Annotated in this window: 47 protein-coding genes and 1 pseudogene (2 of these 48 only partly in view); 26 read left to right on the forward strand and 22 right to left on the reverse strand. The window is 68.4% G+C overall.

The features are described 5' to 3' along the window. The 3 genes in view from ACGFIB_RS15865 to purE are tightly spaced (at most 36 nt apart) and all read left to right on the forward strand, a layout consistent with a single transcriptional unit that may run on beyond the window. Window positions 1-717: the 3' portion of a hypothetical protein gene (locus ACGFIB_RS15865; protein WP_393372214.1), read on the forward strand. The gene continues 270 nt to the left of window position 1, outside the view; the window shows 717 of its 987 coding nt (coding positions 271-987); its start codon lies beyond the left edge, outside the window; its stop codon occupies window positions 715-717. A 36-nt stretch (window positions 718-753) separates the two neighbouring features. Further along, window positions 754-1920: a 5-(carboxyamino)imidazole ribonucleotide synthase gene (locus ACGFIB_RS15870; RefSeq protein ID WP_393372217.1), complete on the forward strand. Its 1167-nt coding sequence runs from the start codon at window positions 754-756 to the stop codon at window positions 1918-1920. Continuing rightward, entirely contained in the window at window positions 1913-2428 is a 516-nt protein-coding gene (purE, locus tag ACGFIB_RS15875; protein ID WP_142569386.1) for a 5-(carboxyamino)imidazole ribonucleotide mutase, read from the forward strand. The genes ACGFIB_RS15870 and purE overlap by 8 nt, the downstream gene beginning before the upstream one ends. Window positions 2429-2513: 85 nt before the next feature. Here the strand turns inward: purE and ACGFIB_RS15880 are convergent, their stop codons facing one another. Next, a complete protein-coding gene (locus tag ACGFIB_RS15880; RefSeq protein WP_393372220.1) occupies window positions 2514-3827 on the reverse strand; it encodes a UDP-glucose dehydrogenase family protein in 1314 nt (437 codons plus the stop codon). Window positions 3828-4054: 227 nt separating this feature from the next. Here ACGFIB_RS15880 and ACGFIB_RS15885 point away from each other — a divergent pair, with 227 nt between their 5' ends. After that, window positions 4055-5218 (forward strand): acyl-CoA dehydrogenase family protein, encoded by a 1164-nt coding sequence (locus ACGFIB_RS15885; RefSeq protein WP_142569391.1) that lies wholly within the window; start codon window positions 4055-4057, stop codon window positions 5216-5218. 315 nt (window positions 5219-5533) lie between these two features. Here ACGFIB_RS15885 and ACGFIB_RS15890 read toward each other — a convergent pair whose 3' ends face one another. After that, complete coding sequence (locus ACGFIB_RS15890; protein WP_393372223.1) at window positions 5534-7684, reverse strand: hypothetical protein; 2151 nt, start codon at window positions 7682-7684, stop codon at window positions 5534-5536. 67 nt (window positions 7685-7751) lie between these two features. Then, window positions 7752-8183: pseudogene (locus tag ACGFIB_RS15895) on the reverse strand (transposase); the annotation flags it as partial. Between the two features lie 699 nt (window positions 8184-8882). Between ACGFIB_RS15895 and ACGFIB_RS15900 the strand changes: the two are divergent. Then, window positions 8883-11252: an AAA family ATPase gene (locus tag ACGFIB_RS15900; RefSeq protein WP_393372226.1), complete on the forward strand. Its 2370-nt coding sequence runs from the start codon at window positions 8883-8885 to the stop codon at window positions 11250-11252. Window positions 11253-11254: 2 nt separating this feature from the next. Beyond that, the gene (locus ACGFIB_RS15905) at window positions 11255-12268 is read left to right on the forward strand and encodes a hypothetical protein (protein WP_393372229.1); all 1014 of its coding nucleotides are present in this window, start codon (window positions 11255-11257) and stop codon (window positions 12266-12268) included. 46 nt (window positions 12269-12314) lie between these two features. Here ACGFIB_RS15905 and ACGFIB_RS15910 read toward each other — a convergent pair whose 3' ends face one another. The 4 genes from ACGFIB_RS15910 to ACGFIB_RS15925 form a co-directional block, all read right to left on the reverse strand. Then, window positions 12315-13688 carry a DNA methyltransferase gene (locus ACGFIB_RS15910; RefSeq protein WP_393372232.1) on the reverse strand — a complete coding sequence of 458 codons (1374 nt, stop codon included), beginning with the start codon at window positions 13686-13688 and terminating at the stop codon, window positions 12315-12317. 59 nt (window positions 13689-13747) lie between these two features. Further along, window positions 13748-15913: a caspase, EACC1-associated type gene (locus tag ACGFIB_RS15915; RefSeq protein ID WP_393372234.1), complete on the reverse strand. Its 2166-nt coding sequence runs from the start codon at window positions 15911-15913 to the stop codon at window positions 13748-13750. Then, window positions 15903-16298: an effector-associated constant component EACC1 gene (locus ACGFIB_RS15920; RefSeq protein WP_393372237.1), complete on the reverse strand. Its 396-nt coding sequence runs from the start codon at window positions 16296-16298 to the stop codon at window positions 15903-15905. The genes ACGFIB_RS15915 and ACGFIB_RS15920 overlap by 11 nt, the downstream gene beginning before the upstream one ends. A gap of 854 nt (window positions 16299-17152) precedes the next feature. Further along, window positions 17153-17899, reverse strand: a complete 747-nt coding sequence (locus tag ACGFIB_RS15925) for a hypothetical protein (protein WP_393372239.1) — start codon at window positions 17897-17899, stop codon at window positions 17153-17155. Between the two features lie 420 nt (window positions 17900-18319). On the opposite strand from ACGFIB_RS15925, the gene ACGFIB_RS15930 reads away from it, so the two are divergent. Further along, the gene (locus ACGFIB_RS15930; RefSeq protein ID WP_393372242.1) at window positions 18320-18448 is read left to right on the forward strand and encodes a hypothetical protein; all 129 of its coding nucleotides are present in this window, start codon (window positions 18320-18322) and stop codon (window positions 18446-18448) included. Window positions 18449-18510: 62 nt separating this feature from the next. Here ACGFIB_RS15930 and ACGFIB_RS15935 read toward each other — a convergent pair whose 3' ends face one another. After that, window positions 18511-19566 carry a methyltransferase gene (locus tag ACGFIB_RS15935; RefSeq protein ID WP_393372246.1) on the reverse strand — a complete coding sequence of 352 codons (1056 nt, stop codon included), beginning with the start codon at window positions 19564-19566 and terminating at the stop codon, window positions 18511-18513. A gap of 200 nt (window positions 19567-19766) precedes the next feature. Beyond that, on the reverse strand, window positions 19767-20405 hold the full coding sequence (locus tag ACGFIB_RS15940) for an HD domain-containing protein (RefSeq protein WP_357288107.1): 639 nt from the start codon (window positions 20403-20405) through the stop codon (window positions 19767-19769). A 255-nt stretch (window positions 20406-20660) separates the two neighbouring features. On the opposite strand from ACGFIB_RS15940, the gene ACGFIB_RS15945 reads away from it, so the two are divergent. Together ACGFIB_RS15945 and ACGFIB_RS15950 are read left to right on the forward strand one after the other, a co-directional pair. Continuing rightward, window positions 20661-21659, forward strand: coding sequence for a GlxA family transcriptional regulator (locus tag ACGFIB_RS15945; RefSeq protein WP_142569402.1), 999 nt, complete (start codon window positions 20661-20663; stop codon window positions 21657-21659). 224 nt (window positions 21660-21883) lie between these two features. Beyond that, a complete protein-coding gene (locus tag ACGFIB_RS15950; protein WP_393372251.1) occupies window positions 21884-22957 on the forward strand; it encodes an FUSC family protein in 1074 nt (357 codons plus the stop codon). Window positions 22958-23007: 50 nt separating this feature from the next. Here the strand turns inward: ACGFIB_RS15950 and ACGFIB_RS15955 are convergent, their stop codons facing one another. After that, the gene (locus ACGFIB_RS15955; RefSeq protein ID WP_393372254.1) at window positions 23008-24345 is read right to left on the reverse strand and encodes a penicillin-binding transpeptidase domain-containing protein; all 1338 of its coding nucleotides are present in this window, start codon (window positions 24343-24345) and stop codon (window positions 23008-23010) included. 413 nt (window positions 24346-24758) lie between these two features. Here ACGFIB_RS15955 and ACGFIB_RS15960 point away from each other — a divergent pair, with 413 nt between their 5' ends. From ACGFIB_RS15960 to ACGFIB_RS15980, 5 genes are all read left to right on the forward strand, one after another. Beyond that, window positions 24759-25280: a MauE/DoxX family redox-associated membrane protein gene (locus ACGFIB_RS15960; RefSeq protein WP_393372257.1), complete on the forward strand. Its 522-nt coding sequence runs from the start codon at window positions 24759-24761 to the stop codon at window positions 25278-25280. A gap of 15 nt (window positions 25281-25295) precedes the next feature. Then, on the forward strand, window positions 25296-25838 hold the full coding sequence (locus ACGFIB_RS15965) for a TlpA family protein disulfide reductase (protein WP_393372260.1): 543 nt from the start codon (window positions 25296-25298) through the stop codon (window positions 25836-25838). Next, window positions 25835-27796, forward strand: a complete 1962-nt coding sequence (locus ACGFIB_RS15970) for an ABC transporter ATP-binding protein (RefSeq protein ID WP_393372263.1) — start codon at window positions 25835-25837, stop codon at window positions 27794-27796. Before ACGFIB_RS15965 ends, ACGFIB_RS15970 begins: the two co-directional genes overlap by 4 nt. Then, window positions 27793-28251: a S26 family signal peptidase gene (locus ACGFIB_RS15975; RefSeq protein ID WP_393372266.1), complete on the forward strand. Its 459-nt coding sequence runs from the start codon at window positions 27793-27795 to the stop codon at window positions 28249-28251. Before ACGFIB_RS15970 ends, ACGFIB_RS15975 begins: the two co-directional genes overlap by 4 nt. Window positions 28252-28360: 109 nt before the next feature. Continuing rightward, window positions 28361-28537 (forward strand): hypothetical protein, encoded by a 177-nt coding sequence (locus tag ACGFIB_RS15980; protein WP_167748167.1) that lies wholly within the window; start codon window positions 28361-28363, stop codon window positions 28535-28537. A 71-nt stretch (window positions 28538-28608) separates the two neighbouring features. Here the strand turns inward: ACGFIB_RS15980 and ACGFIB_RS15985 are convergent, their stop codons facing one another. Beyond that, a complete protein-coding gene (locus ACGFIB_RS15985) occupies window positions 28609-30510 on the reverse strand; it encodes an AfsR/SARP family transcriptional regulator (RefSeq protein WP_393372270.1) in 1902 nt (633 codons plus the stop codon). 375 nt (window positions 30511-30885) lie between these two features. Here ACGFIB_RS15985 and ACGFIB_RS15990 point away from each other — a divergent pair, with 375 nt between their 5' ends. Then, window positions 30886-31095 (forward strand): serine hydrolase, encoded by a 210-nt coding sequence (locus ACGFIB_RS15990; protein ID WP_393372806.1) that lies wholly within the window; start codon window positions 30886-30888, stop codon window positions 31093-31095. Window positions 31096-31240: 145 nt separating this feature from the next. Here ACGFIB_RS15990 and ACGFIB_RS15995 read toward each other — a convergent pair whose 3' ends face one another. The 3 genes from ACGFIB_RS15995 to ACGFIB_RS16005 form a co-directional block, all read right to left on the reverse strand. Then, window positions 31241-31705, reverse strand: a complete 465-nt coding sequence (locus ACGFIB_RS15995; RefSeq protein WP_357239184.1) for a hypothetical protein — start codon at window positions 31703-31705, stop codon at window positions 31241-31243. A gap of 211 nt (window positions 31706-31916) precedes the next feature. Then, window positions 31917-32096 carry a hypothetical protein gene (locus tag ACGFIB_RS16000; RefSeq protein ID WP_357239187.1) on the reverse strand — a complete coding sequence of 60 codons (180 nt, stop codon included), beginning with the start codon at window positions 32094-32096 and terminating at the stop codon, window positions 31917-31919. A 319-nt stretch (window positions 32097-32415) separates the two neighbouring features. Continuing rightward, on the reverse strand, window positions 32416-33849 hold the full coding sequence (locus ACGFIB_RS16005; RefSeq protein ID WP_393372274.1) for an LCP family protein: 1434 nt from the start codon (window positions 33847-33849) through the stop codon (window positions 32416-32418). A 165-nt stretch (window positions 33850-34014) separates the two neighbouring features. Here ACGFIB_RS16005 and ACGFIB_RS16010 point away from each other — a divergent pair, with 165 nt between their 5' ends. Next, a complete protein-coding gene (locus tag ACGFIB_RS16010; protein WP_142569435.1) occupies window positions 34015-35073 on the forward strand; it encodes a glycosyltransferase family 2 protein in 1059 nt (352 codons plus the stop codon). Here the strand turns inward: ACGFIB_RS16010 and ACGFIB_RS16015 are convergent. Genes ACGFIB_RS16015 through ACGFIB_RS16025 form a run of 3 tightly spaced genes read right to left on the reverse strand, consistent with a single transcriptional unit; the run spans window position 35050 to window position 39011 of the window. Next, a complete protein-coding gene (locus ACGFIB_RS16015; RefSeq protein ID WP_393329138.1) occupies window positions 35050-35664 on the reverse strand; it encodes a Uma2 family endonuclease in 615 nt (204 codons plus the stop codon). The genes ACGFIB_RS16010 and ACGFIB_RS16015 overlap by 24 nt on opposite strands. A gap of 55 nt (window positions 35665-35719) precedes the next feature. After that, window positions 35720-37570, reverse strand: a complete 1851-nt coding sequence (locus ACGFIB_RS16020) for a CDP-glycerol glycerophosphotransferase family protein (protein ID WP_393372277.1) — start codon at window positions 37568-37570, stop codon at window positions 35720-35722. A 34-nt stretch (window positions 37571-37604) separates the two neighbouring features. Further along, the gene (locus ACGFIB_RS16025) at window positions 37605-39011 is read right to left on the reverse strand and encodes a bifunctional cytidylyltransferase/SDR family oxidoreductase (RefSeq protein WP_142569441.1); all 1407 of its coding nucleotides are present in this window, start codon (window positions 39009-39011) and stop codon (window positions 37605-37607) included. 169 nt (window positions 39012-39180) lie between these two features. On the opposite strand from ACGFIB_RS16025, the gene ACGFIB_RS16030 reads away from it, so the two are divergent. The 7 genes from ACGFIB_RS16030 to ACGFIB_RS16060 all read left to right on the forward strand — a co-directional run bounded on the left by ACGFIB_RS16030 (window position 39181) and on the right by ACGFIB_RS16060 (window position 46219). Continuing rightward, window positions 39181-40689 (forward strand): CDP-alcohol phosphatidyltransferase family protein, encoded by a 1509-nt coding sequence (locus ACGFIB_RS16030; RefSeq protein ID WP_393372282.1) that lies wholly within the window; start codon window positions 39181-39183, stop codon window positions 40687-40689. Then, window positions 40686-41360: a DUF5941 domain-containing protein gene (locus tag ACGFIB_RS16035; RefSeq protein WP_357259370.1), complete on the forward strand. Its 675-nt coding sequence runs from the start codon at window positions 40686-40688 to the stop codon at window positions 41358-41360. The genes ACGFIB_RS16030 and ACGFIB_RS16035 overlap by 4 nt, the downstream gene beginning before the upstream one ends. A gap of 222 nt (window positions 41361-41582) precedes the next feature. Continuing rightward, complete coding sequence (locus ACGFIB_RS16040; RefSeq protein ID WP_142569447.1) at window positions 41583-42314, forward strand: phosphocholine cytidylyltransferase family protein; 732 nt, start codon at window positions 41583-41585, stop codon at window positions 42312-42314. 44 nt (window positions 42315-42358) lie between these two features. After that, entirely contained in the window at window positions 42359-43399 is a 1041-nt protein-coding gene (locus tag ACGFIB_RS16045; RefSeq protein WP_167748188.1) for an iron-containing alcohol dehydrogenase family protein, read from the forward strand. After that, entirely contained in the window at window positions 43377-44135 is a 759-nt protein-coding gene (locus tag ACGFIB_RS16050) for a CDP-alcohol phosphatidyltransferase family protein (RefSeq protein ID WP_142569451.1), read from the forward strand. Before ACGFIB_RS16045 ends, ACGFIB_RS16050 begins: the two co-directional genes overlap by 23 nt. A 180-nt stretch (window positions 44136-44315) precedes the next feature. Then, a complete protein-coding gene (locus tag ACGFIB_RS16055) occupies window positions 44316-45197 on the forward strand; it encodes a glycosyltransferase family 2 protein (RefSeq protein WP_142569453.1) in 882 nt (293 codons plus the stop codon). Between the two features lie 140 nt (window positions 45198-45337). Continuing rightward, window positions 45338-46219 (forward strand): ion transporter, encoded by an 882-nt coding sequence (locus tag ACGFIB_RS16060; protein WP_357259373.1) that lies wholly within the window; start codon window positions 45338-45340, stop codon window positions 46217-46219. Window positions 46220-46264: 45 nt separating this feature from the next. Here ACGFIB_RS16060 and ACGFIB_RS16065 read toward each other — a convergent pair whose 3' ends face one another. Further along, window positions 46265-47014 carry an acetoacetate decarboxylase family protein gene (locus ACGFIB_RS16065; RefSeq protein ID WP_142569455.1) on the reverse strand — a complete coding sequence of 250 codons (750 nt, stop codon included), beginning with the start codon at window positions 47012-47014 and terminating at the stop codon, window positions 46265-46267. Between the two features lie 159 nt (window positions 47015-47173). Here ACGFIB_RS16065 and ACGFIB_RS16070 point away from each other — a divergent pair, with 159 nt between their 5' ends. Together ACGFIB_RS16070 and ACGFIB_RS16075 are read left to right on the forward strand one after the other, a co-directional pair. Beyond that, complete coding sequence (locus ACGFIB_RS16070; RefSeq protein WP_393372288.1) at window positions 47174-47542, forward strand: YciI family protein; 369 nt, start codon at window positions 47174-47176, stop codon at window positions 47540-47542. Further along, window positions 47526-48767 carry an RNA polymerase sigma factor gene (locus ACGFIB_RS16075; protein WP_393372291.1) on the forward strand — a complete coding sequence of 414 codons (1242 nt, stop codon included), beginning with the start codon at window positions 47526-47528 and terminating at the stop codon, window positions 48765-48767. The genes ACGFIB_RS16070 and ACGFIB_RS16075 overlap by 17 nt, the downstream gene beginning before the upstream one ends. A 41-nt stretch (window positions 48768-48808) precedes the next feature. On the opposite strand, the gene ACGFIB_RS16080 is transcribed toward ACGFIB_RS16075, so the two are convergent. From ACGFIB_RS16080 to ACGFIB_RS16095, 4 genes are all read right to left on the reverse strand, one after another. Continuing rightward, on the reverse strand, window positions 48809-49972 hold the full coding sequence (locus tag ACGFIB_RS16080; RefSeq protein WP_393372294.1) for a glycosyltransferase family 4 protein: 1164 nt from the start codon (window positions 49970-49972) through the stop codon (window positions 48809-48811). Between the two features lie 67 nt (window positions 49973-50039). Beyond that, the gene (locus tag ACGFIB_RS16085; protein ID WP_393372297.1) at window positions 50040-52514 is read right to left on the reverse strand and encodes an acyltransferase family protein; all 2475 of its coding nucleotides are present in this window, start codon (window positions 52512-52514) and stop codon (window positions 50040-50042) included. Between the two features lie 344 nt (window positions 52515-52858). Further along, window positions 52859-54778, reverse strand: a complete 1920-nt coding sequence (locus ACGFIB_RS16090; RefSeq protein ID WP_393372299.1) for an LCP family protein — start codon at window positions 54776-54778, stop codon at window positions 52859-52861. A gap of 313 nt (window positions 54779-55091) precedes the next feature. After that, window positions 55092-56807, reverse strand: coding sequence for a hypothetical protein (locus tag ACGFIB_RS16095; protein WP_393372302.1), 1716 nt, complete (start codon window positions 56805-56807; stop codon window positions 55092-55094). A 157-nt stretch (window positions 56808-56964) separates the two neighbouring features. Between ACGFIB_RS16095 and ACGFIB_RS16100 the strand changes: the two genes are divergently transcribed. Continuing rightward, a protein-coding gene (locus ACGFIB_RS16100) for a hypothetical protein (protein ID WP_393372305.1) crosses the window boundary here: on the forward strand, window positions 56965-57671 show its start. Its footprint extends 1411 nt past the window's final position; the window shows 707 of its 2118 coding nt (coding positions 1-707); it begins with the start codon at window positions 56965-56967; its stop codon lies off the right edge, out of view.

A 57671-nucleotide genomic window follows, 5' to 3' on the forward strand; every position in this document is an offset into this window, starting at 1 on the left:
TCGGCGCCCGCCCTCGGTGCCTATGGGGATCCGGAGTTCCTGCTGCCCGCCGGGGAGGACGGCGAGGACGGCGCCTGGTTCGCCGTGCTGGCCCGCAAGCCCAAGCCGGCCTACTTCGTCTTCGTACGGGCGGACGGCCGATGGCGGCTCGGCGCCGGGCCGATTCCGCTCGTCGGCAAGGCGCCCGAGGCGGAGGGCGGCGTGGACGGCACGGCGGTCGACGCCGTCTCCGACCCGCGCGCGGCCGTCGGGGCGCGGCTCGCGCCCACCCGGCACGTCGCGTTCCTGACCGATCCCACCGGAGTGAACGGGAACGGGGTCAGCGGGGTGCGCTTCGCCTCCGGCGATGCCATGCGCCGCCTTCTCGCGGAACTCGTCCGCGCCCCCGGCAGGGTCCGTCCCGATCACCTGTCCACCGACGTGCGCATCGAGGGACCGGCCCGCGCGCTCGCGCTGCCCGGCGGCGGTTCGCTGGTGTTCCACGCGCTGCGTGTCGTCTTCACGCAGAAACCGCGTTCGGGCCGTGCCTCCCTCGCTCATCCCCGCTACCGAGCCGCCGACGTACGCGCCTTCACCGGCGGCGCGGCCACGACCGTCACCGGCAGCGAGATCCTGGTGCTGGCCACCAGGGTGGCGAAGGACAACACGATGACGACGGTCGGCATGCGCCGGGTCCTCGCCGACATCGCCGAGGGCTCCGGCCAGGGGTCCGGCTGACGGGGGTTCGCCGCGCAATAGGTAGGCTGACGTGTCGTGAACAGCCCGAACGTTCCCCCTTCCGCACCCGTGACCGCGCCCGTGGTGGGCATGGTCGGCGCGGGCCAGCTGGCGAGGATGACACAGCAGGCCGCGATCGCGCTCGGCATCGACCTGCGCGTGCTCGCGAACACCCGTGACGAGAGCGCCGCCAAGGTGATCGTGGACACCCGGCTCGGCGACTACCGCGACCTCGCCGATCTGCGGGAGTTCGCGAAGGGGTGCGACGCCGTCACCTTCGACCACGAGCACGTGCCGACCGAGCACATCCAGGTCCTGGCCGCCGACGGCCACGCCGTACACCCCGGGGCGGACGCCCTGGTCCACGCGCAGGACAAGGGGGTCATGCGGGAGCGGCTCACCGCGATCGGCGCGCCCTGCCCGGCCTGGGCCCGCGTCGAGGACCTGGCGGGTGTGGAGACATTCGCCGAGGGGCACGGCTGGCCGGTCGTGCTGAAGGCCGTGCGCGGCGGCTACGACGGCCGGGGCGTGTGGGTGTGCGAAACCCCCGCCGAGGCGCGCGAGGTGCTCGCCACCGGTGTGGCCCTGCTGGCCGAGGCGTTCGTCCCGTTCGAGCGGGAGGTCGCCGTGCTGGTGGCCAGGTCCCCGCACGGCCAGGGCGTCAGCTATCCCGTCGTCGAGACCGTGCAGAAGGACGGCATCTGCGTCGAGGTCATCGCGCCCGCGCCCGGCCTGGGGGAGGAGGAGGCGGCGGTCGCCCAGCGTGTCGCGCTCACGATCGCCCGCGACCTCGGCGTGACCGGGCTCCTCGCGGTCGAGATGTTCGTCACGAAGTCCGGGTTCGTGGTCAACGAGCTGGCCATGCGCCCCCACAACAGCGGCCACTGGACGATCGAGGGCGCCCGCACCTCGCAGTTCGAGCAGCACCTGCGGGCCGTGCTCAACCTGCCTCTCGGGTCGCCGTCGATGACCGCGCCGGTCGTCGTCATGGCCAACCTGCTCGGCGGCCCCGACCCCGACGTGTACTCCCGGTATGAGCACGTGATGGCCAACGACCCGGGCATCAAGATCCACTTCTACGGCAAGGACGTCCGGCCCGGCCGCAAGATCGGGCACGTCACCGCCCTCGGGACCGACCTCGACGAGGTGCGGGCCCGCGCTCACCACGCCGTCACCTGCCTGAGAGGACCTGTGGATGCCTGACGTCGGGCCAGCTGTCGGAATCGTCATGGGGAGCGACTCGGACTGGCCGGTGATGCGGCAGGCCGCCGAGGCGGTCGCGGAGTTTGGCGTGTCGTTCGAGGCCGACGTGGTGTCGGCGCACCGCATGCCCGCGGAGATGATCGAGTACGGCTCCCGCGCCGCCGGGCGCGGACTGAAGGTGATCATCGCGGGCGCCGGCGGCGCGGCCCACCTGCCGGGCATGCTGGCCTCGGTCACCCCGCTGCCCGTGATCGGCGTCCCGGTGCCGCTGAAGTATCTGGACGGCATGGATTCACTGCTGTCGATCGTCCAGATGCCGGCCGGGGTGCCCGTGGCGACCGTCGCCGTCGGCGGGGCCCGCAACGCGGGACTGCTCGCCGTACGGATCCTGGCGGCCTCGGATGAGGGGCTGCGGCGGCGGATGGAGGAGTTCCAGGTCACCCTGCGGGACCAGGCGCACGCCAAGGGCGAGCGCCTGCGCGCCGAGGCGTCGCAACTGAGCCGGTAGTTCTCGTCCCCCCCGCGGCCGCCCGCGGCGGGGGTGGACAGCCGTCCCACCGATCCCGTGATCGGCGGGGCGGCCGGAGCCGGGGTCAGGGGCGGCCGAGGGCGCGATAGTCCCAGCCGGCTTCGCGCCAGGTGTCCGCGTCGAGCGCGTTGCGGCCGTCGACGATGGTGCGGGCCGTCACGACCGCGCCCAGCTCCTCGGGGTCGAGGGCGACGAACTCCTGCCACTCGGTGAGCAGCAGCACGACCTCGGCCCCCTGAGCGGCCTCCAGGGCCGACTCGGCGTACCCGAGGTGGGGATGGGCCGCCCGCGCGTTCGACAGGGCGGCCGGGTCGTAGACCGTGACCTGCCCGCCCTGCTCGGCGATCTGCACGGCCACGTCGAGCGCCGGCGAGTCGCGGATGTCGTCGGAGTTGGGTTTGAAAGCCGCTCCCAGCACCGCGACGCTGCGCCCGTCGAACGCGCCGCTCAGCAGTTCACGGGTGAGTTCGACCGTCCGGGACCGGCGGCGCAGGTTGATCTCGTCGACCTCGCGGAGGAAGGCGAGCGCCTGGTGGGCGCCGAGCTCGCCGGCCCTGGCCGTGAACGCCCTGATGTCCTTCGGCAGGCAGCCGCCGCCGAAGCCGAGGCCGGCGTTGAGGTATTTGCCGCCGATCCGCTCGTCGTACGACAGCGCCTGCGACAACTGGGTGACGTCGCCGCCGGCGGCCTCGCAGACCTCGGCCATGGCGTTGATGAACGAGATCTTCGTGGCCAGGAACGCGTTCGCGGCCGCCTTCACCAGCTCGGCCGTGGGGAAGTCGGTCACCACGATCGGGACCTCGCCCAGGGGCGCGTAGACGTCCCGCAGCACCTTCTCGGCGCGCTCGGAGGCGACCCCGAGCACGATCCGGTCGGGACGGAGCGTGTCCTGCACGGCGAAGCCCTCACGCAGGAACTCGGGGTTCCAGGCCAGCTCGGCCTGCATTCCGGCGGGCGAGAGCCGTACGAGCTTGTCCGCGAGGCGCTCGGCGGTGCCGACCGGCACCGTGGACTTGCCCACGACCAGGCACTCGCGGTCGAGGTGAGGGGCCAGCGACTCGACGACCGCGTCGAGGTAGGAGACGTCGGCGGCGTACCCGCCCTTCTTCTGGGGGGTGCCCACACAGATGAAGTGGACGTCGCCGAACTTCGCCGCCTCCTCGAAGGAGGTGGTGAAGCGCAGCCTGCCCGAGTCGAGGTTGCGGCGGAGGAGCTCCTGCAAACCGGGCTCGTGAATCGGCAGCTCCCCGCGCTGCAACCGTTCGATCTTGCTCTGGTCCACGTCCAGACCGAGCACTTCGAAGCCCAGTTCGGCCATGCACGCCGCGTGTGTAGCACCCAGGTATCCGGTCCCCAGAACAGTGAGGCGGTACGGCACGGCATGCTCCCCTCTTACCGACTCTTTGTGATCTGGCATGGTACCGGCCCGGTCAACTGCCCTGAGACCCACCTGGGCAAACCGGCACCTTGGCCCCCACGGTACGGCTCTGGACGTGCCCGGTCGACGCCACGCCATCACTTCCTCACCCCCTGTCAGGGGGATGTGTCAGGGAAAGCACCGTACTGACTGGTAACTTTCTAGTCGGACGTCCTAGTATCGGCGCTATGAGCTTCCCTCTCTACGCCCCCGCTGAGGAGCACGAGATGCTCCGCGAGACGGTCCGGGCCCTCGCCGACGAGAAGATCGCCCCGCGTGCCGCGGCGGCCGACGAGAACGAGGAGTTCCCCTGGGAGGTCTACAAGGACCTCGTCGCGGCCGACATGCACGCCGTCCACATCCCCGAGGCGTACGGCGGGGCGGGCGCCGACGCGCTCGCGACCGTGATCGTCATCGAGGAGGTCGCCCGCGCGTGCGCCTCGTCCTCGCTGATCCCGGCGGTCAACAAGCTGGGCACCGTGCCGCTGCTGCTGTCGGCGTCCGAGGAGCTCAAGCAGCGCTACCTGACGCCGGTGGCGCGCGGGGAGGCCATGTTCTCCTACGCCCTGTCGGAGCCGGAGGCGGGCTCGGACGCCGCTTCGATGAAGACCAGGGCCGAGCGCGACGGCGACCACTACGTGCTCAACGGCACCAAGATGTGGATCACCAACGCGGGCGTGTCGGAGTACTACACGGTCATGGCCGTGACCGACCCCTCGGCCGGCGCCCGCGGCATCTCGGCGTTCGTGGTGGAGAAGGACGACGAGGGCGTCTCGTTCGGTCCGAAGGAGAAGAAGCTCGGCATCAAGGGCTCGCCCACGCGTCAGGTCATCCTGGAGAACGTCCGGATCCCTGCCGCACGGATGATCGGCGAGCCGGGCACCGGGTTCAGGACCGCGCTGGCCACGCTCGACCACACCCGCGTCACGATCGCCGCGCAGGCGCTCGGCATCGCCCAGGGCGCGCTCGACTACGCCGTCGGCTATGTCAAGGAGCGCAAGCAGTTCGGCAAGCCGATCGCCGACTTCCAGGGCCTGCAGTTCATGCTCGCCGACATGGCGATGAAGCTGGAGGCCGCCCGCCAGCTCACCTACGCCGCCGCCGCCAAGTCGGAGCTGGCCATGCACGGCACCCCGGTCAAGGACCTCACGTTCTTCTCCAGCGCCGCCAAGTGCGCCGCCTCCGACGCCGCCATGGAGATCACCGTCGACGCCGTCCAGCTGCTCGGCGGGTACGGCTACACGCGGGAGTTCCCGGTCGAGCGCATGATGCGCGACGCGAAGATCACCCAGATCTACGAGGGCACCAACCAGATCCAGCGCGTCGTCATGGCCCGCCAGCTGTTGAAGTAGCCCCTGACGTGCAGAAACCCGCTCCCCGTGTCTGAGGAGCGGGGTTCGCCGTGTCCGGACGGAGCCTCTAAATGATCACTGTTCCGTCCCTGTTCCGTAAGAGCGCGTGCGGACGGAACGGACCCTTGCCGATGGCTCTGCAACGCGACCGCCAGCAGCCTGATGGCTGGAGTGCGATGATTGCGGCTGTGCCGCCTGGCCCATGAACTGCGAGTGCCGCACATCAGCGTAGAGACGACGACCGACCCATGGACACCCGCGAGATGCTTGCGGCCGCCGTTGATGCTACGGCGCTGATGATCACGCACATGTCGTCTACTTATCTATCGCCCACCCTGGCAGGTCGCTTTCCGTCATCTCACGCCATACTCGTGCAACGCCTTTCGGGTGGTGCTGATAGGCCTGACGGAGTAGGCCTGCAACAAGCGGAATCAGCTCCTCCATCTCTGCTTCAACGGCAACCTTCAAGCCTTCAAACAGGAAGGGAGTCGCTTCACCAGCGTTGCCGTTCTGAAGCAGGATCATGCCCTTTGTCGTCCGGTTCCTCGCCAGGTCCGGCAGGAAGGCGTCGGGGCGGGTCTTCGCCAGGGTGCGGTAGAGGTCGGTGGCTTCGTCGATCGCGGCCAGTGCCTTCTCCCGCTGCCCGAGGTCCGACAAGCAGGTGGCCTGGTTGTTCAGCGAGCCGGCGAGGTTGGGCAGGAAGGCGTCGGGGCGAGTCTCGGCCAGAGACCGATAAACGATGACTGCTTCGGCGACGGCTGCCAGCGCCTCTTCTCGCCGACCTAGCTGGGCCAGAACTTTGGCGAACTTGCTGCTCCATTCGGCTATCTGAGCCGGATCGGCATCGGCCGGTAGAAGGTCGCGGACCCGGCGGGTCACCACCTCATCGGGAGCGGCCAAGGCCACCGTCGGGTAAGGGATCATGACGACGATCTGCTGGAGATCAGCCACGGCGATCGGGGCGTTTTCTAGCACTTGAGCGAACAGATCACCTAAGCGGGGACCGGTCTGGACTGCGACCACGATCGCTGCGGCGGCCAGACCGGTAAGATCCTGCCGCAACGCCTGCTCGATCAGCCGGGGACCCTCGTCGTGATGGGCACAGGCACGGACCAGGACCGTCAACATCTGCACTGCTTGCCGCTCTGTCAAGTCGGTCGAACAAGCCCGGCGCAGCCGTGAACTGGCTGCCAGCTCATGAGCGGCGTGTCGCTCGGCCAGCAGGTCAGGCCGCAACGCATCCACTCGTTCCCCGCCGCCGGGATACACCTGCCGCAGCCACCGCACCACTGCCCCCACCCGCGCATCATCGGCTCGCGTAAGGTCGGGCACCCGCCGCACCACCGCCCGCACGGCGTCCTCATCATGGTCCTGGGCATTAAGCAGCAGCGTCACAGTGGCGATCACCTGTTGCAGCACCGGCAGAGCAACCCCCGCCCCAGCGCGCCGAGCAGTCTTGTCCCATAGCCGACGTTCGTGCCCCAATAGCCGGTCCAACACCCCTAAGTCTGCAGCCGCCCGGGCCCCGGCCGTCCCCTGCTCCTCATCCAGCACCGTCACCAGCGCCGCCGCATGCAACACCAGGACCGGCAACCGCTCGGCCGATGCGACGGTGAAGGACATTTGCGGTGCCGGGTGGCCCAGCGCCGCCGCGAAGAATGGCAGCGCCTCCTCGATCACCTGAAGATCGGTGCGATGGGCATCCAGCGCAGGCGCCAACTCCAGCATCGAGGTGCGCGCCACCAGGTCCCGGACCGCATCTGATTCGGTATCCAGCTCCGTCCACCAGTCGCCGGTTTGACGGGCCATCAGCAAAACTCGCAGCCTGCCTGCATCCCCAGTCGCTTCCAGGCGGGCCACCTCAGCCAGCATGGCGGGCAGTTCGGGGCGGGTCTCGGCATAATCGACGAGCAGCAACACCCGCTGATCCACCTGGCCAGCGGCCTGGACGGCCGCCACCTCCTGTCCCGGCCGGACTTGCCGGCACACCCACTCCATGAACGGCAGCGACTCGGCCAGATGCAAGGCCAGCCGGGTCTTGCCTACCCCGCCCTGACCGGTCAGCAACCGCGCCGGACACGCCGCCTCATCCTCGCACCAGCTGGTGAGAGCCTTCAGTTCCTCCACGCGTCCGGCGAACGTGACTACCCCGTGTTCGGGACGCAGCAATCCTGCCACGCTCTCACCTGATGCAGCCATCTCACCGGTGGCCGCCAACGTCGCCCGCCGCGCCTCCTCCTCGGCAACCGCGGCAGCTTCCGCCGCCTTGACCGCCCGGCGGGCAGTAAGCCATTCGCTGACGTACGACCCCGCAGCCCCGCCCGCGATCACTCCAAACACGGGCAGCACCAACCGCACCGCCAGCGGCCACGTCGCGGGCGTCAAGGGAACCGCCGCCGCCACCACACCTGCCGCTATCAGCAGCAGCAAAAACCCGAACGGCCGCCGACGGTGCCTGTCGCCCATGACACTAGGATCACGCCTATCGAGATGGGCCTGTCCAGTGAACGGTGTAACTCGGCTTCGGTTTGTTCTAGCGGCGGGTTGCTGACAGTCGGCCTTCGAAGGTGATCTCGAAGGCGTTCAGGGCGGCCTTCCATCGGTTCATCCAGCGTTTGCGGCCCTTGCCCGTCGGGTCCAGGCTCATGACGGCCATGTAGACGCACTTCAGCGCGGCCTGCTCGTTGGGGAAGTGGCCGCGGGCCTTGACCGCCCGGCGGATCCGGGCGTTGACCGACTCGATCGCGTTCGTCGAGCAAACGGCCCGGCGGATCTCCACATCGAAGGACAGGAACGGCACGAACTCCGCCCAGGCGTCCTCCCACAGCTTGACGATCGCCGGGTACTTACCGCCCCAGACCTCGGCGAACTCCATGAACCGCTCGAGTGCTGCGGCCTCGGCGCGGGCCTGGTCGACCAGCCTGGCCACCAGCTCGCGATCCGACGCCTCATGCTTTTTCCGCGCCACCGCGGCGTCCTCCAGGTCCATCGCCTCAGATGCCTGGATCACCGTACTCGTCACAGGTGTCTCCTTGATCAGGAGTTACACCGTTGTTTGTACAGTCCCTCAGCCCGAGGTAGGACAAGACCCGTCCGGCTGCCGGAAGAAACTTTTCTTCTCGCTATCAAGGGCAGCCCGCCTGCGGCGTTCTGCCAAGAGTCGGGCGGTCGATGGCCGCGCTGCGGCTCTTCGGCTGGTCGCGGCCATCGCCGCCCAGCGCTCGGTATCGTCGGATACGTGTACTCCAACGATGCATGATCTGGATCACAGCCACTGGGAGCCCAGAGGTGAAGATCGAGAGTATCGCTGAAAAGCGCCAGAGTGCACCACCAGCGGCGGCGCACCAGAGGCATGCTGCGTCAAAAGCGTTGCAGTCATGCCCCTTCCATCAAGCAGATAGGGAGATAGACTAAGCGCCTATCTAGAGCTCACACGGTTGACTGCTGAGGCTGGCTAACCAGCGGGAAGGGCTGTCTATGGACAGTGCGAACGAGTTCGGCGAGCAGATGCTGAGGATAGTCCTAGATGTTGAACGGGCTATCAGCACTGCAGGGCAAAAAGATAAATGGCCACCTCACCCGCTGTTTAGTATGGAACTCCTAGAGGCACTAGCTAACTGCGACGACTTCGACCCAATTAATATCACGGAGAGGCTGGTAGCCAATGCGCGTAGTGATTGAGGCCGAGTGTCGTCGGGGCTTAAAGATCATCAGTGAGATTCCGTCAACGTCGCTGTGCAAAATTGAAGGCTACAATGGCGTTGGAAAGACGAGTGCGATCAAGCTTCTTCAATTGTGCACAGGTAAACAGCCGTTCAACGATGTGACATGGCGCACGTTCTGCTCAGAACTGATTCGCGCTCGAGTTGTAGCCACCCAACTCAACGAGGTTCGCGAGATAGAATGGCTTCTGGAACCAAATCACTGGGAGGAAAATGCGCGCAGCCAAGCCAAGCCTCTGAAAGAGGACATGGTGCGTGTCGCTATCGACGGACGTAAGAAAAGTTTGAGGGATGCAGCATCGTTGCTGCAGGTACACCACCTCAATATCGCTGAGACCCCCGAAACCATTCTGGCTTCGCGTGCGCACATAGGCGGACACATCCTATCGGCATGGCATTCAGCAGATGAACGAGCGGACGCCGTCGATGCACCGTTGTTCGGCTTAGTCAAGTTGCTGGAATCATGCTCCACCGACCGCGTTCGACTTGCGCTCAAAGCGGCTGGTCGTGCTGAAACTATGGTGCGCGAAATATCCCAGCGTGCCAGAGAAGCGCGTAAACGGGTCGATCTGCTCACGACTGCTGTCGCAACGGCAGATCGCCTTGATGCTCTGCGAGGAGCCACGCCCCGACACCAAGAACGGTTGTCGAGGCTGGAAAGCGAACTTGCGACAGTGGACATGCGCAAGGAAGCCTTGGACGCGGAAATCGAGGCTGCATATGCGAGACAAGACAGTAATCAGCGAGCCGAGAAGGCATTCGTCCGAGCGCAGAAAGCATTGGAACGCTGTACTAGAAGTCAACACGCAGCTGCCAAGGAGCTAAGGGAAACTGCTGCCCGAGTAGGTGTTTCCCCAGCACACGGCAGTGTTGAAAGGGAGATCGCGCTCGTCGAACAACGACTAACGCAACTTCAGGATGCCCTACCGCATGTGAACGCCGGCCCAATGCTCGCCACACTGCTCGAGGACTTGGTGTCCCGTCTAGAGCTGGCTGTCGCCTCTGATCTCGGCGACAAGGTACTGCTCGACGTGGATCAGGAGACGCCAAAGTGGACCGTCCTCTCACTGCATAGTGCATGCAAGCATCAATTGGAAAAGCTCTCCGCAGCGCATCCAAATAGCGACGAGCAGCAGCTCAATGAAAATATCGATAAGGCCCGTCTACGGCTTCGTGACCTGAAAGAGGTCTTGCAAAAACTTGCGGCGTCTGAAGATGCTGAAAATAAACTGAGAGATGCTGAATCAAAGCTGGTCAAGGCGGCAGCAGGACTTCCCGGAAAGGGAGGGCGCAGCCTCGATGAAATGACCAAGGAACGCAATGAGTGCGACCAGCAAGGCCGCAGTCTCCAGTCTTCTATCGATCGGCTCCGCTCCGAGCTTGCCTTGATTGGTGGTGGTCAGACCGAGGAAGAGCTGCTGGAGGAACTTGACCGCCTCTGCAGGGAGGCCGAAGTAAGTCAGTCCTACCTGCGAAATGAACTGAAAAAGTCAGAAGACCATCTAGCACAACTTAGCAAGGAAGAAGTTCAGGCGTCGGTTGAGCTGGCTTCGGCCACCCGAGAGGCCAAGAAATACCTGAACGGGGTGCATCAAGTCGTAGCTGAGCTGGCCACCAACGACTCCTATGTTTGGTTGAACCGTGCTCTCCCGAGCTTGGCTAAGGTCCAAGAGCTTTCCACGGACGAGCAGATGAGGCTGCTGGATGAACTTCTTAATCGTGTAAAAAGCGCCCGAGGAGTGATCGATGACACAAAGCGAGCAATCGAAACCCTGAGCGCACAGCTGAAGGGATTGGCTGCAACGATCGAGCATCCCGAACATTCTCTGACGAATGGCGTCTACGATCCAAGCCTGGCGGCGGCGTGGCTTGCAGAAGAAGCTCGGGCGTGGCTTGATGACGAATCAATGAAGGAGGCATTGTTCGGCGGTGGTGATGATGTACGCTTCGATCCTCGCAATCTGACACTATCTTGGTCGCTTGACGGAGAACGTTTCACACGCCCGCTCGCAGGATTCTCGAGCGGAGAGCAGGCCTTTGCCTACACCCGCGCCCAATTGTTGCAGCTCGAACGCGATAGCGTATCAACGCCGAACCGCCTGATCGCCTTGGATGAGTTCGGGGCATACCTGGACGGGAGACGTATCGCTGACCTCGTTGAGGATTTGAGAAAGCGGAACAAGCGTGTTCCGGATGACCAAGTCGTTCTGATTCTACCGACAAGTCTCAACGCCCCGCCGTCCCCGAACGCTATTGGGACGGATCGAAGGGCGATGCTTGCCCGCCATGGCTACTATGCGGAATCCTTGTAAGTATGAACAGTGCTGACGCATCTACACGTTCCGTGTTTGGGGTTCCTGCTGTGCTCACCCAGACGGAGTGTTCGACGCTGCTCAACGACCTTATGTCGCTTTGGAGCGCCTGTTATGACTCCGAAATATCGGATCTACAGTCAGATCTCGACCGATGCCGCCATTTCTTCGATCCAGTTGCAAGAGGGCAGTCACTCAGAACACGGTTGGCGGCCGTAGAACCTGCATCTCCTCATATGCGGGAGAGGATCGCTAAATTTGGCAAGCCTCTAGTGGTCGAAGCAGGGGAAGACGTACTACTCGTCGGAGTGGAGGCCAGGCTCATGATAGAGCTTCTTTCCACGAGCCGAAATGAGGGTAACTACATTGCGCTATCGGATTCCGCAATAGGCAATATAGAGCGCGAGGCATTGAGTACTTATCGCCAATGGGCGATGCATCGTTTGAATCAAGTCATTGATCTACGCAGCGGCAACGGCAAAGAGCCGTTGCAACTCGTCTCAGTTGGTTTGGTACTTGCCCTGCTAGTCAACCGATCTACCACGGTGAGGCGTGCTGTGATTCAGAGGGACCATAACACGCAAGATGGGAAAGATGTAGATTCGGCGATCCATGCCGGTGCTGAGGCCTTCGCTAGCACGATTCACGTAAGTAGGCGGGGAAGGTCGTCGGGTGAGCAGAGGCTTAAAGGCGGATGGCCTTTGACGGAAGCACGACGAAGGTTGGCGCATCGCCTATTGGTAGAGCCCGGTGACAAGCCTGGGGAAAAGCTAATCTTTGTTCCCGAGAAGGCCGTCGATGATGTCATCGCATTTCTTGGCGTAGACCTCGCTCGTCGCCCTATCAGTGCAAACACGCTAGAGCAAGCATACGATGATCTCGTTGCCGCGTTTAAGGCTAGTACGCATGCGCTTGCGTATCGATCCATGGTGTTCGATCGGAAGGCGGAAACTAGCGATCTCAAACAACGCTTGGTTGAAAGCTTCTCTAAGGCCAGATCGATGGCTGGCCAATAGGGCCGGCGGTCATGCATGCTGGACGTATGCCAGCAATGATGCGCATTCACTGCCGACGCAAGAGTACGAGACGCTCAGACAGTTGTACGTCGTGACGTTGACTGTTGGAAGCCCATCGAAGCCCCCGTCGCCGTAGCACGATATCCTTTTCGCGATCAAGTCCACACTGCTGAGCAAGCTCGGCAATCAATGTAGGAGTGTCTATATAAACCCCATAGGGAGCGCTGTCGCCGATCAGTAGTACGGCTGGGGCCCTTGAGGAAAGGGCATTGGCTAGATTGCGGAGCACTTGGGCGATCGCGGCGAAATATGCAGGAACGACGCGGTCATATTCTTTGCCCCGGGTACGGGCTAGACGCTCCTCGCGCAGTTGGCCGGTAAGTATTTCTATCTTTTCTGCGGTAGACCCAAAAGCTCGTAATTGTTGTGTAGCGGCAGCAGCTGCTCCCACGCTACTTTGTTGGGTCGTGGCCGTAATCATCCCTGAGCGCACATGGCCACACATCTCAGACCAATTGGTCGCGTCTCCCCAAAAGTACAATTCGAGGCGCGTTGCATCAGCGTAGTCAAAGTTGTTGAGATACGGAGGGGATGACACACAGCCATGTGCACCAGTAGTGGGAAGTTTGGCCCATGACTCGGAAATCCGGGCATCCCCGCACACTAGCTGGCTTGTATAGCGATTATCAGTTCGTGATGGTGCTTGATATTCATAGAAGCGATCTAGGTCCTCAGCCATCATTTGGGCCCTCTGCCGCAAACGATTGACAACATCTTTGTACTGTGGCTGTCGCTGGTTGGCTGGACGTTGATAGGGCCAACCAACGCGAGCTGATGCGACATCACGCAGCGTCGCTAGCAGTGCCCATTTTAGGTAAGAAGTCCAAACGCCGGCTTCGCCTGCACGAATCAAATCACGCAATGTGACAAGTTGTATTAATGTGTCCTTAGCGAAGCACTGCTGAACGAGGCTGGTCTCACGGTCGAGGTCTGGCGTGTCTTTTGTGCTGAGGATTTTGTTTCCTGCTTCGATCAGCCTTTCGCATGCAATTGTAAGACTGGCTCCCGCCGCAGGAGGCTCCTGAAGTTTCAGTTGCCCCAGTTCGGCAATGAGTGGGTGGGTCTCGATGCCGTAGAACGACAGCCCCAAACGCTGTGCAGCTGTACCGGTTACCGCAGATCCAGCGAAGGGGTCCACTACGATCCCTCGGTGGCTCAGGCTGAGGTGTTCCAAGAGCGTTGCAGCGTAATCCGACGCGAAACCCGCCGGATATCGGAACCATCGATCGAAGGGTTCAGTGCTACTGGTACCATGGCGGCGCCCTCGCCCACTTGATGGCTCGGTAGGGAGCACCCTAGGAGTTTTGTCCATATTTGATGGCGTTTCTTCCCGTCTGGGGTTAGTTGCAGGCGTCGGCATCTGCCTATTGCACCACGGTGATGGGGCGGAACACCACGGTGGCAACGGTGTGAGCTGGGTCACATCTTAAAGATCGCTTTTAGAGTCGGGCTCCGCGGCGTCATCCCTGGTCGATAGTAGTCGACTAGGTCGAGTTGGCTCGTGAGAGCCCGTGCTATGACAGCGTCGGCAGGCGCGTTGAGATCCGATAGCCATTGCACAGTCCGGTCACGTTGCCGATCGCACGCCCACGATGCCTCTGCTGCGAAGTAACATGTCGCCACATCCATGGCTTGAGCGAATTGATGCGCTTCGGTAAGGGATTGGAGAATCGTAAAAATAAACGTCAATGGGAATACAATGTGCTCGCGATCTCGATCTCCCCAGTGACTGGTTCGTACATGCTGAGCCATGTGGACTGCAATTTGAGAGGCGAGGGAGGGATGGTCAACGGCCCATGCCTGAAGTTTCCCCGTTGGAACCCATGCCACATGGTCGATATAGAGCCCCGCATCGGAAGAATAGGCTTGCGCATACTCCATAAGAGCTTTTAGATCGGTGTGGTCTTTAGTCGTATTTTCGAGTAGGCGTCGTATCCGTTGTGCCGGCGGATCTTCCTGTAGCAGGAATACGTTGGTGAGCGCTTCTCGCATCTCGGGCATGCTCGTGACTCGATCGCTCAGGTCATTTTCCGTGCACGCCTTTACGAACATTCTCCAGTGCAACGCAGGGCCCTCGGGGAGTAGCGGATGCCCCGAGGACGGCATTTTTTTGGTTAGGAACCAGGCGGCAACACGGCCGAGGGAATATATGTCGGCAGCGGCCGAGGCATTCTGAGCGTCGTTCGCGAGTTCGGGCGCGTCAAACCCAGGAGTTCCAGCGCTAGCGCCGGTGCGGGTCAGTCGTGCTGAGTTACTACCATAGGCACGCCGTACCATACCCCAGTCCGCGAGCACCCATTGATGTTGATGAGTGACTTCGTTCGCTAATGCAAGAATGTTCATAGGCGAGATGTCGCGATGTACAAGGTCTTGCTCATGTGCGGCCTCGAGAGCCCAGGAAAGGTCGTTGATGATAGATGCTAGGTCGTCTTCATTCAAACCGTCTCGGAGGTCTCTCAATGTGCCTTTGGCGACCGGCATGGTGTACCAGCGAAGTCCGGGATCAAAATCGATAATTGACATAATGTGTGGATGTGGCGAGAGTAGGAGTTGGACTTCGATCTCGCGCTGAATCCGAGCTCGAGCGTTCTTGTTCGGTCTGGCTCTCTTAAGTGCCACTTGATCGCCAGTTATGCGATGTTCTGCAAGAAATACCTGCGAGAACGTTCCTTCCCCTAAAGGGATTCGGTTAAGCTTGTACAGTTCATTCGGCTTAACGGGAGACTTACCTGGTATGCGGCCAACGCGAGTCTCGGTGCCTAGTCCTGGCTGTAGATGTTGGTGCGCAAGCGCTGCTGAGGGAACAACGTCTTTGAGGGCGGTTATACCGTGTTGCGATGTAGCGGCGTTCCGAGTGAAGGCGAAGCTGTGAGCCGTGTCGGTGCCTCGCTGATTCGGGTCTGGTAGGCCGCGAGCGCGAAGTCGACGACGCAGCTCTATATACAGAGTGCCCAAGGTAAGCGGGTCGTCTTTGTCTGGAATGCCAGTTCGGATTAAATCCACTAGCTCGGACGTAAAGGAGGTGCATGCGTCGGTCTGCTTTTCCGGGGGTGGAACATGCGCGGCGAGGTCACTCGCTGTTAGAGTATATGTGCCAGCGATTTCGGTGGCATCGGCTACTACAGTAGCCTGATTGGCGAGTGTTCTAATTGCGCGGCCGGAGTAGCAGCAGTCCAGGATGACCATTTTGACGCGTGCTGGGCTATCTATGAGTGCCGAGCGAATGCGACTATACTCCACCCCGGTCAGGTCGGGATCGTCGGCATCGGTGTCTGTAACTGATAGGCATAGTTCGCTGTAAGGGGTTAGGGTTCCGTGGCCGACGTAATATAGCAGCAGGACGTCTCGAGTTTCTTGTGTCAATTGCCGTATCTGCTTCGCGACGGTTCGACTGTCGGACGGATCAGATAGAATAGTAACCCGATCTGCTGGCCATCCGCATAGATGCGGAGAAGTGACCACACCTCTTAGTTGTTGGAGACTGTTAGCTGCAGCGACTATCTTGGGTAGTCGTTCGTCCCGATAGGTGGATACTCCGATCAGGATTGCTCTTGAGTCCTGCCATGCCACCGGATCAGGTCTCATCTTTTTTGGTGTTTTCCTGTTTTAGGACTTCCTGTAGCAGTGGTAGCGCATTATCTACCCGTTTGGCCTCAAGTGTCACCGTGCCAGCTTCGGTAGTAACGGTCAGGTTCACATCGGCTTTCCGGTTCGTCAGCCATACAGTGAGCGCCCGGGTCAGCACGACGCCCATGCCACCCGAACCGAGCGCAACGGTGAGCAGTTCAACAGCCCCACCAAGCTCGTCCGGCGAGGGGGGACGGCTAACCGCCCGCACCAATCCCTGCAGTTCGCGTTGGCTTTGCAGCCATGCGAGCAGTGAAGACAGGTCGCTGACCGCGTCGTCACTGGTGATCCGTAGTACTGCTTGCACATCTAGCTCCGTCACTCGGGCGTACTCCAGCAGCACGCGAAGTCGAAGGTCTACGCCACGCCCTGGCGAGTCCTTCTAGGAGGGCTATCCTCCCTCAAATTTATCGGTGGCGAGAGCCTCTGTATCAGTAAAGGTGTGCGAAGGGCCATGAATGACGAGCGCGCCAGCCACATCGTCCTTGCTCTTCTATTGCGGGCATCGGTTGCACAGGCCGGAAGTAGCTGAGGCCGTAAGGGTCGCCGGCTTCGTCGCCCGAGGTACAGGCTGGGGCGATCGCTAGGGCAGCCCTCCTCCGTCGCGCCTTGTAACTAGATGCTGAGGCTGAGCGAGGCTGCGACGATCGCTCGCTTCGCCCATCGCCGCGATCGGGGCGATCGACTCCGAGACCCTTCGGTCGGGCCTCGCCGCCGGATGACTAGGGTTTAGGCGACACAGCGCTGACGGCAGCGACCCACACGCCTATGCATCCGGCCTACGATCACACACATGCTGCCGCGCGGCTTCCGTTCCTCGGGCCTGGCGGCCCTGCGGTACGGGTCCACTTGCCATCGAAGCACGAGGGCTGAGCACCGATCTTGCTAACGGGAATGCTAACGATGGCTGCGGATGACTTTGGACGGCGGTGGACTGGCTGCCCCTATACCTCCTTTCCTAACAGGCAATCTCGAGCAGGATGGACGGCTGTGGACGATCAGGTTCTCGCTCGTAATGAAGGGGTCTCCAGCGATCCCCGGTCTACCTCTACAGCGGGTGAGGCTCTTCAGGCTCAGTCGCTGGGAGTCGATCCCAGAAAGTGGTCACGATGACGAGCGCCGCTGCGGCCAGGAGGTGCCATCGGATCATCTTGGTCGCGTACGCGAGGTATTCGGCGCCCGCGACGATGAGAACCGTCACGAACCCCTCGACGGCGGCGAGGAGGAGGAGCGCACCGATCCCCCACGCGACCCGGTGTCGCGTTGGCCTGCCATGACGCCGCCGGCCAGCGCGGCCAAGGCGATGAGCACGATAAGCACACCGTCCACGTCGGCCTTGCAGGCCCACGCCCCGGGGCGCTTCCACAGCAGTTCCACCGACGGTGCGTAGGCGAACCAGCCGAAGGAGGTGGACTCACCGATCGGCAGAAAGAGCCGGCCGACCGTCCACGCAGCCGCCACGATGGCCGCCGCCCAGAGCACGATTCCCTTCCGCGCCGGAGGCAGGGGCGAACGTGCCGCCACAAGCAGCGCGACGATGGCCACGGCGTAGCAGACGATCGACGGCCAAGGCTCATCGACGGGAAGGGGCCGGTCGGTGAGGGGGTGGGTACCGGACGGGAGGGAGATCGCGAGCAGCCTGAACGCGAGGACGGCACAGACCGCCGCGCTTCCGAGGAGCGTGGTCCGGCGCGGGGCGCACACCAGGAGACCGGCCAGGACCACCGGCAGCAGGAGTTCGCCCCACGACAGCAGCTGCCACCACGGGCTCGTCGTCATGACGAAGGGAGCGACGGAGTCGGCTCCCCAGCAGATCCCGACGTTCAGCGCTGCCGCGCTGATCCTGGAGGTCTTCAGGATGACCGACCCGGAGGCGGCCAGGACCGCCCCGAAGCGGAGTGCCTCTACAGAGAGGCGCGTCTCCGCATGAGATGCCTGCGTCACGACGGCCTCTCCGTTCCCCCGCTTCCTGGTAGATCGACTCGGGCGACAGTAGCGGACGAAGGTCGTGATCCCGCAAGGGCGATGACAGCAGCGCTGACAGCAACGTCCCCGCACACGGGCTCACTTCGGCTACCGCCCACCACCTTCTGACCAGGGTCTCCGCTACCTGAGCAGGGTGATTGGTCCGCCTGAAAAGCGGAAGGTCACCTTCCTTGCTGCTTCTTGTGTTTGAACCTGGCGGCCCTGCGGTCTGGGGCTGTGGCACCGGACAGCGAAAGCGACTCGTTGCAACGGCTGCCAAGCCATCCTTAGCCCCAGGGACCAGGATCGGCTGGAGCGCCAAGAACTGTGATCTTGTTCCGTGAGTGTTCCGCGAGAGCACGTAAGACAGTGATAAACCGCCGCAGGTACGAGAAGCGTATGCCCTGGTCAAAGGCCCGTTCGGGTAGTCGGCCCAGGTGGGCCAAGAGCACCCCGCAGAACACCCAGATCTACGAGGGCACCAACCAGATCCAGCGCGTCGTCATGGTCCGCCAGCTCCTCAAGTAGCCCCTGAGCAGCGAGAACCCCGCCTGCCGTACTGGTGGAGGGACAGGCGGGGTTCGCCGGCGTCAGGCGGCCTCGAGTTCCATGATCCAGAGTGGCGAACGAGTGGGTCGAGCGAAGACCCGGCGCCATCCTCCGGCCGTGAACAGGGCGTCGTACTCGTGCAGGTGTCGTTCCCGGCCCCCGTCGGTGACGGACAGCATGTTCATGTCCGCCACAGCGCCGAAGTCCGGCGTGCCGACCTCGCCGAGCACGAGTTCGAAGACGAGGGCACGCGCTCCGGGCCGGGCGGCGGCACGGCAGTTGCGAAGAAGGCGAACGCATGCTTCGTCGTCCCAGTCATGCAGGATCCACTTCAGCAGGTACAGGTCCGCTGCGGGGACCTCTTCGAAGAAGTCGCCCTGCACCGCACTGAAGCGGTCGGAAAGGCCGAGTTCCTCGGCGGCACGGGCAGCCGCGACGGTCACCTCCGGCCTGTCCAGGACGATGCCGTGCAGAGCGGGGCTGGCCTGCATCAGCCCGAGCACGAGCCGGCCGTTGGCGCCGCCCACGTCGACGGCCGACGAGACACCCGAGAGGTCGAGCATGCTCGCCGCCTCGGCGGCCACGATCTCCGACATGCTCGACCCGCTGGAGGCGAAGGCGTCGCCCTCCTCGGGATGCTGGGCGAAGTAGGTGAACTGGTCCATGCCCAGCGCCTTGTATACCTGAGTTCTGCCCTCGCGCACGGCTTCGGGAAGGTGCGCCCAGCTCACCCAGGTCGAGTAACCCGCGAGGTGGAGGGTGGTGTCGCGCAGTGAACCGGGGACCCCCTCGCGCAGCAGTTCTCCCATCGGGGTGGGGGCGAACCTGCCGTCGCCTTCGTAGGCGAGCAGCCCGATGGAGGCGCACGCCCGCATCAGGCGGTAGGTCGTGGCCGGATGGGTGGATGCCCGTTCGGCGACTTCATCGGCTGTACGTGCCCCGGCGGCGATATGGTCCATGATCGACAGAGTTGCCGCCGTCCGGACGATCTGCGCCACCCCGTGGCCGGTGATCATTTGGAGCAGCCTGCCGAAGTCGCGCTCCCGCTCAAGGGCCGCGTCCTCGTGTCCTGGCGCTGTCTCTGGTGTTTCCCTCATGGTGCTCCGTACGTCATCTCGTTGGTGCCGGGACAGGCATCCGCTTCCGTCGCGACCTGAATGACCGTCTTTCCTGGCGTGCGGCGGTGGCGGGCGAACGCGGAGGCCGTTTCGGAATGCGGGTGGATCGGGGACGGCGCGCTCTGCTCGTCGTCGGAGCGCCTCACACCGTTCGCCGCGTGGCCTCGGGTGATGTCCGGTCAGCTCGGCCAGGGCGAGCCGAGGATGCGCTCGACGGTCGTCGTGCGCTGGAAGCCGGGGATGAAGTGCTCGAGCACGTCGGAGTTCACGGTGCCGTTCGTGGTTTCCGGACGGTCCTTGAGCCCGTCGACGTAGGCTCGCAGAAACTCGTTCTTGAAGTCCCCCCGTGGGTGGGCTGCGAGGATTTCGCCCAGCCGATCGTGTTCCAGTCCGTCCAGGCCGAAGCCGATCACGTCGGTCAGGACGCCGAGGTACGTGGTCGCGATTTCGGGGGCCATCCGGTCGGGGATCCCCGGCGTGGTGTGCAGCGCGACCGCCGTCCAGACGGTGTCGGCGGCGGTCGTCGAGAAACCCCGCTCCAGGAGGAACCTGCGCGCGTGATCGGCACTGTCCACTTCGAAGCGCTGCTCGACGTCGGAGAAGGGAGTCAGGAGGCCGGTGTCGTGGAACATGGCCGCCAAATAGAGCAGTTCCCGATCCGGCTCCACACCGAGCGTGTGTGCGTGAATCAGGCCGAAGAAGAAGACCCGCCGGGAGTGATGGTAGATGAGGGGGCTGGTCGTCTCCTGGATGAGCCTGGTCGCTTCGGCGACCGCCGCTGTCTCAGGAATCTCCAACCCCGCGATGACCTCTGGCATGACCCTGACCTTCCAGGATTTATGTCGGACTATGGACCGTATGTCCGACTTCCATGCTCCCCGCCGGTCGGCGTGCGGTGCCGCCTTCGTCTGGCCAGGAATCCCCTATATCCGGACAGGGCGCGCCCGTGATCTGCGATAACGATGTGCTACCAATGAACGGTGTCAATGCCTTCCGCATCGCCGATCCGACAGCGGTCAGTGCCGGCGGCACCGGGCCCGTCACCGCACGGCTCCGGCTCCGGAGGGGCCGGAGTGGCGGACGCTACCCCTCATGGCGTCGCGATCCTCGTCTACGACGGAGTGACGTTGCTGGACGTCGCAGGTCCCGCGGAGGTGTTCAAGGAGGCGAACCGCTTCGGCGCCGACTACCGGATCGTGTTGCTGTCGCCGACCGGTGCCGACGTCACGTCGAACCTCGGGGTCCGGATCGCGGTGGACGGCGCGGTCTCCTCGGAGCCGGCTTTCGGCACGTTGGTGGTGGCCGGGTCCGATCTCTATCCGCGCACCCGTGTCCCCGCCGACCTGGCGGACGCCGCGCGGACACCGGCGGCAATGGCCGGCCGGGTCGCGTCGATCTGCACCGGGGCGTTCGTCCTCGCCGCCGCCGGCCTCCTTGACGGCAAGCGCGCGACCACGCACTGGAAGGTCGCGCACGAGCTCGCCGCCCGGTGTCCGACGTGCCGTGTCGAGCCCGACGCGATCTACGTTCGTGACGGCGCCATGTACACGTCGGCAGGGGTGACGGCCGGCATCGACCTGGCGCTCGCCCTCGTCGAGGAGGACCACGGGCCCGGCCTCGCGCGCGACGTCGCCCGCGCCTTGGTGGTGTACATGCAGCGTGCGGGCGGCCAGTCCCAGTTCTCGGCGCCGCTGCAAGGACCGCCGCCCCGCTCGTCGGCTCTGCGTAAGATCACCGACTTGGTGACGGCGGACCCCTGCGGGAACCACTCTCTCGGTGAACTCGCGAAACATCTCAACGTGAGCACCCGGCATCTCACCCGGCTTTTCCGCGACGAGCTGTCCACGACACCGGCCCGCTACGTGGAGAACATCCGATTCGACATGGCCAGGGCGCTGCTCGACCAAGGACACACCGCGACGCAGGCCGCGGCCCTCGCCGGGTTCCCCAGTTACGAAAGCATGCGACGGGTTTTCGCCAGGAAGCTGTCGATCAGCCCCGCCGCCTACCAACGCCGGTTCGGCACGACCCGCCGCGCCGAGGCGGGTCAGGTCGTGTCCGGCAGAGCCTAGACGCTGGCCGGGTAGCGCCGCCGTATCGCTCGGTGACGACGGCCCCGGGCTGGTGGCCCATCCCTCTGGACAGCCGTGCGAGGTGACGGTGACAGGGCGATCGCCCCGCCCGTAAGCCCGGCCTTCACCGAATGGTTCGAAGCAGAAGGATTCGGGGCAAATGTGATCCCAATGTCATAAAGATCCGCGATCGTGGAGGGGTGCGAACGTGGCTCGGTGATCAGATGAGGAAACGGCTGGGCACGTTGAATCTGATCGGGCCCTCCATCGCGCAGTGCACCCTGGGCGCCGCGCTGGCCTGGATCGTCGCCGTTCACCTGCTCGGCCACGCTCACCCCCTCTTCGCGCCCATCTCCGTGACGATCTGTGTCGGCATAGGGTTCGGCCGGCGGCTGCGCAGGCTGGCCGAGCTGGTGATCGGCGTCAGCGTGGGCGTGGGCGTCGGCGACCTGCTGGTGTCCTGGATCGGCTCGGGCGCCTGGCAGCTCGCGCTCGTGATCGCGCTGGCGATGACCGTCGCGTGGCTGTTGAACAGCAGCGAGCTGTTCGTGTCGCAGGCCGGGTCGTCCGCGGTGCTGGTCGCCATGCTGGTGCCGGGCGAGGACGGCGGTGGGCTGGACCGGATGGCCGACGCGCTCACCGGCGGCATCGTCGGCATCCTCGCGGTCGCCCTGCTGCCTGCCAGCCCGCTCACCATCGCGGGAAAACACCTGTCCGGCGTGCTGGACGCCTTCTCCACCGTGCTGGAACAGGCGGCGGAGGCGATCGAAAAGGGCGATGCGGACCTGGCCGCCGAGGCACTGGAGTGCGGTCGCAGGACTCAGACGGCGGTCGAGGAGTTCGCGGCGGCGCTGGAGAACAGCAAGGAGATCATCAGGATCTCGCCGCTGCGCTGGCATCACCGGGCCAGACTGGCCAGGTACACGACCGCGGCCCTACCGGTGGATCTGGCGCTGCGCAACGCACGCGTTCTGGTCCGCCGCACGCTCGCGGCGATGGGGGAGTCCAGCCCGCCGCCGGTCGCCCTGGCCGAGTTGCTGCGCGAAGTCTCGGAGGCGGCGCTGCTGCTCCAGCTCGAACTGGGGGCCGGACGGGAACCGATGCTGGCCCGGCAGGCGTTGCTCGCCGTTGCCGCGCGTGAGCGGCCCAAGAACCTGGGCTTCTCGGCGAACGTCATCATCGCGCAGCTGCGCTCCATCGCCGTCGACCTGCTCGAGGCGACCGGCATGGATCACGACGTGGCATCGGCCGCGCTGACCCCGCTGGACGAGCTGAGCGACGAGAGCATGCACGGCTGAGGTCGAACGCCCCGGGTGTTGCCCCCTGTCGGGTCGGACGACCGCGGTGGTCAGGGCGGGCAGGCGTCGCGGCAGCCGCCGAAGCGCTCGGCGTCCGGCCGGACGAAGCGGGTTTCCTGTGTGCCGCGCAGCGCTTCGGTCATCGCCTTCTTCCAGATCAGGCCGGGCACCGACGTGCCGTCCACCCGCGAATAGCGGCGGCCGCCGATGGTGACGTCCACCAGTGGGTGCCGCAGCGGATCACGGGAGTCGCCGAGGCTGACGGCCGAGGCCAGGCCGGGGGTGTAACCGGCGAACCAGGCGGTGCGGAAGGCGTCGCCCTCGCCGGGCATGCCGGCCGCCTCGCGGCCGACGCCCTTGAGCGAACTCTTCGCCAGCACGTCCGCCAGCACTCCGGTGGCCGCGTCGGCGACTGTCGGGTCCACGGCCTGCTCGCAGTGCTCTGGGAAGGGGCGCCCGGCGCCCGAGCCGTCGCGGATCTCCGTGATCACTCGCGGCTCGCAGAAGCGGCCGCGGGCGGCGAGGGTCGCGTAAGAATTGGCCACCGAGACGGGTTCGGCCTTGTTGGGCCCCAGTGTGAACGTCTCTATCTCCTGGAGCGGCTTCCCGTCGGCGCTCCTGAGCCCGAGCCGCTGGGCCATCTGGACGGTCTCGCACAGGCCCACCTTCTCCTGCAGTTGCATGAAGAAGGTGTTCACCGCGTCCCGGGTGCCCGACCGCAGGGTGACGAACCGGGCTCCGACCTTCTTCCGGTTGTGCAGGGTGGCATGCATATCGCCGACGGCCCGGCCCGCGCAGTCTCTGAACGCGGTGAAGCGCTGGGCGCGGTACTCGTCCGAGACGACGAAGCCGTCGTCGTACCGGAGACCGGCGGCGAGCGCGGCGGCCAGAGCGTAGGGCATCGCCGTCGTGCCCTGCTGGAGACCTGGCCCATCGGCAGGATCACGGCTGGTGACCATGGCCTTGACGGCCCCTTCGCCTGGAACGATCACGACCTGCGTGGCGATCTGCGGGTCGTCGCGGTGGACGTAGGCGTCGACGGCCTGTTGCGCCGTGCGCTGGAGCCGCTGGTCGATCGTCGTCTGGATCGTCAGGCCGTCACGGGTGAGCAGTTGCGGGTCCTCGGCGACAAGCTGCTTGCTGACGTACCGGCAGAGGTAGGGGTATCCGCTGTGCGTGCAGTCGCCGGAAAACTCCTCGATGACGGCGCCCTCGGCATCCAGCAGCACGCTTTTCCGGGCCGCTGGGGAAGCGGAGGCGGCGGCGACGGAAACCGAGGCCACAGGCTCCTTGTCGCCATTGCCGCCCGCCGGGCTTCGTAATAACACGAAAACCGCGACCACCGCACCCAGCGTGGCGACGCCCAGGAAACCCAGAAATGCCTTCATCGTCGCCCTTCGGTCGCATTAGGCCGCGTTTCCGCCATGCTCCGATTGCCTCACCGGCCCGAAACGTTCACCCCATGATGCAGTCCCGGAATCACACCGGCAAATTCCGCACCCATTTCTCGACGGAGTGATTTCGCTGATGACGGCCACAGGCCGCGCTGTCATCCCCGAGGGACATGCCGTTAATACGTTTTCCGCCCCGCCGATGAACGAACCGATGGACGTCGGAAGCGTTCGCCCCCCGGCGGACACCGGCCTGTCGCACACCGGGTCGTCGGTCGGGCGAGTCGGGCGGGGCGTCGGGGCGTTCGTCCCCGATACATCGCCGCGTGTAGCCGTCGTGTACCCGGCGTTCCACGGCGGTTCCTAGCGTGGTGGGCGACCCGCCTGCCCGACCGGGGATGAGGACGTCCGTGGCCTATCTCTTCGCCTTCTGCCGGCTGCTCACGGGCATCGTCTTCCTCATGTCCGCGGTGAGCAAGCTGCGCGGGCGGGCGGCGTACGAGGAGTTCACGGTGGCCACTCGCGCCCTCACGCGGCTGCCGGCCCGGCCCGTCGCGGCGCTCGTCGTCGCCGCCGAGGTCGCCGTCGCGCCGCTGCTGGCCTGGCCGCCCACCACGCTCGCCGGCTTCTGCGTCGCGCTCGGGCTGCTGGCGGCGTTCAGCGTGGCCGTCGTCGTCACGCTGCGGCGAGGCAGGCGGGTCCCCTGCCGCTGCTTCGGCGCCTCCACCGTTCCGGTGGGCCCGGGCCATCTCGCGCGCAACGCCGTGCTCATCGTGGCAGCGGCGGCCGGAGCGGTGCACGCCGGGACCGGAGCCGTCCCCGCGGACCTTGGGGCCGCCGGGCTTGCCGGGGCCGCCCTGGCGGCCGGAGCCGCGGCGGTCCTGCTGTCCGCGATCGGCGAGATCGCCGGTCTGTTCACCAGTTCACCCTGACGGAGGTAGTCCTTCATGCCGTTCCTGACAGCGCTCGTCCTGGGCGTCGGCGTCCTGTGCCTGATCGACCTGGTGCTGACGGTCGGCGTGATCCGGCGGTTGCGGGCGCATGAGGAGATGCTGTCGGCGAGGCCGGCGGTGTCCCCGTCGATCGTGCTCCCCGCGGGGGCGAAGATCGGCGGCTTCTCCGCGGTGAGCACCGACGGCGTCCACGTCTCCGGCGAGACGCTGACCGAACCGGTCCTCGTCGGCGTCTTCTCGCCCGACTGCCCGGCCTGCCACGACCGCCTGCCGCAGTTCGCCGAGCGCGCGCGATCCTTCCCCGGAGGACGCGGCAACGTGCTCGCCGTGCTCGTCGGCGCGGAGGAGGAGGTGGCGGACGAGCGGCGGATGCTGGAGCCGGTCGCCCTGGTGCTGATCGAGGAGTACGGCACCGGCCTGACGAAGGCGTTGCAGGTGAAAGGCTTCCCGTCCCTGGCGCTGGTCGACGAGCACGGGAAGGTCGTCGCCAGCGGGAGCACGATCGAGGACCTCGACAAGATTCCCGCACACGCGTGAAGGCGCGGGTGCGCGGCATCGCCGGAGCGCGGGCAGTGGTCGTCGCTCTCGGCATGGCCTGGCGGGCGAGCAGGAGGCTCACCATCGCCTTCGCCGTCCTCAGCATGCTCATGGCCGTCCTGCCGGTGACGATCGCCTGGTGCACCAAGCTGGTCCTCGATGAGATCGCCGGAGGCCGGCCCGGCGCCGGTGTGACGGCGGTGCTGGGCGGCGTGCTCGCCGGGTGCGGGGTCCTGACGGCGCTCGGGCCGCAGATCGTCCAGTACGTCAAAGACGAGAGCGGGCGCAGGATCGGGCTCGTCGCGCAGGACGGCCTCTTCAGGGCCACCGAGCGGTTCGTCGGCCTCGCCAGATTCGAGGACCCCGCGTTCCTCGACCGGATCCGCATGGCTCAGCAGTACGGCGGAGCGACCCCGGGCATGGTGGTCTCCGCCGCCCTGGGCGCGGCCAGGACGGCGATGACCGGTGCCGGGTTCCTCGTCTCCCTCGCGACGATAAGCCCGTGGATGGCCGCCCTCGTGGTCGGCGCCGCGGTGCCGTCTCTGGCCGCGGAGCTCTGGCTGTCGCGGCGGCGTGCCGCGATGCTGTGGGGCATCGGCCCGGTCGAGCGCCGCGAGTTCTTCTTCGGTGAGCTTCTCGTCAACGTCCAGGCGGCCAAGGAGCTGCGCCTGTTCGGCATCGGAGCGCATCTGCGCGGGCTCATGAACGCCCAGCGGCGCGCCGCGAACGCCCAGCGGAGCCGCACCGACCGGCGCGAGCTGGGGGTGCAGGCCGTGACCGCGACGACGGCCGCGCTGGCGGCCGGGGCCGGCCTGCTGTGGGTTCTCGTGTCCGCGGCCAACGGCATGGGCGCGATCGGCGACGTGGCGCTGTTCGTGGCCGCCGTCGCCGGAGTCCAGGCCGCGGCGAGCGGTCTCGTGGTCGAACTCGTCACCGCGCACCAGCAGGTGCTGCTGTTCGGCCACTACCTCGCCGTCCTGGACGCCGAGCCGGACCTGCCGGTCGCGGCCCGGCCACGGCGGGCCGGTCCGCTGCGCCGGGGGATCGAGCTGAAGGACGTGTGGTTCCGCTACTCGCCGGGACATCCCTGGGCCCTGCGCGGCGTCAGCCTGACCATTCCGTACGGCAGCGCGGTGGCGCTCGCCGGGAGGAACGGCGCGGGCAAGAGTACGGTGGTCAAGCTCCTGTGCCGGATGTACGACCCGGAACGCGGCTCGGTCCTCTGGGACGGGATCGATCTCAAAGAGCTGGACCCGGCGGAGCTTCGCGCCCGGATCGGGGCGGTGTTCCAGGACTACATGGAGTACGACATGACCGCGGCCGAGAACATCGGCCTGGGCGACCTCGCCGCCATGGACGACCGGGGGAGGATCGAGGCGGCGGCGCGGCGGGCGGGCGTGCACGGCGTCGTGAGCGGTCTGCCCCGGGGGTACGACACCATGCTGTCGCGTATCTTCGCCGGTCTCGGGGAGCCGGGTCTTGGGGAGCCGGGTCTTGGGGAGTCCGGTGCCGGGGAGGCCGCTGACACGGAGGCCGGTCTCGCGGGGGCCGGTCTCGAAGAGGACGGCGGCGGCGTGGGCGTACACCTGTCGGGCGGGCAGTGGCAGCGGCTCGCCCTCGCCCGCGCCTACCTGCGGGGCGAGCGGGACCTGCTGATCCTGGACGAGCCCAGCTCGGGCCTGGACGCCGAGGCGGAGCACGAGATCCACCAGGGCCTGCGGGCGCACCGCCACGGTCGCACGAGCCTGCTGATCAGCCATCGGCTCGGCGCCGTACGCGACGCGGACCACATCGTGGTCCTCGACGGCGGGCAGGTCGCCGAGCAGGGCACGCACACCGGGCTGCTCGCGCACGACGGGATCTACGCGCACCTGTTCGCCCTGCAGGCGGAGGGATACCGGCAGCGGGGGGACCGGAACGCCGACACCCCGCGCGACCGGTTCTCGGAGGCACGATGACAGCCGTCCTGCTCGTCCTGCTCGCGTCGGCGCTCGGGGCCGGGGGCGGCGTCGTGGCGGCCGGCCGGACGTTGCGCGTCGTCGAGGTGCACGGGGAGAGCATGGAGCCCGGCCTGTGGTCCGGTGACCGGGTTCTCGTGCGCAGAGTGCGGCCCCGCAGGCCTGGCTTGTTCGTCCGGCGGGTCCGGCGCGGGGACATCGTGGTGATCTCCCGCGTGGGCCCGGGGGAGGGCGTCGCGCTCGACGGCGGCACGAACCTGGTGATCAAGCGGGCCGCGGCCGTCGCCGGGGACCCGATCCCTCCGGGATTCGAGGCGTTGGGGGAGACCCGCGTGCCGCCGGGGCGGCTGCTCGTCCTCGGGGACAACCCGTCGCGCAGCACCGACTCGCGGCAGTGGGGGCTCCTTCCGGAAAGCAGGATCACGGGTGTCGTGCTCCGGCGGTTGAACGCGTGAACCAGGCCGAGCCGATACAGGAAGTCGTGTATCGGAGCGGTACGTCCGTGATCGACGCCGCTCCTAATGTCGGTCATCGAAAAGGAGCATTTTCAGAAGGAGGAGCCGAATGACACGGACGATGCAGCGACTGGCGGACCGGATGGTCGCCCGGCTGGTCCCGGCCACCCGCGCGGAGGCGGTCAACTGCTGGTATGAGTACTCGGGCACCTGCGTTCGCCGCTACTGCTGCACCGGCTCGGGCGTCCCCAGTGGCTACTGCACTCCATGGCAGTACACCTGCTGAACGGGTACGGCGGAGCGTCCTTTGCGCGAATTTCCCTCGCGCAAAGGGCGCTCCGCTCTCGCTTCGCCGGCCTACGCGAATTCCGCCGAATTCCCGCTCTCGTTCTTTCCGGCGGTTCTTGCGATCTCCATGGCGTACAGGCGGGTGAGGTCGTTCATCCGATAGTGGTCCGGGGCCATCGACTTCATCAGGCGGAGATCGGCAAGCCTGCCGAGCGCCGCCCACGCCGTGCGCCGGTCGCATCCGAGGAGCCCCGCCGCGGTCGCCGACCCGCAGTCGGCCGTTCCCCGCTCGCCGAGGCGGTGGAACAGGGCCAGTGCGCTGCCGTCCGCCGTTCCCCCGCACTGCCGCAGGGCCTGGTAGTCGAGGTCGAGGGCGCTCCGCACGGAAAGGTCGCCGCAGGTCAGGAGGTCGAGCCGGTGCTCCTCGCCGGCCAGCATGTCGGCGAAGGCCGCCAGCGTCCACTCCCGTCTGACCGCCAGTCGCTTGCCCGCGATCCGCAACGCGAGCGGCAGGTTGTCGCAGAGCCGGGCCACTCTTCTCACCTGCTCGGGGTCGACCCGGTCCCGGCCGCAGACCCGGACCAGTAGTTCGTACGCTGTGTCGTCCGTCAGGGGAGCGAGCGACAGATGGTCGACGTCGTCGAGCGCCGCGAGCACCCGCCGGCTGGTGATGACGAACCGGCAGTCCGGGCAGGCGCAGAGCAGAGAACGCAGTTGCCCCTCGTCGGTCACGTTGTCGAGGAGGACGAGCACGCGCCTGCCGGTCGTCGCGGCCCTGAACTGGAGCACCGCGTCGTCGAGGTCCGGAGCGATCCGGTCACCCGCCGGCCCCAGCAGGCTCAGCAGCCGCGCCAGCGTCTCGTACGCGCCGGGCCGGGGAAGGGACCGCAGATCGACGTGGAGCACGCCGCCGGGGAAGTCCGGCGCCGCCATCCGGATGGCATGCAGGGCCAGGGCCGACTTGCCCGCCCCCGCCGGACCGTGGACGGCGACGGGCCGCGGGGGAGAGGCGGCGATCGCGGCCATGATCTGATTCAGCTCCAGATCCCGGCCCAGGAGACATCCGGAACCCGCGACCAATGGCGGCTCCGCTCTCGCCACAGGCACCGGCACCGGCACCGGCACCGGATCAGACACCGGGTGGGGCGGGCCCGGGGCGGGGAGCCGGGGAACGGCGCAGAGCGCCGGGTCCCGATTGAGGATGCTCCGGTGCAGCTCGGCCAGCTCCGGCCCGGGCTCGACGCCCAGCTCCTCCGCCAGGAACGTGCGCGCCTGCCCGTAGGCGGACAGCGCGGCCGCGGAGTCGCCGGTGCGATACAGCGCGACCATGAGGCTGCTCCACAGCCGCTCCCTGGTGGGATGGGCGGCCACCGTCTCACGGAGCTCCGGCACCGCGTCGGCGTGCTCGCCCAGCATGAGGCGGGCCTCGGCCTGCACTTCCAGGGCCAGGCAGCGCTGCTCGGCGAGCGCGTCCAGGCGCGGGCCGAGCGCCGCCGACCTGGGCACGTCCTCGGCTGGTGCGCCTCGCCACCGGGCGAGGGCCGCCGACAGATGCCGCAGCGCCGCCTCCGGCCGTCCGGCGGCCAGCGCCTTCCTGCCCTGCCGCAGGGCGTCGGCGAACTCGGTCACGTCAAGCTCGCCGGAGTGCGCGGTGAGGACGTAGCCGGGCGGCCGGGCCGCCAGCCGGTCGCCTTCGCCGAGCGTGCCCCGCAGCCGGTTGACGTAGGTGCGGATGTTGGCGACGGCGGAGTGGGGCGGCTCCTCGTCCCACACGGCCATGACCAGCCGGTCGATCGACACGACCCGGTTGGGTTCGAGCAGCAGCGCGGTCAGCAGGGCGCGCTGCTTGGGCGAGCCGAGCGGGACCGGCCTGCCGTTCTTCCTGACTTCGATCGGGCCCAGCAACCCGAACCGGAGGCTCAATCCATCCTCCGGAAGCCCGAGGGTGCTGACGTACGCGTCCAACCGCATGATCGGTACACGAAGGATCTCCATAAGTGTCGGAATCCCACGAAGATCCCTGTCCGCCATGAAGCATCACAAGGTCGGCGGGCGTCCGGAACAGTTCCGGACCGCGCCTACCGGAGCGAGTGCGTGATTAGGGGCAGACCAGGCGGGAACCGGCTACCCATGACAGGTATCGGCTGGCGGAGATCATCGAGTGGCGCAACGGCCTGCCGAGCCGTGGTGCTGGCGGTGGACGTCCTACCGCCGCACGACAGGAATATCTGAAAGAAGCGGCGGCGCGGCGATCGCCTGGGACCCGATGGTGACCGCGCCGGCCACCCAGCGGCCGTTCTGGGAGCCGGCACCGATCACGGCTACCACGCCCACACGTACGGCTGGCTGGTCGGCGAAGTCGTCCGCCGGGTGACCGGCCGAAGTATCAGCAGGTTCCTCGCCGAGGAGATCGCGGCGCCGCTCGGCCTGGACCTGTGGATCGGACTGCCGCAATCCGAGCGGCGCCGGGTCAGCCGGATCGTCTCCGCCCCGATCGACCTCGGCGCGTTGGCCGGATCGACCTGGACGCCCTGCCCGAGCCCGCGCGCGAGGTGATGCGGGCCTACGCCGATCCCATGTCGCTGACGACGCGGACGATGACCGCCGTCACGCCGATGCCGAACCACGACGACCCCGCCGAGCAGCTCGCCACCGAGGAAGATCAGTAGATCCTACGGGCGGGCGAACCAGCCATGGCCCGTCATCCCCGTCCCGGCCCGCCCGAAGGCGCGTTGCCGCGGTTGCGGATGCGCGTGGCCGCGGCCTCCGGATCGCGCACCTGGACGACGACGTACGACAGAGGCCCCTCACGCAAGGTGATCTCCAATGCGGGCAGACGCTGGCCGGTCAGCCAGTACGACATACCGTCGGGAGCCATGTAGGTGCCTGCCGTCAGCCCCGGAAAGAAGACGGCGCCGTATCGTAGGCCAGGCGCTTGGACCCCTCCCGGCAGGACGACGGACACACTTGTGATGGCCTCCGAGGGAAGGCGAATGTTCCAGCGCAGCGAGAGGATTTTGAATACGCTGCGCGGGCTTATCAGAATCTCTCGTTCCGAGACGGAGATCTCCGCCAGGTCGCCCGTCTTCGCGAGAGTCACTCCGTGAAGGACCACTCCCAGAATCACCGCAAGCGGCAACATGACCTGCAGGAGATCCGAAAACATTCAGCCCCCTCGCTTTCCCGGACAAGTTTTCCGCCGGTGCCGCCGGAAACAATCATGCTAGACGATTCTGGTTTCGGCGGCTCTGCGGACTCCGCGGTGGCGGGCTGACCGGGCCCGGCCTGACCGGTTCCGCTTCCGCCAGAGCCTGGTCGCATTCTTCACCCCGCGAGGTTGGCGCCGATGGGGGACAGGTAGAGGACCAGTGCGGCCGTCATCGCCGCGTCGAAGCTCCACAGGCCCATGAGCGCGAAATCGCGTCATGCAACAGCAGTCCGGAAAACAGCGGCACGACCTGTGCCCGCCTCGGCAGGAAGAGCGCCACGCCGATGAGGACCTCCAGGACGATCGAGCCCCACGTGATGAGAGCGACCAGCAGAGAAACGTCGGTCATTACGTCGATTACGGGTCGCAGCAGTTCCGGTGCGCCGAAAGCGACGTTTCGGAACCAGTAGAAGATGGCGGTTCGTCCACCAATTCCCGCACCCCGAGCTTGGCGATTCCCGCGTGCAGATAGATCACCATCACTTGCACCCTGATGAGGAAGAACGCTGTGACCGCGACGAGTCGCCGGGTCTCGGAGTCGAGGATTTTCGAGAGGGCCGTGAATGTGTACCCACCGGTCGATGGACCTGTTGTCCATCGACCGGGTTACCGCTTCGGTCTCGGACTGTCGTGACCTCGGGTGCCGCGGCTCGTCTCCGGCCGGGAGGTCACTTCTTGCAGATGTTCTGCGTGGCGGTGCGGGCGGAGGGGGTCGCCTGCGGCGTGGGCGTGGCCGGCGTGGCGGAGCCTTCCGGCGCGGCCACCGTCACCTTCTTCACGTCGTGGTTCTTCTGGCCCACGACGACCTCAATGCCGGTCACGTCCGGTTGCTCGCGCAACTCCGCCCCCGGGATGGCGGCAGCCACCGTACGCGCCGAGTCCTCGCGGCCGGGCGGGTAGCGGACGACCGTGGTGGTGAAGTCGCGGCGGGCCGTGTCGCCCGGGGGCGACGGCACCATGAACCCGGCCTCGACGAGGCGGGCCTTCGTGGTCGCGCCTAGGCCGGTGATGAGCGTGCCGTTGAGCACCTTGACCGAGATGCGGGCCGGGGGGATCGTGAGCGCGGTCGGAGAGGCCGTCGTGGAAGGCGCCGTGCTCGCCGACACCGTGCTCGCCGAGGCCGTGCTCGCCGACGCCGTGGGACTGCCCGTGGGAGACGCGGAGGCCTTCGCCGACGGCTTGACGAGGGGCTGGTCGGCGTCGATCCGCTTGAACAGGTCGCGCGCGGCGTCCTTGTCCCACAGCACCGCCGACTCGCCCGTGGGCGCGTGGTAGTTCACGTCGGCCAGCGGCACGGTCGCGAACGAGACGTCGTCGGTCGAGACGTCCTTGAACTGGTTCACCATGCCGAGCAGGTTCTTCTGCAGGGCGGCGTCCACGGTGAGCGTCTTGAAGGTGGAGTCGAGGAACCCCTTCAGCCTGACCGGGTTGGCCAGCGTGCCGCCGCTGAGCGCCTTGCCCAGCAGCGCGGAGATGACCTGCTGCTGCCGGTCGATGCGGTCGAGGTCGGAGCGCGCCGTGGCCCTCGTACGGGCGTACGCGAGCGCGTTGACACCGTCCAGCGTGTACGTCCCCGGCTGGAGGTCCAGCTTGGTCTTCGGGTCGTCGATGGGCACCGGGGTGCAGACGGTGACACCGCCCAGCGACTCCACCACGTCGATGAATCCGAGCACGTTGACCTCGACGTAGTGGTTGATGCTCAGGCCCGTCACCTGCTCCACCGTCTTCACGGCCAACTTCGCGCCGCCGAACTGGTAGGCAGAGTTGATCTTGTGCTCGCCCTTGCCGGGGATCGTCGTCCAGGTGTCCCTGGGCAGGCTGACCACGGTCACCCTGCGGTGGTCCTCCGACAGGTGCATCACCATCATCGTGTCCGTGCGCTGCCCGACGTCACGACCGAGGTGGAGCTGGTTCTGCTGGCGCCTGGTCAGGTTGTCGCGCTTGTCTACGCCCACGAGCAGGATGTTCATCGCGCCCGTGGATTCGGCCTCACTCGTGCCCGCGTCCACCGCCTGGATCTGCCCCGCCGCGTAGTTCGACGTCACCCACGCGACGCCCGAGCCGATCAGCACGACTCCGGACAGCGAGCCCGAAATAACCAAGGAACGGAGGTTCGTCCTCCGCCGGCGGGCGCGTTGCGCCGTCAGCCTCACCCCGCCGTACCCGTCGCCCCCTACACGGACGCCGGAGTCCTCCCCATCGTCGCCGGGCATTCCCGTCCTCCGGTTGCCTTCTCCACCCCTCCGTACAGTAGCGTGAGCGCCGCCATGAAGCCCTTTCCCGACTCGCGACAGGCGAGCCAGAATCCCGCGCGGAACTGGCCGCCGATCTCGGTGATCATGCCGGTGCTCAACGAGGAACGGCACCTGCGCGACGCTGTGCGGCAGGTTCTCGAACAGGACTACGAGGGCCCGCTCGAGGTCGTCATCAGCGTGGGCCCCTCTCACGACCGCACGCAGGAGGTGGCCGACGCGATCGCGGCCGCGGACCGCCGTGTCGTCGTCGTGCCGAACCCCACGGGCCGCACCCCCAACGCGTTGAACGCCGCCATCGCGGCGTCCCGCAACCCCATCATCGCGCGGGTCGACGGGCACGCGATCCTGCCCCGCGACTACCTCCGTACGGCCGTGGAGACGCTGGAGCAGACCGGCGCAGACAACGTCGGCGGCATCATGGCCGCCGAGGGCATCACGCCGTTCGAGCAGGCGGTGGCCTGTGCCATGACCTCGAAGATCGGCGTGGGCAACGCGCGTTTCCACACAGGTGGGGAGGCGGGCCCGGCCGACACCGTCTACCTGGGCGTCTTCCGCCGCAGCGCCCTCGACCGGGTGGGCGGCTACGACGAGCACTTCCTGCGCGCGCAGGACTGGGAGATGAACCACCGCATCCGGGAGACCGGCGGGCTGGTGTGGTTCCAGCCGAGGATGCGTGTCACCTACCGCCCCCGGCCCAACGTGCGCGCCCTGGCCAAGCAGTACTTCCACTACGGCCGCTGGCGGCGGGTCGTCTCCCGCACCCACCAGGGCACGATCAACCTGCGCTACCTCGCACCGCCCGCCGCCGTGGCGGCGATGGCGCTGGGCCTGGTGGTCTCGCCGTTCTTCTGGCCCGGCCTGATCATCCCCGGGGGCTACCTCGCCGCGATCCTCGCGGGCTCGGTCCTCACCGGTCGCGGGCTGTCCGGTGCCGCGCTCGTACGCCTGCCGGTGGTGTACGCCGCCATGCACATCTCGTGGGGGACGGGCTTCCTGACCAGCCCCCCGAAGCTCAGCAAGCCCCGTCCCAAGCCCGAACGCGCGCGGCTAGAGGACCTCTTCGAAGACTGAGGTGTCGAGCGTGAAGCCGATCGGGTGGGGGACGTGGATCTCCCGCCCGAACGGCACCGTCGAGGTCACCTGGTACTGACCCTCTTTCGGGTCGCTGTAGACCGTGACCGACGCCGGCCTCGTCAGCGAGTCCACCAGGAGCATCACCGGCACGCCGCCACCGGCGTAGATCGCCGGCTTCTTGAGGCGGTCGTCCTCCGCGCTCCCCTTCGAGACCACCTCGGCGACCAGCATCAGCCCCGAGGACAGCAGTTCGCGCTCCCCCCAGCGTGGGCAGTCCTTGGGGGCGAGGACGAAGTCCGGCTCGACCGGCTCCCGGCTGCCGTCGATGCACACATCGACGTTGCCTGCCCAGGCCCGCCAACCGCGCTCGTCCAGGAGAGGGATGAACGCGCGGAACAGGTGCATGGCGGCTTGGCCGTGTTCGGGGGTGCCCACGGGGCTCACTATCAGTCTCCCGTCGATGATCTCGGTCCGCAGACCCGGAAGTGGGGGCAGCGAATCGAACAGCTCACGAGGAGTGCCGGGCAGCGGCCGCTCGGGCACCGGGGCCAGAGCGGGACCGTGGGGTTTGCGCGAGGTCGCGACCATGGGCATATGTCCCTTCGTGTCCGCGTCGATACGCTGAGTTGACGCGGACAGTATCTCACTCGTGAACGACAGGATCGAGGGCGTTCAGGCCGAGGGAGCGGGCGCGCGCCTCGGCCCGTGCGGCGGCACGCCGTACGGCCTCCTCGAAGCGGGCCAGCGGGTCCGGATGGTCGGCGCCGAGCAGGTAGGCGCGCAGCGCCCGCCGGGCGGCGGCCATGTCGTCCTCCCCGGGCCCGCCGATACGGCGCAGGATGTCGGGAAGCTCCGCCAGGTCGGGCCCGAGCAGATATGCCGCCCCGGCGGCCGGGTAGCGCTCGCGGAACCGGTCCGCGGGAAGGCCCGCCACGTTGGCCACGACGTACGGCTTGCCGCTCGCCACGAAGTCCGACACCACGCTGGAGATGTCGGAGACCAGTGCGTCGGCCTCGTTGAAGCACTCGTACAGCGACGGCTTCCGCCCGGTCACGGCGACGTGGGGCATCTCCGTGCTCTCGCACAGCAGGGCCAGGATCTTCCGGTGCGCCGCCCTGGCCGCGGCCGAGCGGTGACCGGTGAGCGGGTGGGGCTTGTAGATCACCCGTACCTGCCGGGCGAGCAGGGCGCGCACGATCGCGGGTCCCATGGCGACGAGCGAGCTGTGGAACAGGTCGTCGCTCCACCCCTCCCACGTGGGCGCGTACAGGACGGTCCGGTGCGGCGCCGTCCCCTCGGCGTACGGACTGGTGCGCAGCACCCCGGCGAGCTGGGGGCGGCCGACCTCCTCGACGGCCTCGTCCCGCACGCCCACCTGGGCGCGCAGGTAGCGGTCCCGCCCGGCAGGACCGGCCACCCAGACCTCGTCGTACACCTTGGTGTACGGGTTGAAGGACGCCTCCTTGTCGCTGTCGCCGTGGCCGATGAACACGCTCCGCACGCCCGGCACCCGGAGCATGTGGATGTTGTTGCCGACGTTGGCGGGGAACAGCGCGACCCGCACGCCGTCGAACGCGCGGAAGTTCATGAGGTCGACCGACGAGGGGATGCACACGACCGGCAGCGTCGTCGCGCCGAGGGCCGCGGCCAGCGGCCGGTCACGCAGCACCACCAGCGTCCTCGGCGTGATCCGCTCCAGCGTGCCGAGCCACATGGTGGCCTGGTAGACCGCGGTGACCGGCCCCGAGAAGTACATGACGACCTCGGGCCGGTAGGCCGCGACCCAGTCGTCCACGGCGGCGAGGACCCGCCGCCGGTCGCCCAGGTGCCTGGCCCGCCTCGCGTGGGCCAGCAGCGCGACCACGGCGGCGATCTCCAGCATCAGGGCCGCGGCGGCGCCCGCCACGCCCGTCCAGCCCAGCCCCATGGGCGCCGTCGCCGCCGCGGGCACGACCGCGAGCACGTCGAGGTAGAGCAGCCGGGCGCCCCGCCAGTTGAGCAGCGCGCGGCGCGGCGCGGGCGGGATCCGCAGCGCGGACAGGCCGATGTTGCGGGTCACCACCGGCATCTGGTTGTGCCGGCGGTCGACGTGCTCGGCGAGCCACGTCTGCACGGCGCGCAGGCCGTGGAACAGGAACAGCCCGGCCGCGAGCGCCGCGAACCACAGCGGCCGGCCCGGCGTCAGCCGGGCCAGCAGCACGACCGCGGCCGTCTCACGCGACAGGAAGCGGACCGTGGCCCCGAGGTGGGCCCGGCTCAGCGCCCGCGCCGCCCGGCCGGGCAGCATGGCCTCCGCGGCGTACGACAGCGGCACGAGCACCGCGAAGGTCGCCGGCAGCGGCCACACGGCGGCCGCGAGCAGGGCAGGGTACGACGCGAGCGTGAGCGCGGTGAACGGGCTCCTGCGTCCACCGGCCAGGCTTCTCAGAGCCGGTCGCCGGACTATCGCGACAAGTGCCTTCGGGGCCGTGCGCCCCTTGTTGTTTCCCCCCATGGGCGAGCGCCCGTCCCTCCGTACATGGTTGCGGTCATCGGATGAGCCGTACGTCCACGACCTGTCCCGTGAGGCGGGACAGCAGCACGTCGATGCTGGTGCGGGCGACGGCGGTGGGGGAGAGAAGCGTTCCGGCGGGTTCGTCGCCGAACGCGCGCAGCCGCATGGGGGTGGCGGTGCGCTCGGGGTTGACGCAGTTGACTCGGACACCCTGGCAGGACCACTCGTCCGCGAGTGCCTGGGTGAGGTTGACGACGGCGGCCTTCGTGGAGGAGTAGAGGCTGTAGTCGGCCCGGCCGCGGGTGTAGGACGAGGAGGTGTAGAGGAGCAGGTGGCCGTGGGTCTCCATCAGGTACTTCACGGACGCGCGGGCGATGTTGACCGGTCCGAGGTAGTTGACCCCGATGGTCTCCTCGATCGTGTGCTGCCCGGCCTCGCCGAGTTTGCCCATGTGCAGCACGCCCGCCGTGTTGACGACGTAGTCGATCCGGCCGGTCTCGGCGTAGACCCGGGCGAGCGCGTCCTCCACGGCGGCGACGTCCTCGACGCGCACGCCGTTCTGGCTGCGGGAGAACGAGTGGACGCTCGCGCCGTATCTCCCGGCCAGCGCGACGATGTCCGCGCCGATGCCGTAGCTGCCGCCGAAGACCACGAGCGTGCGGCCCTCGAGCCCGGCCCGGTAGGCCTCCTCGTCCAGCGCGGGCGCCGCGTTCTCGGCGAGCTGGAAGAGCTTGTCGGCGATGAAGACGTCGACCGGATGGGTGACCTTCATGTTGTGCTCACTGCCGGGCACGATGTAGATCGGCACGTCGGGCAGGTAGCGCAGCACGACGCCGCAGTCGTCCGTGGTGGGCAGCGAGGGGAACTCGGGGTCGGCCAGGGCCCGCTCGTACGCCGCCCGGATCACCGACAGCCGGAAGCACTGCGGGGTCTGCCCCCGGCGCAGCCGGGAGCGGTCGGGGATGTCGCGGATGATGTCGCCGCGCGGGCCGGGAGCGGCCACCACGATCGTGTCGGAGGAGGGGATCGCCACCTCGACCGCCTCGTAGCGTTCGAGCGCGGCCACACACTCGCTGATGATGCGCGGCTCGATCAGCGGCCGCACGGCGTCGTGCAGCAGCACGTCGCACTCCTGCTCGCCCAGCGCGCTCAGCGCCCGCCAGGTCGTCTCGGTACGGCTCGCGCCTCCTTCGAGCACCCGACCGACCTTGGTGTAGCCGTTCCTCCTGACGAGCTCCTCGGCCTCGGCGACGAAGCCGGGGGCCATCAGCACGACGACCTCGTCGATCTCCGGGTGGCCGTCGAACACGTCGAGGGTGTGCTCCAGGATCGTCTTCCCGGCGATCTTCAGAAGCTGTTTCGGGGTGTTGAGGCCCACGCGCTGGCCGACACCGCCGGCCAGCACCACCCCCACCCTGCGCAGACGCGATTCGGCGATCATGATGTCCTCCCCGGAGGAGACCCTACCCGTGCCGGAAGCCGGAGAAGGTGATTGCCACCTAGTGATCACTCGGTTACTTTGCGAGGTGAGCACGTGCGGTCAACGTGAAGCGGGTTTCCATATGGGGGCGGATCCGAGTAAGCCCGGTACGTCACGGGACACAGAGACGGTGGCGGTCGTCCTCGCGACCTCGCCGGCCGCAGGGCTGCCCTGGTCCGACGGCGCCCGATCGGAGGGCAGCATCCTGGAGCGGCTCACCGCCCAGCTCCTCACGCTGCCGGTCCGCGAGGTGCTGGTCGTGGTGCGGAGCCAGGACGCCCAGGCGGGAGGGTGGGAGAAGGGCGCGCAGGGCGGCTCGCGGCACCAGATCTGCGTCAGCGACGGGCTGGCCGAGGACCTGCGGATCGTGGCCAAGACGGCCCGCGCCTCGACCTCGCCGGTCACGGTGCTGGCGGCGGACGTGGTCGCGCACACCGAGGCGCTGTCGCTGCTGCTCGAACATCCCGCGCGCCCGACCGGCGCGATCGTCGCCAGCGGCGACCCGGCCCCGCTGCGGCCGCCGGTGCGGACCGAGTGGGGCCGCGTCGTGTCGGCGGGCACGTCCTTCCACGAGGTCGAGTGGGCCAACGGCACGTTCCGCGGCGTCCTCCAGGTCGGGGAGGCCCACCTGGCCGGGCTCGCCGACATCGCCGAGGAGCTGGCCGACCTGGCCCAGCGCCGGCATCTCGGGCGCGTCGGCGACGGCGAGGTTCCCGAGCTGCTGCTCACGGGCCTGGTGCGGGCCGGCGTCCAGGTGCACGCCGTCGCGCTGAACACCCTGCACTGCGGGCGGACCGGCACGCGCCCGGCCGCCGAGCGCGCGGTGCGCGAGCTGGCCGACGTCGACGAGGCGCAGGCCAGGCTCGACGCCGCGGTCAAGAGCGGCGACGGCTTCTTCACCACCTACTGCGTCAGCTCGTGGTCGCGTCACCTCATCCGTCCGGCCGCCCGTCTCGGCCTGACCCCGAACACCGTCACCGGAATCTCGGTCGGATTCGCCGCCATCGCCGCGATCTGGTTCTCCGACGGCCGCCGGGCGGGGCTCGTGGTCGGCGCCGTCGCGCTTTACCTGTCGTTCGTGCTCGACTGCCTGGACGGGCAGCTCGCCCGATACACGCGCCGGTTCTCCCCGCTCGGGAGCTGGCTCGACGCGATCTGCGACCGGCTCAAGGAATACCTGGTGTACGTGGGGCTGGCGGCCGGATACCTGGCCGGCTCCCGGGAGCCGTGGGAGATCTGGGCCCTGGCGGTGGGCGCGATGATCCTCCAGACGATCCGCCACATGGTCGACTTCGCCTACGCGGGAGCGACGGCCGACCGGGTCAGGGTGGCCGGCTCGCGCGCGTCGGCCCCGCGTCCGATGGCCGTGCCCTGGGACGAGGCGCCCGCGGCGGCCGCCGCGAAGGGCACGGGATCGGTGCTGGCGCTGTCGCGACGGCTCGACGCGCTGAGCGGCGCGAGGGGCGTGGCCTACTGGGCGAAGAAGATGATCGTGCTGCCGATCGGGGAGCGAATGGCGCTGATCTCGGTGACGGCCGCGCTGTTCGACGCGCGGGTGACGTTCCTCGCGCTGCTGGTCTGGGGCGCGGTGGCCCTGGCCTACACGGCCGCCGGGCGGATGGCGAGGTCCTTCGCATGAGCGAGCGTAGCCGCCGCCCGCGCGAGGCCGGCGGGAAGGCCCGGAGCGCGATCTCCGTGCACATGACCCCGGTGCCGCGCGGCGCCGTGGTGGCCTACCGCGACGACGGCCCGCTGTCGAAGGCGATGGGGCTGCTCGTGGCGGGGCAGCTTCCGCCGCTGCCGCCCGCGCTCGCGGGCGCCTTCGTGACCGGGGTGCTGCTGGTGCTCGGCATCGCCGGGGCCGACGACTTCGCGGTCTTCGCCCCGGCGGTGGCCCTGCTGCTGGCCGGGGCGGGCAGCGCGCACCGGCACGACGGCCGGCTCGACTGGCTGGCGCCCCCGATCCTGCGGCTGACCGAGTATGGCTTCATCGCCTCGGCCGGGTTCGCCCGCTCCGTCCCGCCGGCGCTCATCGTCGCGCTGCTCGGCGCGATGGCCTTCCACCACTACGACACGGTCTACCGGCTGCGCCAGCACGTGTACGCGCCGCCGTGGCTGGCGACCGCCGGGCTGGGCTGGGACGGCCGGATGCTCATCGTCGCCCTGGGCGGCCTGCTCGACGTGATGACCGCCGTGTTCGTGCTGCTCGCGGTCTACCTGTGGGCCCTGTTCGGCTGGGAGAGCCTGACCTGCTGGCTCGCCGCTCCCCGCACGCCCGACGAGGCCGTGGACCCGGCACCCCAGGATTAGTCGTGCCCGGCAGAACGTGCCCTGCTGTACGTGGCCCAGACGGCGCCCGGCCGCGTTCTCGTCGGCCTTGCGACGCGTCAACGCTGGATCCACGCTCGCGACGGGCGGCCTTTATCAAGCACTCCCTAACGTCAGACCAACGGTGAATTACCCAACAGGGGCGCTGAGCCAACTAACCTTTGGGGTTACTGTCTGATGCTCGACCTCAAGGAGTGCGGGAAATTGCTCGGAATGGTGCTGGCCGCCGGAGCCGGACGTCGCCTGCGGCCGTACACCGACACGCTGCCGAAGGCGCTGGTGCCGGTCGACGGTGAGACCACGATCCTCGACATCGCCCTGCGTAACCTGGCAGCCGTGGACCTCCGCGAGGTCGTGGTGATCGTCGGCTACCAGGCCCAGGCCGTACGGGAACGGCAGGCCGACCTGGAGCGGCGCCACGGGGTGAAGCTCACGCTTGTCCACAACGACAAGGCCGAGGAGTGGAACAACGCCTACTCGCTGTGGTGTGCCCGCGACTACTTCTCCCAGGGCGCGCTGCTGGTCAACGGCGACACCGTCCACCCCGTGTCGGTGGAGCGGACTCTGCTGGCCGCCGAGGACACCTCCGACATCCTGCTCGCCGTCGACGACGTGAAGTCGCTGGCGGACGAGGAGATGAAGGTCACACTGGAGGACGGACGGCTGAAGCGGATCACCAAGCTGATGGACCCGTCCGAGGCGTACGGCGAGTACATCGGCGCCACGCTGATCCGGCCGGGCGCGGCGGAGCGGCTCGCCGACGCGCTGAAGGCCACCTTCGAGCGCGACCCGCAGCTCTACTACGAGGACGGCTACCAGGAGATGGTCGAGCGCGGCGAGAAGATCGCCGTGGCGCCGATCGGCAAGGTCGAGTGGGTCGAAGTGGACAACCACGACGACCTCGCGAAGGCACGTGAGATCGCATGCCGTTACTGATTTCCGCGGCCTTCTGAGGAGTTCGCATGCCGATTCTGGCAAGGATGCTCCCCGCGCCTCTCACGATGGAGGTGCGGCGGGGCGCGATCGCGCAGCTCGGCACCCTGCTCGCCGACAGCAGGGTGGCCACCTCCGGCAGAGTCGCGGTCGCGGTCGGCGTCGGGCAGGGCGACCGCATCGCGGAGGTCATCGCGCCGTCGCTGGGTGAGGCCGAGGTGCTCCGGGTGGCGGACGGCACCGTGGACGCGGCCGTGTCGCTCGGCGCCGACCTGCGCAAGGGCAACTACGAGGCGGTGGTCGGCGTCGGCGGCGGCAGGACGATCGACGCCACCAAGTACGCCGCGTCGCTCGCCGGCATCCCCATGGTCGCCGTCGCCACCAACCTCTCGCACGACGGCATCTGCTCGCCGGTGGCCTCGCTGATGCACGAGGGCGGCAAGGGCTCGTTCGGCGTTCCCATGCCGCTGGCGATCATGGTGGATCTCGATTTCGTCCACGACGCGCCGCCCTCACTCGTCCGGTCCGGGATCGGCGACGTGCTCAGCAACCTGTCGGCCATCGAGGACTGGCAGCTCGGCAACACCGAGCGGGGCGAGCCCATCGACGGGCTGGCGATCTCCATGTCGCGCACCGCGGCCGAGGCCGTGCTCGGCCGGCCGGACTCGATCGAGTCGGACGCGTTCCTGACCGTGCTCGCCGAGGCGCTGATCCTGTCGGGGATGTCGATGGTCATCGCCGGGTCCAGCCGTCCGGCGAGTGGCGGCGATCATGAGATCCTTCATGCTGTGGACCAGCTTTTCCCCGGCACCTCCAATCACGGTGAGCTGGCCGGCATCGGCGCCGCGTTCTGCTACTTCCTCCGGGAGGACGCGCACCGGCTCGGCCAGGTGACCGCCTGCCTCGAACGGCACGGCCTGCCCGTCGCGCCCGGCGACGTCGGCCTCACGACCGAACAATTCACGGCCGCGGTGATGCTGGCACCCAGCACGCGGCCCGGCCGCTACACCATCCTTGAGCACCTCCGGCTGTCGGAGCACGAGGTCCGGGAAAGAGTTGAGGACTATGTCCGCGCCGTCGGTCGCTGAGCTTCGCGCGGTCGCCCAGCCGCAGACCACCATGGACCGCCGCAGCGGCGAGCACTGGGCCGGCCTGCTGTACATGCGGCGCCTGTCCATCTACGCCACCTGGTTGCTGGCCAAGACCCCGATCTCGCCGAACCAGGTCACCGGTCTGATGATCGTGTGCGGGGTGGGGGCGGGCGCCGTGCTCGCCCTCCCCGGCTTCTGGGCGGCGCTGGGCGCGGCCCTGCTCATCCAGATCTACCTGCTGCTCGACTGCTCCGACGGGGAGCTGGCCCGGTGGACCGGCCGCACCTCGATCACCGGGGTCTACCTCGACCGGGTCGGGCACTACTTCGCCGAGGCGGCGCTGCTGATCGGGCTGGGCTTCCGGGCCTCGGAGACCCTGCCCGACTGGTACACCGTGATAGGCGTGGCGGCGGCGCTCGGCGCGATTCTGATCAAGTCGGAGACCGACCTGGTCGACGTCGCCCGCGCCCGGTCGGGCCTGCTGGCGACGACCGAGGCGGCCGCGCAGCAGTTCACCTCGCCGCGGCTCGCGCTGGCCCGCAGGGCCGCGGCGGTGCTGCGGTTCCACCGGGTGATCCAGGCCGTCGAGCTGTCGCTGATCGTCGTGGTCGCGGCGCTGCTCGACAACTGGTTCTCCGCCACCCGCATCCTCATGGTCGCCTGCGTCGTCATCGCGGGAGTCCAGCTCCTGCTGCACCTGGTGAGCATCCTCGCCTCCCGGCGGCTGTCATGAGCGCGTCGTCTCCAGCGCGGCATGCCGATCGGCCGTACATTCGCGGTTGGGTAGGGGTTTGGTGGCAGTTCCGATACCCTTGTCCCACGGTGAACCAGGCAGATTCCGGATTGCCCGGCCATACAGACTCGGTGATCATGAAGTCGTGTGTAGCGCGCCCCACGTCGAGGCGATGACGCGGTGAAAATCTCCTGTGTCATCCTCACCATGGGCAACAGGATGGCCGAGCTCGACCGGGCGGTGGAATCCGCGCTCACCCAGACCGACGGCGACATCGAGGTCGTCATCGTCGGCAACGGCGCGGACGTGCCGGATCTGACCGCGCGGCCGTTCCCCGGCTCCGCCGCGACGATCAAGACCGTACGGCTGGAACACAACGCGGGCATCCCCGAGGGGCGCAACCGCGGCGTGCAGGAGTGCTCGGGTGACATCGTCCTGTTCCTGGACGACGACGGCTGGTATGCCAACTCCAAGGTCGCCGCGCACGTCCGCGAGCGGTTCACGCACGAACCCGACCTCGCCGTGGTCAGCTTCCGGGTGATGGACCCCGAGGGCGGCTCGGTGCAGCGGCGGCACGTGCCCCGCCTGCGGGCCGGCGATCCCGAGCGCTCCTCCCCGGTGACGACCTTCCTCGGCGGCGCCTGCGCGATCCGGAAGTCGGCGTTCCTGCAGGTCGGTGGGTTGCCGGAGAAGTTCTTCTACGCCCACGAGGAGACCGACCTCGCCTGGCGCCTGCTCGGCGAGGGCTATCGCATCGAGTACGACGCCGAGACGGTCATGTATCACCCGCTGGTGCTGCCGTCCCGGCACACGGACTTCTTCCGGCTGAACGCCCGCAACCGCGTCTGGCTGGCCCGGCGCAACCTGCCGTGGCCGCTCGCGATGTTCTACCTGCTCAACTGGGTCGTGCTCACGCTCGTACGCGAGCGCTCGATGCCCGCGATCAAGTCGTGGTTCCGCGGCTTCTTCGAAGGGCTGCGCGAGCCCGCGGGCGAGCGCCGTCCGATGGCCTGGCGCACCGCCTGGCGCATGCTCCGCCTCGGCCGCCCGCCCATCGTCTAGCGGTTCGTCGTCCCGCCCGGCGGCGTGCGCCGGGTGACCGGGGCACGCCGCCGGAGCGCGGGGCTGCCGACACGTTCGGAAACCGGAGTCAACTTCGCATGTAGGATTTCGGGCGTTTGTTTGGCCTGATCTTCTGAGGTGTGGGTTTGCCCCCTTTCCATCGCGAACGGTTCCGCGTCGTCGTCGACTCTCCGGTCTTCCAGCGCGCGGTCATCGCCGTCATCGCGTTGAACGGGATCGCCCTCGGGCTGGAGACGTCGCCCGAACTGGCCGACCGCCACGCCACGGCCTTCCTCGTGATCGACCGGGTCATCCTCGCCGTTTTCGTCGTGGAGATCCTCCTGCGGATCGTCGCGTACGGTAAGGCGTTCTTCCGCGACCCCTGGAACTGGTTCGATCTGATCATCGTCGGGGCGGCTCTCGTGCCGGCCTCGGAGTCGCTGTCGATCCTGCGGCTCTTCCGGTTCCTGCGCGTCCTGCGGTTGATCTCCGTGGTGCCGGGCATGCGACGGGTGGTCTCGGCGCTGTTCACCGCGATTCCGGGACTGGCCTCGGCCGTGGTCCTCCTGCTGCTGTCGCTCTACACGGCGTCCGTGATCGGCGAACAGCTCTTCCGCGAAGCGGCCCCGCAGTATTTCGGAGATCTCGGGCGGTCGCTGTTCACCATGTTCACGGTGCTCACGGTCGAGAACTGGCCGCAGGTGGCCGAGGACGTGATGGCCAGGGAGCCGCTGGCGTGGATCTTCTTCGCCACGTTCATCGTCATCACGGCGTTCTTCGTCCTCAACCTGCTCATCGGTGTGATCGTCTCCGCGATGGAGGCGGAGGTCAACGCCCAGCGGTGGAAGGAGGACCAGGAGCTGGAACTGCAGCAGCACACCGCGGTCATGGACGAGATCAGGGCGCTGAGCGAAAGGGTCGACCGCCTGGCGGCCGTCCTGCCGATGCCCGTGGGCGCCCCTCCCGCGGAGGCTGACGCCCCCTCAGGAGGGGATCGCTGCTCCTGCGGCCAAGATCAGTGACGCACCCACAGGCGGATGTGCGAGAGCCGCGGCGCCCTCGGACGGTCACGCCGGTCCAGGCTCCTCGAACGCCATCGACACGTGCTCGGCCGCGGCCGTCATCAGAGCCCGCCGGGGCAGGCCGAGCTCGCTCAGCTCCTTGGCGATCGGGTGGTTGCCGAGGCGGATGAGCGCGCCGCCCGGCCGCCAGCGGATGCCCCGGGCCCGGACCGTCCAGGGGATGCGGCGGGTGACCCCGTCCAGGTGGGCGTAGGCGTCCGGCAGGGGCAGCACCCCGCCGAGCAGCGGCGCGGGCGTCGCCGCGATGCCCGGCCTGACCAGCAGGTCGACGACCATCCGGCCGTCCCTGCGCAGTAGGCACCGCTTGTACGGCGAGCCGAGCCGCAGATCCACGTCGGCCAGCTCCTTGGGGAAGCCCCAGATGCTCCGCCCGGCCTCCAGCGTGAACGCCTGGTCGACCGGCAGCCAGTGGACGAAGGCGCCCGACCCCGCTCCACGCAGGTCCTTCAGCCCGGCCAGCGGCCCGCGCCTCGGCGGGGGGCCCGCATCGGCCGGCCGTACGAGGAAGGTGACGCCGAACTCGTTGTAGGAGCCCAGATCGGAATCGCGATAACGGACGAACACCAGCGAGCACAGTGCCTTGCCCGGCAGGACCTCGGTGACGTCCATCCTGGAGTACGCGAGGACCGCACGGGCGGCGTCGGCCCGCACCAGGTAGGCGGCGAGGCAGACCGATGCGTCGCGAACCTCCACCGGCGTCTCGACCCTGCGCCCCTGGACGACGTGGCTTGCCATGCTTCCAGTACAGCAAAGCCCGGCGGCCGGGCGACAGCCGTACGGCGGGCAAGGTTGTCCCACACCTGTTTTCCGGCGGATGTCGACATCTGGGGCGGCCGTTCGTGTAGAGGGTGGACGGGCCCGCGCCGCGGGCCTCCCGAGGAGGTGGAGGAGACCATGAGGCATTATCTGCTCAGCATCCAGCAGCCCGACGGCGGGACGCCCCCGGCGGAGGTCCTGGAGCCGATCATGCGAGACCTGGCGGTCCTCAACGAGGAACTGCGCGCCGCGGGGGCGTGGGTCTTCTCCGGCGGGCTGCACGATCCGGGCACGGCGACCGTGGTGCGGGTGCGCGACGGGGAGGAGCTCATCACCGACGGCCCGTACACCGAGGGCAAGGAGCACATCGGCGGGCTGACGATCATCAAGGCGCCCGACCTCGACGCGGCGCTCGAATGGGGTCGCAGGCTCGCCCGCGCGACCACGCTCCCCGTGGAGGTGCGCCCCTTCGCGGGCGTCGTGGAGGGCGATGACGACCGCCGGTAGGGACCCCGACGTCGAGCGGGTGTTCCGCGAGGAGTACGGCCGGGCCGTCGCGGTCCTGGTCCGCCACTTCGGCGATATCGACGTCGCCGAGGAGGCGGTCCAGGACGCGTTCGCCGAGGCGGTGCGGCGCTGGCCACACGACGGGACGCCGCCGAGCCCGGCCGGCTGGATCATCACGACCGCCCGCAACCGGCTGATCGACCGCCACCGGCGAGAGTCCGTGCGTGCGGACAGGCACGCGCGGGCGGCCCTGCTGCACGCCCCCGACGGCGCTGACCACGAACCGGCCGAGGAGGGTCCCGTGCACGACGACCAGCTCCGCCTGATCTTCACCTGCTGCCATCCCGCACTCGCCCCGGCCGCTCGGGTCGCGCTGACGCTGCGCCTGCTCGGCGGTCTCACCACGGTCGAGATCGCGCGGGCGTTCCTGGTCCCCGAGCCGACCATGGCGCAGCGGCTGGTCCGGGCCAAGGCAAAGATCCGAGACGCCGGGATCCCGTACCGCGTTCCGCGGGAGGCCGATCTACCGGACCGCCTCCGGGCCGTGCTCGCCGTCGTCTACCTGATCTTCAACGAGGGGCATACGGCGAGCGTGGGCGACCGGCTGGCCCGCGACGACCTGTGCGTGGAGGCCATCAGGCTCGGCCGCCTGCTGGCGGCGCTGATGCCCGACGAGCCGGAGGTGATGGGGCTGCTCGCGCTCATGCTGCTCGTCCACGCGCGGCGCGACGCCCGTACCACCCCGGCCGGCGACCTCGTGCCGCTGCCGGAGCAGGACCGCAGCCGGTGGAACCGCGCGCTCGTCGCCGAGGGCCAGGACATCGTGCGGGCGTGCCTGCGGCGCGGCCAGCCGGGGCCCTACCAGATCCAGGCGGCGATCAACGCCGTCCACGCCGACGCGCCGATCGCCGCCGCCACCGACTGGAGGCAGATCCTGAGCCTGTACGACCACCTGCTCGCCCTCGCCCCGAACCCGGTCGTCGCGCTGAACCGCGCCGTCGCGGTAGCCGAGGTGGACGGGCCGGAGGCCGCGCTCGCCCTCCTGGACGATCTCGGCCTGGACGGCTACCACCTGTTCCACGCCGTCAGAGCCGACCTGCTGCGGCGGCTCGGCCGGGCCGGGGAGTCGGCGCGGGCGTACGAGAAGGCGATCGCCCGCACCCGCAACGCCGCCGAGTGGGCCTTCCTCGACCGCCGCCTGCGTCAGGTAAGGGAGTCGAGGTAGAGCAGGGCCCGCCCGCGCCCTCGGGGACGGGCGCGGCGGTCCTAGACGTTCTGCCCCGACAGGTTGGCCAGGCGGCCGGCGGGAGAGCGGTCCGGGAGGGCGGCGACGGGGCTGGGGGCCTGGGCCCACCGTTCGAGCAGGGTGACGAACTCCCCGGCCACAGCGGGCCAGTGGTAGTGGTTCAGCGCCTCGACGTAACCCCGCGCGCCCATCGCGGCACGCCGTTCGGCGTCCGCGCGCAGGCGGAGCAGGCACTGCACGACCGCGTCGGCCACCGCGCCGACCTCGCCGAACGGGACGATCGTCCCGCAGTCGACCCGCCCGACCAGGGACGCCGCCCCCGGCAGCGGGGTCGTGACGACGGGGATGCCGCGGGCCATGTATTCGATGACCTTCGTGGGCGTCGACTCGCGGTAGTTCGGCACGTCGTGCAGCAGGGACAGCCCGGCCAGGGCGCCCTCGGCCATCCGCAGCGCGTGGTTGTTGGGGACGTACCCGAACCAGTCGAGCAGCCCCGCGCGCTGCGCGTCGCGGAGCATCGGACGCACCGCGGCGTCGGCCGGTCCGATCAGATCCAGGCGGATGCCGTACGGCCGGAGCCGCCGGGCGATCTCCACCATCTCGGCCGCGCCACGCGCGAGGGAGATCTGGCCCACGTAGACGATCCGGTGGTCCCCCGGCGGCGCGGGCGGCGTCCGCGGCACGTACGTGTGGTTAGGCACCACGGGATGCGCGCCGGGGAAGCGCTCACGGTAGGACTCCTCGGCGAGGATGAGGTGGAGGCGCCGCTCCGCCCGGCTCTCCACCGCGCGGATCAGCGGCGGCAGGACGCTCCGCACCGGCCCCGGCAGGTACGTCTTGGCGTTCAGCGCGCCGATCGTGTCCTCGTGCACGTCCCAGACCGTCGGCGGACGTTTGCGGGGCAGCGCGAGCAGCAGCTCGATGTCGTGCACGACCAGCAGGTCGGCGTCTCGCACCGCCGTGCGCAGGGCGGAGGCGGCGGCCCGCAGCGCCTTGCCGCGGTGCAACCCCACGGCCCTCGGGACGTCGACGGCACGGATGCCCTGCCGCGGCGTCACGTTGCAGTGCGTGAACGGCGCGACGAAGGTGACCTCGTGCCCGGCGTCGAGGAGCGCCCGGATCTGCCGGTGGGTGATCCGGGCGTCCTCGGGGTGATGGACTGTCGTGCCGACGCATACCCTCATATGGGGAGGCTGACTGCACCGTCCGAAATGACCGGATGCGCCGGGTGAATGCCCCTCGAAATGCCGCTTAACTTCCGGTGTTCGCCGGCTGTGGCGTCCGTCCGCCGGGCCTCCGGTACAGCCAGGTCAGCCGGGGTTCGAGCAGCCACTTGAACGCCGTACGGGTGACCGGCAGGCACAGCACGATGGCCAGGGCGAAGCAGGAGCACGCGATGGCCGCTACGCCGAGCGGGCCGTGCAGCCAGGAGAAGCTGAGCCAGCCCATCTCCTTGGCGATCATCACGGGCACGCCGTGCAGCAGGTAGCAGTAGAGCGTGCGGGTGCCGAGGTCGGTGAACCACGTCTGGCGCCGGGGGACCAGCGACATCACGGCCGCCGACATGGCCAGCGCGGCCACCAGCAGGCCCGTGCGCAGCATCATGCCCTTCCACCAGACCAGGTGGAGGTCCTTGTAGCTGTTCTTGTAGTAGATCGGGCCGAGCTTGATCGAGTAGTTCTTCACCAGGAAGATCGCCACACCGGCCGCGCCCAGCAGGACGAGCACCGACAGCACTCGCACCCAGCGCTGCTTGAGGAAGTCGAAGACCTCCGGCTTGAGCACGAGGCCGAGAACGAAGAACGGCATCAGGCCGAAGAAGCGGTCCATGCTGAAGTCGCCGGACAGCTGGGAGAACCCGGCGAACAGATACACGGCGATCGAGATGAGGAACGGATACTTCATCCGCTTCCACACGGGTGTGGACAGTCGCCAGAACAGCAGCGCGAGCAGATACCAGTTCAACCAGGCCGGGTCGGTGATCGTGATGCTGAACTTGTGCCCGAAGGCGGTGCGCAGCACGGCATATCCCAGCTCGACGATCACGTACGGCACGAGGAACGTGTCGACCAGTTTGTTGGTCTTCGCGTTGGAGTTCCAGAAGTTCCTGGACAGGTAGCCGCTGACGATGACGAACAGCGGCATGTGGAAGACGTAGATGAACAGGTACGCCGCCCGGGAGGAGTCGACCGCCACCGTCGGGACCAGCGAGTGCCCGATCGGCACCAGGGCGATGCCGACGAACTTCACGTTGTCCAGGTAGGGATCGCGCGGCTTCCTGGCCCGGGGCGCGGGCTCCTGCTCGGGCTCCTTCTCCAGGTCGCCGCGCTGTCCCGCACCCCGGGCGGAGGAGGCGTCCGCTTGGACGGGCACCTCGGCCCAGGCGGGAAGCGGAGCGCGCAGCGGCCTGCCGAGCGGACCGGTCTGGCGGGGGTCCGCGCCGCCGGAGCCGTCCTGCGAGCGCCGCCAGGGGTCCCACTGGGCGGGGTCGCCGGCCTCCTGACCGGGCCACACGGGAGCCGGCGCGTCCGGCGCGGGGCTGAACGCCGCGTTCGGGGCGGCTCCGGAGAAGGCGTCAGGCAAACCCCGCCCGCCGCGCTGGCCGCGGGTGGTCTCGGGGAACGGCGTGGCGCCGAAGGGGTCGTCCGGTGTGAAGGCGGGGCCGGCACCGGACGGGGGAGTGTCGAGGAAAGGGTTCGCCGACCTGCCGGCGGCGGTCGCCGGTGGCTCCGGGAAGCCGGGAGGTTCGGGGAAGCCGGGAGGTTCGGGGAAGCCGGAAAACGGCGTCCCCAGCGACTCTGGCCCGGAGCCGAAGGCCGGGGTGGGGAAGGCCGGTGACTCGCCGAAGGGAGGCGTGGGGACGTCGGAGCCGTCCTGCGGGCTGGGCGCCGACGACCGCCGGGTGGCGCCGGGGAAGGCGTCCGCTAGGTTGCGGGGACCGTGCTCGGGGAACGTCTGCGGCCACGCGGGGCCGTCGGCGGCGCCCTCGCCCGCCGCGGGACGCTCCGTGTCCTGACGGTCGGTGTCCCTGAGCTCCGGGCCCCGGCCTGCGGAGAAGTAGTCGAAGCCCTCCGGCTTGGGGGCGGACGCGGGCGGCATGCCCATGCGGGAGGCGCCCGGCTGGCGCGGCTTGCGCACGGGCAGCGGCTGCCTCTCGTACGGCGGGGCGCCGGAGGGCATGGAACTGGTCAGCGCTGCGCCGCTCGATGAGACGCCGGGCTCACCGGCGCTCCGCGGCTTGCGTACGGGCAGTGGCTGCTTCTCGTACGGCGGGGCGCCGGAGGGGGCGGGGCCGGTCGGCGTGAAGCCCGTCGGCGCGGCGGTGTTGGGCACGGCGCTGTTGGGCACGCCGGTGTTGGGCAGGGCGTTGTTCGGCACGGCGCCGGGGCCCTCGGCACGCCCCGCTTCGGCGGTCGTGCCGGCCGTCTCGCCGCCCTCGTGGCGTCCGTGCGCGGGTGCGATCGCGCTCTCGTCGCCGGGAGCCGGAAGAGCCCCCTCATGGCGCCCGTGCTCGTGCCGTTCTTGGGTCTGGAAGCCGGGCCGGCCGATGCCCTGCTCCGCCTCCGGACCGCCCGTGGTCTTCGGCTCCCGCCGTGGCAGGCCGCCGTCCGGAGGGGGCCAGTCTCCGGTGACGCGGCCTATCACTCCGGTGGGAGCCTCTTCGGCATCGGGGTCGTTGCCTTGCGGGGATCCGGGAACCGGGGCGTGATGGCGGGAGTCACTCACGGGAGAAACGCTCAGCTATCTGTCGGAGGCTCGGGGGGAACGGCCACGCCTGACGTAGCGTCGCCGTGTCCTTTCGGACACTAGCGAAGGCGCCCCGGCGCATCAGCCCGAACGGGCGAACAGGGCGCGTTCGCCAGGTGTTCACCCTAACGGTCTTGGCCACTGATGTCGCCTCTGGGGCCGAACTCGACTGCTGTGACACCTGTCGGCCGTGTTGTCAGAGGGCGCTGGAGCCGAGCCGGGCCGGGCCGGGGCCCCGCGTCCTCGTGGGACGGCTCGGGAGCCCCGGCCGGGCTGTGTACCGCAAGGGGGGTGGGCAGGGGATGAGCAGGGTGTGACGCGGGTCAGCTCGCGCAGATGTTGGTCTCGGAGGTCACCGCGTTGTCCCCGACCTGCAGGGGGACGCGCACGCCCTTCCAGTCGGCGCCGATGACGAGCTGGATGACCGGCCCGCGCACCTTGCCCTTGGGCGCGTCCGGCGGGGGCGAGGAGGGGGTGAACGGCGTGACCGGGCCGCTCGCCACCTTCCCGGTCTCCGGGCTGACGGGGTTGACCAGCTTGCCGACCAGCATCTTCGAGTAGTTCCAGCCCTGACCGGTGTACCGAACAAGGGTCTTCGGCTGGTCGGTGCCGTCGGGCCGTAGAGCGTTGCCGACGCCGACGACGTTGAAGCCGAGCCCGGCGAGCTCCTCGGCGACCTCCTTGCCCCGGCCGCCCGTGTTGGTGCCGTTGAACACCTGCACCTTGACCTGCTGCGGCTTGGTGACCACCGGCCCTGTCGGCGAAGCGGCCGCGCTCGGGGACGCGGTGGGGGTCACCTCGGTGTCGTTCGCGATGGCCTTGAAGAGGTTGTCCGCGGCCGGCTGCTTCCACTGAACGCGGTTCTTGTCGGCGACGTATGGCTCCCACGGCACGGTGGTGGCCTTGAAACCCTTCGCCGAGAGCTTCTGCGCGCTCTGCGCGACCTTGATGAGCTCCTCGGCGTTGAGCGCGTCGTCCATGGTGACGGACTTGGCCGCGGCGGCGATGAAGTTCTGCAGCTTGCCGACGTCGGTGAGCAGGGCGCTGCTGGTCGCCTTCTTCACGACCTGGGAGATGAAGACCTGCTGGCGCTTGATGCGGGAGATGTCGCTGCCGTCGCCGAGGCCGTAGCGCAGCCGCACGTAGCCGAGCGCCGCCTCGCCCTTCACGATCTGCTTGCCGGCCGGCAGCATGAGCTTCGACTTCTTGTCGTTGACGGCCTGCGGCAGACAGATCTCGATGCCGCCGAGTGCGTTCACGATGCTTTTGAAGCCGGTGAAGTCGACCTTCACGTAGTGCTGGACGCTGATATTGGTGAGGCTCTCGATGGTCCGGCGCGTGCAGATCATCCCGCCGTCGGAGAACGCGGAGTTGATCATGCCCAGATGCGCGGGAACGAGCGTCCTGTTCCTGTTGTAACAGGCGGGGATCATCACCATGGAGTCGCGGGGGAAGCTGAGCAGCGTGGCCGCGTCGCGGTTGGGCGACACGTGCAGCAGCATGATCGTGTCAGTGCGCTCACCGTCGTTGACCAGATGCTGGCCGTACTTCTTGTTGTCTCCCGCACGGCTGTCCGAGCCCACGAGCAGGACGTTTATCGCGCCGGTCTCGTTGACGGGGCGGTTCTTGTCGAGGTCGTCGGTGGACGCGCCTCTGTTGATCAGGCCGAAGGTGCTCCGGTAGACCTTGTAGGCCGCCAGCGTGCCGAGGACCATCACGCACGTGAGCACGACGCTGATCCAGCCGCCGATCCCCAATCCGGGCCGGCCGCCGCCCCCGCCGCGCCGGCGGGACGGCCTGTCGTCAGGAGGGGGGAGATCGCCGCCGCCCCTGGACGCGCGGCCCGGGGGGGTGGGGGCAGGGCCGTAGCCGGTCTCCTCGTCGCCCCCGCGCCTGCGGCCGCGCCGCCGCGGCGGCTCCTCCTCCTCGTAGAGGGGATCGGGTGGCTCGCTCGGCTCGGCGCGCCGCCTGCCTCGGCGACGTCCCTCGTCGTACGCCTCCGGCGGGTAGTCGTCCCGGGCCGGTCGCCGCCCGCCCCGTCTCGCCGGCATCTCCGCGTAGCCCGCGGGGGCGGTGGCCACCGGCATGTCGGCGTATCCGGCGGGCGCGGGAGCGCCTCTGCCGCCCCGGGGTGGCTCGAAGGCGCCGTCGTACGAGCCGTCTTCCGGGGCACCCCAGACCCTCTGGTCGGACGGAGCCTGCGGAGGACCGGAACGCGCGCCGACGCGCCTGCGCTCGCTCACCGCACGCCTGCCCGGCGGGCGACGGCCGTACGGCACAGTGTGGCGGCCGGACGAGTGGGCGAGGGGACGGAAGGATTACTTGTTCGCTCGCCCACTTGTCCTCCTTGCCTGGCGATCACACATCGCGCTCCGAGGGTAGGTCACCGGAGCTTCTGCGGGCGCCGCGATTGGGAGGATCCGGGCCGCGATCACGCCGTGCCACGTCCCCCTGATCCAGGCGCAGAGCATACTAAACACCGACATATTGGGTATGAGAATGAGTTTCTCTTTACCTTTACTTGATGTTCGAGGGCCGGTCGATCGGGGCGGCAGGTCACGTCCGCCGGCGGAGCCTCCGGACGGACAGGGCGGCGGCCAGGCAGGCGAGCGGCACCACGGGCAGGACGTAGCGGTAGTCGAACTGGGCCGTGGCGGGCGGGACGAGCAGTAGCGCCCAGGCCGTCGCCCAGGCGATGCCCCAGTCCGAGGAGGCCCAGTTCGAGGAGACCTGGTTCGAGGAGGCCTGGTTCGAGGAGGCGCGGTTCGAGTGGGCCCGTCTCGCGGGCGGCCGTCGTGTCCGCGCCGACCCGGCCCGGACGAGCCAGGCGGCCGGGGGCGCCAGGAGAATCACCAGTAGCGCCGTTCCCGGTAGCCGTGCGACGTCCTGGTAGGCCCGCATCAGGCCGGCGAACGGCTCGGAGATGCGCAGCGTGACGGGCCCGCCCTCGTAACGCTGCGCGAACTCCTTGCCCACCACGGCGGGGTTGCGCCCGGGAGGCGGCGGCACGGTGTCGGGAAACTCGTAGTACCCGTACGTCTCGGCGTCGGGATAGACGGGCCGCCCGAGGGTGAACGACCTGCCGAGCTCCGTCAGCATGCTCCGGAGGTAGTCGAGCGGCTGGCTGCGGATCGCGAGCGAGGCGAACCTCCCGGCCAGGGTGTCGGTCTCCTTGGTGAACGTGATGCCGGGCAGCCGGGGCAACGGGGCTTCGGCGTTCCAGATGTACTCCTGCGACGCCGGCCGGGACGCGGGAGGCCGGGAGTCGCACAGCACGGCGAGGTCGGCCGGCGGCTTCATCACCGAGCAGTCGGCGAACGCCATCGTGCGGGCGTAGAGGAACACGCCGTTGGAGCCGACCAGCCCGACACGCTGGTAGGTCGCGTAGAACCAGCCCGCGTAGCCCGCGACGGGCAGGAGCGCGGCCACCAGGAAGGGCACGGTGAGCCTGGCCACCGCCCGGCCCGGGCGGGCCGGCGCGCCCGCGCCCCGAACGCCGTGCGCGAGCAGGACGAGGGCGAAGACGGCGATCAGCGGCAGCCCGACGGTCCTGGTCAGCGTGGCGGCGGCCAGCACGAGGCCGAGCGCGGCGGCCGAGCGCGGCGTCGGCGGGCGCATCGCCAGGCACACCGCGCCCACGACCAGGAACGTGAACAGCGAGTCGGAGACGAGCAGATGCTCCAGCTCGATCTGGTACGCGTCGAGCAGCACCGGGACGCAGGCCAGGACGGCCGCCCACGAAGGACCGCCGCGCCGCAGGACGGTCACGTAGACCATCACGCCCACGAGCAGCCCCAGCACGTGCTGCACGGTCACGACCAGGGCGAAGCTGTGGAACGCCTCCAGGAGCCTCAGGAACATCGAGTAGCCCGCCGGGCGGACGAGGTCGGGCCTCGGCCGCATGGCCGTCACGACGTACGTGTAGGAGTCGGGGAACCACAGCGCGGGCCGGTAGCCGAGCGCGGTCACCAGCCGCAGGAGCGCCCCCAGCCCGAAGACCACGAGGAACCACCGGTGCCGGCGCGCCCACCCCGGAAGGCCGGCACGCGCCCAGGCGACCGGATGCAGCGGATCGCGAGGCTCCACACGCTCGCGCAGCCACCGCCCGAGCCGCCCGCTCACGAGCCGCCCGCTCACGAGCTGACCGCCCGTGGGCGGCGCGGGCGGTCCCGGGAACGGCGGTTCGCCGGGCCGGGCGGGTGCGGGGCGTGCGTGCGGGTGCCCGTCCCCCTCCGGCCAGGGCGCCGAGCCCCGGCTGTCCGACACCCTCATATGCCCCCCTGCCTGCCTCCCGGCGTACGCTACCGGCTCCCTCGGACCCCTGTGCGAGGACCGCACGCGCCTGTGGACAACCGCGACGCGCGCAGCGGGCGGGCTGTCCGATGAAGGCGGGGCGCCGGGGTGGGCCGCTAGTCTCGGGGGCATTCCTGTGCACAGATCAGGCCACTCGCGTGGCCGCACACGGCTGCCGTCCGAGCGGGAGGCGGCGGGCAGGGCGCTCGCGGCCGTCTCCGTCGTGCCCGCGCTCGCGCTGAGCGGGTGGCTGCTCGCGGGGCTGCCGCTGCTGCTGCTCGGCTCCTTCCGGCCGCTGCCCATGGCGCTGCTCGGCGGCGCCGCCGCCCTGCTGCTGTGCACGGCGGGCCTGCGCCGCCTGCCAGCGACCGTCACCCCGCACCGCTGGGCGACGGCGGCCACGCTCGCCGTGGCGCTCGGGTCGGGGGTGTTCAACGGGCTGCTGCACGGCGAGCAGCTGATCGTCCGGCGTGATCCGTCGACCTACGCGCAGTACGCCGTCTGGCTCGCCCGGCACGGGTCGCTGCCGATCCCGGTGGGAGACTTCGGCGGTCCCGACCCCGCGCTCCGCTTCGACAGCATGGGCGTCTACATGACGGGCGGCGGGATCGTCCCCCAGTTCATGGCCGGGTCGCCGATGACCTATGCGATCGGCCACTGGCTGGGCGGCGTCCCGGGCCTGCTGCTCGTGCCGCCCGTGCTGGGCGCGCTCGCGGTGCTCACCGTCGCCGGGACCGCCGGGCGGCTCGCGGGCGCGCGGTGGGCGCCCCTCGCCGCCCTCGTGTTCGCCGTCAGCCTGCCCATCCTCTACACGTCGCGGACGACGTTCAGCGAGATCCCCTC

The sequence above is a fragment of the Microbispora bryophytorum genome (genome assembly GCF_043197435.1).
Taxonomy (GTDB): Bacteria; Actinomycetota; Actinomycetes; order Streptosporangiales; family Streptosporangiaceae; genus Microbispora; species Microbispora bryophytorum.

Bases quoted from the DNA above. Each gene is read 5' to 3' on its own strand.
- purE (WP_142569386.1), top strand. From the start codon at position 1,913: ATGCCTGACGTCGGGCCAGCTGTCGGAATCGTCATGGGGAGCGACTCG.
- ACGFIB_RS15885 (WP_142569391.1), top strand. From the start codon at position 4,055: ATGAGCTTCCCTCTCTACGCCCCCGCTGAGGAGCACGAGATGCTCCGC.
- ACGFIB_RS15890 (WP_393372223.1), bottom strand. From the start codon at position 7,684: ATGGGCGACAGGCACCGTCGGCGGCCGTTCGGGTTTTTGCTGCTGCTG.
- ACGFIB_RS15900 (WP_393372226.1), top strand. From the start codon at position 8,883: ATGCGCGTAGTGATTGAGGCCGAGTGTCGTCGGGGCTTAAAGATCATC.
- ACGFIB_RS15905 (WP_393372229.1), top strand. From the start codon at position 11,255: ATGAACAGTGCTGACGCATCTACACGTTCCGTGTTTGGGGTTCCTGCT.
- ACGFIB_RS15910 (WP_393372232.1), bottom strand. From the start codon at position 13,688: ATGCCGACGCCTGCAACTAACCCCAGACGGGAAGAAACGCCATCAAAT.
- ACGFIB_RS15915 (WP_393372234.1), bottom strand. From the start codon at position 15,913: ATGAGACCTGATCCGGTGGCATGGCAGGACTCAAGAGCAATCCTGATC.
- ACGFIB_RS15930 (WP_393372242.1), top strand. From the start codon at position 18,320: ATGCCCTGGTCAAAGGCCCGTTCGGGTAGTCGGCCCAGGTGGGCCAAG.
- ACGFIB_RS15935 (WP_393372246.1), bottom strand. From the start codon at position 19,566: ATGAGGGAAACACCAGAGACAGCGCCAGGACACGAGGACGCGGCCCTT.
- ACGFIB_RS15940 (WP_357288107.1), bottom strand. From the start codon at position 20,405: ATGCCAGAGGTCATCGCGGGGTTGGAGATTCCTGAGACAGCGGCGGTC.
- ACGFIB_RS15950 (WP_393372251.1), top strand. From the start codon at position 21,884: ATGAGGAAACGGCTGGGCACGTTGAATCTGATCGGGCCCTCCATCGCG.
- ACGFIB_RS15955 (WP_393372254.1), bottom strand. From the start codon at position 24,345: ATGAAGGCATTTCTGGGTTTCCTGGGCGTCGCCACGCTGGGTGCGGTG.
- ACGFIB_RS15965 (WP_393372260.1), top strand. From the start codon at position 25,296: ATGCCGTTCCTGACAGCGCTCGTCCTGGGCGTCGGCGTCCTGTGCCTG.
- ACGFIB_RS15975 (WP_393372266.1), top strand. From the start codon at position 27,793: ATGACAGCCGTCCTGCTCGTCCTGCTCGCGTCGGCGCTCGGGGCCGGG.
- ACGFIB_RS15980 (WP_167748167.1), top strand. From the start codon at position 28,361: ATGACACGGACGATGCAGCGACTGGCGGACCGGATGGTCGCCCGGCTG.
- ACGFIB_RS15985 (WP_393372270.1), bottom strand. From the start codon at position 30,510: ATGCGGTTGGACGCGTACGTCAGCACCCTCGGGCTTCCGGAGGATGGA.
- ACGFIB_RS15995 (WP_357239184.1), bottom strand. From the start codon at position 31,705: ATGTTTTCGGATCTCCTGCAGGTCATGTTGCCGCTTGCGGTGATTCTG.
- ACGFIB_RS16000 (WP_357239187.1), bottom strand. From the start codon at position 32,096: ATGACCGACGTTTCTCTGCTGGTCGCTCTCATCACGTGGGGCTCGATC.
- ACGFIB_RS16010 (WP_142569435.1), top strand. From the start codon at position 34,015: ATGAAGCCCTTTCCCGACTCGCGACAGGCGAGCCAGAATCCCGCGCGG.
- ACGFIB_RS16015 (WP_393329138.1), bottom strand. From the start codon at position 35,664: ATGGTCGCGACCTCGCGCAAACCCCACGGTCCCGCTCTGGCCCCGGTG.
- ACGFIB_RS16020 (WP_393372277.1), bottom strand. From the start codon at position 37,570: ATGGGGGGAAACAACAAGGGGCGCACGGCCCCGAAGGCACTTGTCGCG.
- ACGFIB_RS16025 (WP_142569441.1), bottom strand. From the start codon at position 39,011: ATGATCGCCGAATCGCGTCTGCGCAGGGTGGGGGTGGTGCTGGCCGGC.
- ACGFIB_RS16035 (WP_357259370.1), top strand. From the start codon at position 40,686: ATGAGCGAGCGTAGCCGCCGCCCGCGCGAGGCCGGCGGGAAGGCCCGG.
- ACGFIB_RS16045 (WP_167748188.1), top strand. From the start codon at position 42,359: ATGCTCCCCGCGCCTCTCACGATGGAGGTGCGGCGGGGCGCGATCGCG.
- ACGFIB_RS16050 (WP_142569451.1), top strand. From the start codon at position 43,377: ATGTCCGCGCCGTCGGTCGCTGAGCTTCGCGCGGTCGCCCAGCCGCAG.
- ACGFIB_RS16065 (WP_142569455.1), bottom strand. From the start codon at position 47,014: ATGGCAAGCCACGTCGTCCAGGGGCGCAGGGTCGAGACGCCGGTGGAG.
- ACGFIB_RS16070 (WP_393372288.1), top strand. From the start codon at position 47,174: ATGAGGCATTATCTGCTCAGCATCCAGCAGCCCGACGGCGGGACGCCC.
- ACGFIB_RS16075 (WP_393372291.1), top strand. From the start codon at position 47,526: ATGACGACCGCCGGTAGGGACCCCGACGTCGAGCGGGTGTTCCGCGAG.
- ACGFIB_RS16080 (WP_393372294.1), bottom strand. From the start codon at position 49,972: ATGAGGGTATGCGTCGGCACGACAGTCCATCACCCCGAGGACGCCCGG.
- ACGFIB_RS16095 (WP_393372302.1), bottom strand. From the start codon at position 56,807: ATGAGGGTGTCGGACAGCCGGGGCTCGGCGCCCTGGCCGGAGGGGGAC.